Source organism: Pseudovibrio ascidiaceicola (assembly GCF_900114245.1).
GTDB lineage: Bacteria > Pseudomonadota > Alphaproteobacteria > Rhizobiales > Stappiaceae > Pseudovibrio > Pseudovibrio ascidiaceicola.
Genome location: NZ_FOSK01000003.1, coordinates 345,465 through 403,135, shown reverse-complemented (window position 1 = coordinate 403,135; position 57,671 = coordinate 345,465). Strand labels below are relative to the sequence as shown.

Below are 57,671 nucleotides of genomic sequence, written 5' to 3'. Positions count from 1 at the left end.
TCAATCTAAACGAAACGCAGGGCTGATGTCTCAGGATACGACAGATCAATCCCTTGAGGAGCTGGAGCGCAAGTACGATCCAGACCTCACATTCAGAGCGGCTGGTCCGGTGCTTGCTGTTGTTATAACAGCGGCACTCGTTGCCATGTCGCTTTATCATTATTACGCGTCCGGCTTCGGGCTTATTCGAGAGCTTGTCCATCGCGGCATTCACCTTTCGTTTGTGCTGGGGCTGGTGTTTGTTCTCTTCAGCTTTATCAAGAGCACGAGCAGTCAGCCTGCGCCGTCTGCGTGGTGGCGCCCGAGCGGTGTACATCTGTGGGACATTGTGCTGGCGGTGATGGCTGTGGCTGCTGCAATGTATTTGCCACTGCTGCCAGCTGAGGCGGTTGCCTCCCGTGTTGGTGCACCTGCGCCGATTGATGTGTTCATGGGTACCGTGCTGCTGGTGCTGGTGCTGGAAGCTGCGCGCCGGTCTGTTGGGCCAACGCTGCCGCTGATTGCGCTGATTTTTGTTGGCTATGCGGTGTTTGGCATGTACGCACCGGGCGCTCTGCGGCATCCGGGGGCGAGCTGGACGGGGCTTATCAATCATCTTTACATGACGAACCAGGGCATCTACGGCATCGCCATTGGGGTGGTTGCCAAGTATGTGTTTTTGTTTGTTTTGTTTGGGGTTTTGGCCACTCGCATTGGCCTTGGGCAGTTGTTTATCGATCTGGCCTCGGTGATTGCCGGACGCTATGCAGGCGGGCCAGCCAAAGTTGCGATCTTCTCCTCAGCCATGCTGGGCACGATCTCCGGCAGCTCCATCGCAAATACGGTGACCACGGGCTCACTGACCATTCCGGCCATGAAGAAGGTTGGTTACCCGCCGCACTTTGCGGGGGCTGTTGAAGCGACGGCATCAACGGGCGGGCAGATTACGCCGCCGATTATGGGGGCGGCTGCCTTCATCATGGTGGAGTTTCTGGAGATCCCATACCGCGAGGTGCTGCTTGCGGCGATGTTCCCGGCGATGCTGCATTACTTCGGTATCTTCGTGATGGTGCATCTGGAAGCCAAGCGGCTTGGCTTGCGTGGTTTGACCAAAGATGAGCTGCCGAAAGCATTGGTGGTGATGAAGCAGCATTGGCTCTCCGTCATCCCGCTGGGCATTCTGGTCTACTTGATCATCTCCGGTAAAACACCGGATTTTGCAGCGGTTTGGGGGATTACCGCGTGTGTGGTTGTTGGGATTTTAAACCCGCATAACCGGATGGGCATCAAAGACCTGATTGAATCGCTGGCAACGGGAGCCAAGTACTCGCTTGCTGTTGGGGCTGCCGCTGCGGCTGTTGGCATTATTGTTGGTGTGGTGACGCTGACGGGGACGGGCTTCCGGCTTTCGTTTGTGGTGACACAGGCTGCTTCTGATCTGGGTGGCTTCATCGCGTCTGGTATGCTTGCAGAGTATGTGACGCAAAATGGGCTGACGTTGTTCTTCACGCTGCTGTTTACAGCGGTTGCCTGTATCATCATGGGTGCGGGTATTCCAACAACGGCGACTTACATCATTCTGGTTTCCATTGCTGCACCTGCGCTTGCCTTGCTGGGGGTTCAGCCGCTGGTGGCGCACTTCTTTGTGTTCTACTACGGGGTGCTGGCGGACATTACACCGCCTGTAGCGCTGGCTGCTTATGCCGGGGCTGGGATCGCGGGGGCGAACCCGTTCAAGACAGGTAACACCGCTTTCCGGCTTGGCATTGCGAAGGCTTTGGTTCCGTTTGTATTTGTCTACTCTCCGGCCTTGTTGTTGGTGACGCCTGAGTTCACCTGGTATGACCTGACCGTAACGCTTGCAGGTGCCATGTGTGGCATTGGCCTGCTGGGCGTGGCGTTCTCTGGTTACATGCTGGCTGGTCTGAACAAGTTGGAGCGGTATTGGACAGCCTTTGCGGCGATGTTCTTCGTCGCACCGGGCTTACAAACCATGGCAATCGGCGGTGCGCTTATGCTGCCTGTTGTGGTGCGGCAAGTGATGGCACGCAAAAACCAGCAGCTGATGACGCAAGACGCTTAGCGGCGATGTTTTATGAGTGAGATAGCCCCGCCGGATGAGAATGTTCGGCGGGGTTTTTATTGGAGAAGGTTTGAGTGGTTGTGACTGACATTAAGAGTTTGCTTGGGCAGCAGCTTCCGGCGCTGAAACTGCGGGCAACTAATGCTGAGATGATTGATTTGTCAGCATTACCGAGTCGCACTGTTGTCTATGCATATCCAAGAACGAGCCCTCCGAATGAGGGGCCGATTGAAGGGTGGGATCTTATTCCGGGTGCACGTGGATGCACACCGCAGTCCTGTGCGTTCCGGGATCATTTTGGTGAGTTAAAAGCTGCCGGGGCACAAGCGGTGTTTGGGCTTTCCACTCAGTCGACTGAGTTTCAATCTGAAGCCGTTGAACGTTTGCATCTGCCGTTTGTCTTGCTTTCTGATGAGAAACTGGAATTGACGAAGGCAATGGAGCTGCCAACCTTTGAAGCGGGTGGCATGGTTCTGCTTAAAAGGCTGACCATGATCCTTAAAGATGGGGGGGGTGAGCACATCATGTATCCGGTGAGTGATCCGGCTAAGAATGCTGAAGACGTGATTGCCTACCTGAAGCGGGCTCGGTGACAAACCCCGCCGGATGCACCAATCCGGCGGGGTGTTTTGATTATGCGGCTTCGGTTGCCTCCTCCGGGTAGGCTTCTTTGATCCGGTTGGCGTAGGCGACAAGGTTGGGGAACTGCTCGACGGTTTTTTTCCAGCCGGAGAAGGGCAGGTTGGAGAGGGTGCAGAGGATCTGCGCACCTACGGCAGCATCAGCAAAGCACGGGCGATCGCCGAGCAGGTATGGCTTGTTGCCTAGCTGGGTAGAGATGGCCTGCAAATCTGCGCGGCCCAGAGCGAGACGCTCTTCCCATGTGTGCTGGCCGTAACCGTGGTTGTTGACTTTGGAGATGACGCTTTTGCGGGATTCGTTTGCAAGGGAGCTGCGCATTTCCGGTGGCAGGATACCGAAGAACTGATCTTCGATAACAGCAAAGTTCTCATCTGGCAGCCAGCGGGTACAGACGGTCACGAAGTACAGAGAATGCTCTGCCATGCGCATGAAAGCGTGGGCCACAGCCAGTTCTGCCTCAGAATAACCACCTGAAAAATCAGCGTTATAGTTGATCACCAAATGCCGTCTGATGAACTCGGAATCGGCGATGAGCTCTTCTTGGTCCTTCATCACTGGGAGCTTGCCTTTGGGGGCGGTTTGCAATGCTGCTGGGCCTTCCAGAACGTCATAGGACAGGCCTGCCATGGCGAGCAGGATGTCTACTTTCAGGCAAAACGGGCTTGCGCTGACACCATCGAGTTTTGCGCTGAATTTGTGGTTTGTGAGCATTTGCTTTCTCCGCTTGTGTTTGGTGGGGGATTGGTAGCAAAGTGCTCCTGACAGCATTGTGTCAGGAGTGTTTCGCATTCCAAACTTATTTGGAGGAGTTCATGCGCAGGGCAGATCGGTTGCTACAGATCGTTCAACTGTTGCGGCGTCATCGAGGGCCGGTGACAGGGGATGCCATGGCGGAGGAGCTGGAGGTTTCTGTTCGCACGCTTTACCGCGACATTGTCAGCCTGCAGTCGACTGGTGTGCCGATCCGCGGTGAGGCTGGCGTTGGTTATGTGCTGGATGAAGGGTATGATCTGCCGCCGCTCATGTTCAACAGTGATGAGCTGGAGGCGGTGATGATGGGGCTGCGCCATGTGCAGGTGCGTGGGGATGAACAGCTTATTCGCACGGCCAGTGATGTGATTGCCAAGATAGCAGCGGTGCTTTCTCCAGAAGCGCGGGATGAGTTTATTGAAGCGCCACTGTATGCGCCGGATGTGGGGGTGGAACCTATTCCCTCCGCGCGCATTGAGCTGAGTGACGTGCGCAAGGCGATCCGCGGGCAAAACAAACTGCGACTTATCTACGAGGATGCGCAGGGCGAAATGAGTGAGCGTCTCATATGGCCGCTGAGCCTGACGTTCTTTGCGCAATCACGGATGATCGTGGCGTGGTGTGAACTGCGCAAGGACTTCCGCGCGTTCCGGACAGACCGCGTCACCCACATGGAGGTGCTGGAAGACCGCTACCGCGAAAACCGTGTCACCCTGCGCAATCGCTGGTGGAAGCTGGAATTGGCACGGCGGGAGAAAGAAGCGGCGGAGAAGGCTGATTGAACCCGTTTAAGACAAGTATGATAGGGCGGCATCGACCAACTTTACCGTTCCAATTACCCAAGGTATTCCAAATACTAAGACACTTATTAACCTTCCATCGCATCCTAGTTTTTGCCAAAAACTTGCTATCCCATTTGTTGACCTTTCACAGCATCCCGGATTGTAACTACGCGGATCAAGAGAGTTATAATCTCTAATCCTGCGTTGTGTGCTTTCAGAACTGGAGCCTAAACAGCCGCTCCAAAGTAACAGACTCCAAAATGAACCAAAGAATGCAATTATTAGTGCAGTGATATCGAGATTGTTATGCTTGGCGGTCTGCTCGTCAAATTTTACTGTGACGGTTGGATTCTCGACAGCGATTGAAATAGATGGTTTTACGTCTCCGATGATTGAACCTGGTGTTTCTGCTTTCAGAAGTTCCGTAGAAAGAAATTCAAGTTCTGGAAAGCCTGCCTTTTCCCAAACTAATATCCCAAATACCGTTACTAGCGCGAGCCAAAGTAAAATCATTGATCTGCTGATATGGCTATTGATGCGCGATACAGAAAATAACTTCGTGCTATCTTTTAGCAAAACAACTTGAAAGAGATTTCCAACTACGTGCTTCTGTAGGTAGTCAACGTGGTTTTCCCAATTCTCCTGCCAAGCTTTACTGCCTTTGTTGACTTGGTGCCATGCGGTTGCTGCAAAAAGGCCAACGGTAGCAATCAGAAGTGATAGGGCATCTGTTACCTCCGATCCTTTTATTGCTTGAATCGCTACAAAACCTGTGAGGGCAGCTGCTGTGAATGCCCAAAAGTATGCTGCACGTTGCCAGTAGAGCTGGATTTCAAACTTCCGCGTGTCAAGTGCCGTTTCGAACGCTTTAGTAATTTTGCTTTCATCATCTGGGTTAGATGCTGGGTAAAGGTCTAATTCTTTCAAATATCTATTGGGATCAGATGTCATGATACTCACTCCGCTACCACTGCAGTACCGTGAGAAACAGTGTCTCCGGGGAACTGGATAACGGTGTCGTTCTGGGTCAGACCAGAGCTGACCTCGGCCATGTCTTGATTGAAGGCGCCGATTGTGAGGAGTTGGAGGTGGGCTTTGCCGTCGACGACTTTGAAGGTGGCCCAGTCGTTGCCTTCGCGGAAGAGGGCGGTCATGGGAATGCGCAGGACGTTTTGGCCGTGCCAGGTTTCGATGGCGGCGCGCAGGTGGAAGCCGTGGCCGAGTTCCAGAGCTGGGGTATCCAGATCCAGAATGGCGTTGACGCGCTGCTCTTCAATGCCGAGGGCTGAGACCTTGGTGAAGCCAGCCGGGTCAATGCGGCGGACGGTTGCCTTCAGGGTGTTGCCGCCCCAATCGACCAGCGTTGCTTTTGCGCCTTCAGCGATTTTCACGGCTTCGGTGGAGAGCAGGTCCACGACCACCTCGATATTTGCAGGATCGCCTAGTTCCATCAGCAGGGCGCCGGACTGGATGGTTTGCTCGCTTTCAACGGCCAGATTGAGGACCACGCCGTTGATCGGGGAGATCATGCGTACGGCCAGTTCTTCTGAACGTTCAGGATCCTGAGCGATGTGCGGCTCAATCAGACGGGCTTTGGCGCTTTGCAGGTCGCTGCCCCGTTGGGCGATCTGGGCTTCTGCGCTTTGGACTTTGGCTGCTTTCAGAGTGACGTCAATTTCCACTCGCTCCAGCTGTGCATCAGAGATGGTTTTGGAGCGGTTGAGGCGCTGGGCGCGGATGAGCTCTGACTTGGCCAGTTTGTGTTCTGCCTTGGCGGAGGCGAGCTGGGCTTCTGCCAGTGTAATAGCGGCTTTTGCGGTTTCAACGCCTGCCAGTGCTTCTGCCTTGGTGCGGGCGTTCATAAACGGGGTGGTGAGCGGGTTGATGGTGGCAACTGTGGTTTCGCCGCGGGATACCTTATCGCCAACCTCCAGCAGGGAACGATCGACCCTTCCGGCGATTGGGGCGGAGATTTTGTAGATCTCCTTCACGCGGGTTTTGCCGTCTTCTTCCACGGTGACCACCAGATCACCGCGGGTGACCTTGGCCGTTTCAACGGAGATTGGCTTTTCCTGCAAGGCCCAGCCGAAGAGAAGGAGAACGACCAGAGCGATAGCGATGTAAGCGCCTCGTTTGACGTATTTACCGTTCATTCCTATTCCCTCGTTTTTAAGGTTTTGATGAGATCAAGTTTGCCTACACGGCGGCGCACGATGAGCGCACAGGCCAGTGCGGCTGTGAGAATGACAAAACTGGCGATGGCGTAGGTGCTTGGCAGCCCCACAAGCGGCACGCGGAAGAGATCGCTGGCGAAGCCCTGTATCATCCCTGCTGCCATGCCGTAGCCGATGAGCCAGCCCATGGGCTGTGCCAGCAGGACGATCATCGCCATCTCTACCAGAATGACATGGAAGACCTCCTGCTTGGAGAAGCCAATAACGCGGAGACTGGCGAGCTCGCGGCCTCGCTCTGACAGCTGGATGCGGGCGGCGTTGTAGACCACGCCGAAGGCCACGATGACGGCGATGGTGATATAGGCCACCAGCATGGAGGTGAAGCTCTGGTCCATGAGCTCGCGGAACTTTTCGCGCGAGAGCATCTGCATGGCGATGCCGCCAAGGCCCGGTGTTTCCTTCACAGCGTCGTAAAGGTCATCAAGTCGTGTGCGGTCGATGTTGATGGCCAGATCAGAGATGCGCGGACCGGTGGGCACAAGGGCATTGAGGGCATCGATGTGCATGGAGGCGGAGATGCCCATGTAGCTGGTGACGGTGCCGGACACGCGAACCTGCCGCTCAACGGAGTTGTGTTTGGTGAGCTCTACGGTGACCATCTCACCCGGCTTTACGCCCAGCTGGTTGGCGAGATGGGTTGGCAGCATGAGGCCTGTGCGGGGCATCTGGATGGCGCGTTCATCAAGGTCCAGAATGCGGGAAAGGTTGGCGTTGGTTGGGCGGCCTGTGATCGCGACGCGTTTCTCCTTTGGGCCAAAACGCAGGATGACGGGTTCTTGCCTGTAGGCTTCTGCGGTGAGAACGCCGGGCAGGCGCAGGATATCATCGAGCACGCTGGGGGCTTTGTCGTCGGCGAGTGTCAGGCGGGCATCTGCGGTTTCTGCTTTGTTGAAGGCCACGTTGATCATGTGGTCCATGGAGTTGGTCAGGAACAATGCAGAGACGAGCAGGGCCAGTGAGAAGGAGACGCCAAGGCTGGTGAGTAGGCTGCGCACCGGATTGTGCATGAGATGGCGCAGGCCCATGGTGCTGAGCTGAGACAGGATGCGTACACGTCTGGACTTGAGCGAGAGGAAACTGCGGAAACGCGGCGGTGCTGGTGGGCGCATGGCGACTGCGGGTGGCAGGCGGGCGGCTTTCATGATGGAGGAGAATGCGCCACCCAGAGCTGCGGCCAGTGAGATGATAGCGGCGATGAGGTAGAGATCCGGGCTTTCATCGAAGACGAGGAAGGGGAACGAGAAGTACTGCGCATACATCTGCGTCATCAGGCGGCCCATGTAGTTGCCTGCCATAGAACCGATGCCAACGCCAAGGAAAGCGACGATGGAAACCAGTTTGGCGTAGTGACCGGCAACGGACCATGAAGAGTAGCCGCAGGCTTTCAGCAGGCCGATCTGCTCGCGCTCCAAAGCGATCAGGCGAGACAGGATCATGTTGACCAGAAACGCGGAGACCAGCAGGAATATGGGCGGGAGCACCTTCGCCATTGCGGAAAGCTGGGTGAGTTCCGCATCCAGAAACGCATGAGATTGCTGGTCTTTGCGTTTGTATGCGCCGGTGCCGCCGTAGGGTTTTAGCAGGCGGTCGAGCTTTTCCAGAACGCAGGGTGTGCAGGCTCCTCTGAGCAGCCTCAGGGAGATGTCGTTGGCTGCGTTCTTCATATCGAACAGGCCTTCCATGGCGGATTGGGCCATGAAGAAAACAGCGAAGCGGCGGTCATCGGGAACCAGATCTCCGGGGCCGAGGGCGTAGATGAACTCGGGGGAGAGGATGATTCCGGTGATTTCGAGGTTGAGCTTTTTGCCGTTCAGGGTGGCGCTGAAGGTGTCTCCGGGGTTGAGGCCATGTGCTTTGGCGAAGCGTGAGTCGAGGGCGACTTCGTTGGTGCGGGAGCCTTCTGGCAGGCGGCCTGCTCTCAGGTAGAGGCGGTTGACGGCTGGCTTGCTGCCTGCAGGCAGGGAAAGGGCGATACCGGCAGCGGGCTCGGCCATCTGCGGGATATCGAGAATGGCTGAGCGGACGATGCGCATTTCGACGGCTGCAACGCCATCGATGGCGGCGATGCGGTCTTTCAGGTGATCGGGGGCGCGGACGGCCTGCGCGAAGATGTGGCCGAAGCGGTATTGATCGTAATAGGTTTTCTGCGTTTCGCTGAGAGAGCGGTAGGCTCCCTGGGCGAGGATCAGCGTCATCACTCCGCAGGCCATGACCAAAGCAATCGCAAGCACTTGCGCCCACAGGCGTTTCAGGTCGCGGATTACTTTTCGGTCAAGGACGGGCAGAGCTACCATGCAACCTCCGAGGGCTGCTTGGGCGTCTCGTTTTCGTGCGTGCTCTCAATGGCGCCGTCTTTGAAAACGTAGACACGGTTTGCCATTTGCTGGATGGCAGTGTTGTGCGTGATGATGGCTGTTGTAGTGCCCAGCTCTTTGTTGATGCGCTGCAAGGCTTCCAGCACCAATGTGCCGGTTTTGGTGTCGAGTGCGCCCGTGGGCTCATCACAGAGCAGGACTTCCGGTCGCTTGGCGATGGCGCGGGCGATGGCGACACGCTGCTGTTCACCGCCGGACATTTCTGCCGGGAAGTGGGAGGAGCGTTTGCCGAGGCCGACCAGTTCCAGCGCTTCCTGCGGGTCCATCGGGTTTTTGGCGATCTCGGTTGTCAGAGCCACGTTCTCCCAAGCATTGAGGCTGGGAATGAGGTTGTAGAACTGGAAGACAAAGCCAACGTAGTCGCGCCGGTAGCGGGTCAGTTCGCTTTCGCTGAAATCGGTGAGGTTCTTGCCCATGAAGGAGACTGTGCCGGAGGTGGCGTTGTCGAGCCCGCCGAGGATGTTCAGGAAGGTGGATTTGCCGGAGCCGGATGGTCCGAGCAGCACAACCATTTCGCCTTCGAAGAGTGTCATGGAGACACCGCGAAGTGCGTGCACCTCAACCTCGTTGGTGACATAGGTTTTGGTGGTGTTTTCAGCGATGAATACTGGCGTTGGCATAGGGCCCCCAACCTGAATGTGCAGCTACATTACACTATAGCCTCAAACTCAAGTTGTATGGCAATGATCCCACTCAAGGAATTGAGTAAATTCCCTAGGTCAGGTGATGCTGCGTGGCGGGGCGCCTACAGATTTGCGGAAAATCAGTTCAGGGTGCCAGAGGCATTGCAGCTCTTTGATGTCTGCGCCTTTGAGGTAGTTCATCGCCATGATCGCAATCTCACGACCTGCATCGCGAAGCGGTGAACGGGTGACCGTCAATGGCGGGTCCATATCCGCAGCTTGTGCGAGAGGTACGTTATCATCGTGCGCAACAATAGAGACTTCTGAGCCGATCTTGATGCCAAGTTCGTTGCAGGCTCTGTAGGCGCCTTTTGCCATGACCACGCTTGAGCAGAGCAGGGCGGTTGGGCGATCTTCCAGCTGCAGGATCTCCATGGCGAAGGTGTAGCCGTTTTCTTCTGACATAGCGCCTGCACGCATATAATCAGGGTTTGGCGTGACGCCTCGTTCCTTCAATGCATCCTGCCAGCCGTTGAGTCGGTCAATGGCGTAAACGCGGTTTGGATGGCCGTTGAGGATCGCGATCTTGTCGTGACCCATTTCCAGCAGCATCTTTGTGGGCTCGTGGAAGACGCCGTAGTTGTCGATGTCGATGTATGAGTAACTGTCACAGGTGGCGGTCCGGCCATGGACGATGAACGGCATGTTGAGGTCTTGTAGCAGACGGATGCGCTCTTCACTCAGATCCACGTTGGACAGGATGACCAGATCGACGGTGCCTTTTTCCGCAAAGCGGCGGTAGACGTCCACTTCCTCACTCTGCGAGGAGGAGATCATGATGTCGTAATCCAGCTCGGATGCCTTCTCTGAAAGACCTGTCAGAAACTCGATGAAATGCGGGTCGAGAAACATGTTCATGTCAGTGGGGAAGGCGATGCCGATTACGCTGGAGCGTCCGGTTGCCAGACGGCGTGCGTTGACATTGGGGCGATAGCCATAGGTCTTTGCTGCCTCTGAAACCCGGTTTCGGGTAGCAAGAGACACGTCAGAATACCCGTTCAGAGCTCTGCTGACTGTGGTTTGTGAAAGACCGAGATGACTGGCTAAACTCTTAAGATTCATAATATTTCAATGGCTCAAACTTGCTGTGCGCCGCGTTTATAGCCCCTTTTTCTCCCGCATGCTTGTGTGAAATCTAGCCCAGAAGTCTCCCTAAAATCCAGTAGGACCTTTGTCTTTTCCAAAGCGCTTTGGAAACGGTAACGGAGACAGTGGAAAACTGATATTTTTCAGAGATGCAGTAAAATACCACATATGACGAGCTCTAAACTTAGGAGAATTCAGCTATTTTGTGGGTGCTGCGTTGCAAAATAAGACGCCAGATGGACAGCCTCACAAAAGTTCCTACGGATTTTTACTATTGACTTAGACCGGTGACTAAACTTTGCTTGTCTCAAAGCGCTTTGGGAATCTTTTTGAAAGATGACCAGTGTTTGGGGAGCCCTTCGCTCTGGAGGGGTAATTAATGGCCAGACAACGATTGGGAATTCGTTGAATCAAGGGCCATGGACGAAACAGGGAGGCGTCCCATTATGGGTATCCGTCGTACATTATTAGGTTCTGCTGTTGCTATTGCTGGTATGGCTGGCGTTGCGGGTTATGCAATGGCTGCTGAAGTTACCGTTGTTTGTGGGAGCGTTGGTCAGGGTGCTAAGCTCTGTAAAGGTGCTGCAACCGAGTGGGCCAAAGAAACTGGCAACACCGTCAAGTTTTTCGCTGCACCTGCATCTTCCACCGAGCAGCTGGCCCTTTACCAGCAGATCCTGAGCTCTGGTTCTTCTGATATTGATGTTTTCCAGATTGACGTTATCTGGCCAGGTATCCTCGGAAGCCACCTTGCTGATCTGAAGCCATATTCCAATGGCGCAGAAGACATGCACTTCCAGCCAATCGTTGCGAACAACACCTACAAAGGCAAGCTGGTTGCGATGCCTTGGTACACTGATGCTGGCCTGCTGTTCTACCGCAAAGACCTACTCGAAAAGCATGGTGAAAAGGCTCCTGAAACCTGGGGTGATCTGACTGCAAGCGCGAAGAAAATTCAGGATGCTGAACGCGCAGCTGGCAACAGCAAAATGTGGGGCTTTGTTTATCAGGCGAAGGCTTATGAAGGTCTGACCTGTGACGCTCTTGAGTGGGTCGACAGCTTCGGCGGCGGCGATGTTGTGAACGCTGATGGCGATATCACCATCAACAACGAAAAAGCTGCAAAAGCTCTGTCACTCGCAGCGAGCTGGACCGGTACAATTGCTCCGGCTGGTGTTCTTTCCTATCAGGAAGAAGATGCACGCGGTGTGTTCCAGTCCGGTAATGCGGTGTTCATGCGGAACTGGCCTTATGCATGGTCTCTGGGGCAGGCTGACGATTCCCCGATCAAAGGTAAGATCGGCGTGATGGCTCTGCCTAAGGGTGGAGAAGAAGGCAAGCAGACTGGTACTCTTGGTGGCTGGCAGCTGGCTGTTTCCAAATACTCCAAAGACCCAGAAGCAGCTGCAAGCTTGGTTATGTACCTGACCAGCAAGAAGAGCCAGAAACAGCGCGCTATCGAGGGGTCTTACAACCCTACCATTGCTGAGCTGTACACCGATGCGGATGTTCTTGCAGCGAGCCCGTTCATGGGTCAGTTGAAAGACACCTTCACCAACGCTGTAGCACGTCCATCCCGTGCAACTGGCTCTAACTACAACAAAGTTTCCAATGCATTTTACAATGCAGTGCATGACGTGCTTTCCGGCAAGACCGAAGCAGAGGCATCCCTTGCGAAACTTGAAAAGAACCTGAAACGCATCAAGCGTAAAGGCTGGTAAGTCTCCTCCCTAGACTTGCGATCTGTGTTGCGGCCTCCCGATGGCCGCAACACTGAACCGAGCTCCTGGGTGGTTCCTTGGAGTTTCCCTGAAATAAAGAAACCAAGGATCAGAGGATGACCCTTGCTCTTCAGCAGGATGGTACAGCCACTCGTAAGGCAAAACGCTCCAATCTGAGCTCTGCCAGATTGCGCGCCGCGTGGCTTTTTCTCGCCCCCATGATGATTGCTTTGGCCGCTGTTGCAGGCTGGCCGTTGCTTCGCACCATCTGGTTGGGTTTTACCGACGCAAACCTCACAGATCTCAGCCAGTCTCAATTCATCGGCTTTGAGAACTATCTCTCGTATTATGACGGAGAAGCTTATGGCGTTCTTGTTGATGCCGAGTGGTGGAATGCGGTTTGGAATACTCTCTGGTTTTCTGTCATCTCTGTTGGTTTAGAAACTCTGTTCGGGCTTCTCATTGCGTTGATCCTGAATGCGGAGTTCAAAGGACGCGGCCTTGTGCGGGCTGCGGTTCTGATCCCTTGGGCGATCCCGACTATTGTTTCCGCCAAGATGTGGGGCTGGATGCTTCACGATCAGTTTGGTGTGATTAACGAAATTCTGCTGGGTGTCGGCATTCTGTCTGAGCCGGTTGCCTGGACGGCTGATCCTTCCACCGCGATGTGGGCTGTGATCATGGTGGATGTCTGGAAAACAACACCGTTCATGGCATTGCTGACCCTTGCTGCGCTTCAGATGTTGCCCGGCGACATCTATGAGGCGGCCCGCGTGGATGGCATCAACCCGATCCGTGTGTTCTTCAAGGTGACGTTGCCGCTGATCCGTCCGGCGATCATCGTTGCTGTGATTTTCCGCAGTCTTGATGCGCTGCGTGTGTTTGATCTGATTTACGTGCTGACGTCCAGCTCCACCTCGACCATGTCCATGTCAGTCTATGCAAGGCAACAACTGGTTGACTTCCAGGAGGTTGGCTATGGTTCTGCGGCTGCGACGCTGCTGTTCATTGTGATCGCTCTGCTGACGACCATTACCGTGGTGGCTGGTGGGCTGAAGTCCGGTGAAGGAGAACAATCATGAACAGGCAGATGAAGTCTATTCTGTTTTACACACTCGTTGTTGTGGTCGTGATTTTCTCGGTCTTCCCGTTCTACTACGCGATTGTTACGAGTTTCCGTAGTGGGCAGGAGCTGTTCAATCCGTCCGTGTTTCCAACATCCTTCACGACGGGGAACTATTTCTCCATCTTCAAAGAGCAGCCGTTTGGTCTCAATATTCTGAACTCGGTGATTGTGGCGACCTCGGTTGTGATCCTGTCGCTGATTATCGCAGTGACGGCATCTTATGCGCTGGCTCGTATCCACTTCCGGGGCCGTGGCTTGTTGTTGATGACGATCCTGTCGGTCTCCATGTTCCCGCAGGTGGCAATCCTTTCTGGCATGTATGAGCTGATCCGTTCCATGGGACTTTACAACTCTCTGCCGGGTTTGATTATCCCGAACACGGTGTTGACCCTGCCGTTTACTGTGTGGGTGCTGACCACCTTTATGAAGGAGCTGCCGAAGGAACTTGAAGAAGCTGCTGTTGTTGATGGAGCTTCTCCGCTGACCATTGTGCGCCGGATCTTCCTGCCGCTGATGTGGCCAGCGATGGTGACCACTGGTCTGCTTGCTTTCATCGGTGCGTGGAACGAGTTCTTGTTCGCACTCACCTTTACTCTATCCAACGAAGTTCGCACCGTGCCTGTGGCGATTGCCCTGATGTCCGGTGCAACTGAATACGAGCTGCCATGGGGCAATATCATGGCTGCTTCTGTGCTAGTGACCGTCCCGATCGTGGTCCTAGTCCTGGTGTTTCAACGAAAAATCGTCGCTGGTCTTACAGCTGGTGCGGTTAAAGGATAACTGGAATGAACCTCTCTACCCCAATAAATGAAAATACAAGCCATCGCGTTCTGGCGAACGATCCGGATTGGTGGCGGGGCGCAGTCATTTATCAAATCTATCCGCGGTCTTTCGCAGATAGCAATGGCGATGGCATTGGTGACCTTCCAGGCATTACAGAGAAGCTGGACTACATCTCCGATCTTGGTGCTGATGCGATCTGGATTTCGCCTTTCATGAAGTCGCCAATGGATGACTTTGGATATGATGTTTCTGATTATGAAGATGTTGATCCAATGTTCGGCTCTCTGGACGACTTTAAAGAGCTGATTGCCAAAGCGCATGGCAAGGGCATTCGTGTGCTGATCGATCTGGTGATCTCGCACACCTCTGATCAGCATGAATGGTTTGTTGAAAGCCGCAGCAATAAAACCAACAGCAAGTCTGACTGGTATGTGTGGGCAGATCCAAAGGCTGATGGGTCTCCGCCAAACAACTGGCTCTCCATCTTTGGTGGTTCTGCCTGGCAGTGGGACAGCCGTCGTTGTCAGTACTACCTGCATAACTTCCTGCGTTCTCAGCCGGATTTGAATTTCCATTGCGAAGAAGTGCAGCAGGCTGTGCTTGATGCAGGTCGGTTCTGGCTGGAGCTGGGTGTTGATGGGTTCCGTTTGGATACCGTGAACTTTTACGTTCATGACAAACAGCTGCGTGACAACCCGCCTTATCCGGATCCGGATAGTCTTGCGGATGTGACTGGCGTGAACCCTTATGCGTTCCAGGACCACAAGTTCGACAAGTCGCAGCCAGAAAATCTGCCGTTCCTTGAGCGTTTGCGGGCTGTGATGAACGAGTATCCAAACACCACCACTGTTGGTGAGATTGGTGCGGGGCATGAAGCCAGCGAGATCATGGCGCAGTACACCTCTGGTGAGGGACGTCTGCACATGGCGTACAGCTTTGATCTGCTTTCCAACACGCCAACTGCAAAGTATGTGCGTGAGCGGGTGACCAACCTGCAAAACATTGTGACTGAGGGTTGGCCGAGCTGGGCGATGTCCAACCACGATGTGAAGCGTATGGGGTCGCGGCTTCCTGCTGATGTTGATCCTCAGGTGGCCACGCCAGCTTTGATGGCGTTGAGCGCATCGCTGCGTGGTAGCCCATGCATTTATCAGGGTGAGGAACTGGGCTTTAAAGAAGCTGATGTGGCTCTGGAAGACCTGCAAGATCCTTATGGCATTGAGTTCTGGCCTGAATATAAAGGTCGTGACGGGTGTCGTACGCCGATTGCATGGACCAAAGACGGTGGCTTCACCACTGGCAAGCCTTGGCTGCCAATGGCGCAAGACCATCTGGAACACAGTGCGGAAGCTCAGGCTGGAGATGAAGCTTCTCCTCTTCGCCGGACAGCGAAGTACCTGCAGTGGCGTAAGGACCAGAAGGTTCTGCAAAAAGGGTCTTTGGGCTTTGTTGATTTGGGAGAAGATGTGCTGGCGTTTGTGCGTGAGCATGAAGGCGAGAAAGTGCTTTGCGTCTTCAACCTGACAAATAATGATATGCGTGTTGCTCTGGGTGCGTACAGCTCTGCTGCGTTGCTGGAGGGGCATGGATTTAGTGCGGAAATGGACGGCGAGGCACTCAACCTGCCTGCATGGCAAGTGGCTTACTTGCAAATCTCAAAGAACTAAGCTGAGGGCAACACCATGGCAGATGTAACACTCAAGGGTATCGTCAAGGACTTCGGGTCAACCCGCATCATCCACGGCGTTGACTTGCAGATCAAAGATCGCGAGTTGATCGTGTTTGTTGGGCCATCCGGCTGCGGTAAATCGACTTTATTGCGCCTGATTGCAGGGCTTGAAGATATCACTGATGGTGACATGTTCATTGACGGAGATCTGGTGAACCAGCGCTCTCCTAAGGAACGCAAGATAGCCATGGTGTTCCAGAGCTATGCTCTTTATCCGCATATGAATGTTTATGAGAACATGGCGTTTGGCCTTGAGCTTTCCAAGCATTCAAAAGAGGACATCAAAGACAAGGTGATGGAGGCGGCTCGTATCCTTGAGCTGACTCCGTTGCTGGAACGTAAACCGAAGCAGCTTTCTGGTGGACAGCGTCAGCGCGTGGCGATTGGCCGTGCGATTGTTCGTAATCCTAAGGTCTTCCTGTTTGATGAGCCGCTCTCCAACCTTGATGCGGCGCTGCGTGTGCAGATGCGTATTGAGATTGCCAAGCTGCATCAGGACATGGACGCCACCATGGTGTACGTGACTCATGATCAGGTGGAGGCAATGACGCTTGCAGACCGGATTGTGGTGCTGAATGCTGGCCGGATTGAGCAGGTTGGTAGCCCGCTTGAGCTGTACCATCGTCCGCGCAACAAGTTCGTGGCTGGCTTCATTGGGTCGCCGAAGATGAACTTCATTGAGGCGCAGGTGACAGGCGTTGCTGAAGACGGTGTTGAGCTGTCGGTTATCGGTTCTGATCCTGTGAAGGTTGCTGTTGATCCGACTGGCCTTGCTGTTGGCGATAAGGTTGAGTTTGGTATTCGCCCTGAGCATATGGGCAGCGGAACGGAAGGCGAGCTTTCCGGGAAGGTCGAGGTTATTGAGGAACTTGGCGAGAGCCACTTCCTGCATGTGCGCTTGACCGACGGTTCTTTGATCACCGTTCAGGGCAGGGGCGATGCTACTGCGAAGGCCGGTGAAAGCTGCAAAGTGAAGCTGGATTGTAGCCATGCGCATGTGTTTGGCGGTGACGGATTCGCGTTTTCTAAATTGGGAACGTTAGGTCAACATGAAAAGACTGCAACTCTTGAGGGTGCGTGATAAATAAAATTGCTCACAGGCTCACTCCAATTTGGCATAGTGTTCCAGCGCTGCACCTTGTGTGCAGCGTTTACTTTTTCTGAGACGCCTCTTCATTTCTTAAAACGATTAAATAGCTGATTTTTTTAGACTGAATCAGGCTCGATCATACCAATTGACTAGTCCGTTAGGGGAGGTTTGATTACTGGCAGAAACCGCAAGGTTAGCCTTCCAGAATCAAGCAAGGATTGAGCTGGCACCTGGTATTCTTTGGCTGAGCTCAACCAAGGGTACTTGTTCCCTTTCTTAAAAAGTGAAAGAATTTAATCAGTGATTGCACTTAGATGCGGTTACAATTCTTTCGCCTTCGCGCGACTAACGATGTGAAGGCATTTTATAAATAGGGGAGCATTTTTAAATGCAATTTAAGCGTAGTCTTCTCTCGCTGGCGCTTGCTGCAAGCGTGGCGATGCCAATTTCCGGCGCTATCATCTCTGAGGCTGGTGCTGCAACACCACCAAACATGCTTATTGTTGCTGGCCGTATTGACGACATCATTTCCCTTGATCCGCAGGAAATGTTTGAGTTCTCCGGTACAGACATGGCGAACAACATGTATGACCGTCTGGTACAGCTGAACCCAGCTGACCTGTCCAAAGGTTATGAGCCAGGTCTGGCAACAAGCTGGGAAATCTCAGAGGATGGCAAGACCTTTACCTTTAAAATGCGTGAGGGCGTCAAGTTCCACACCGGCAACCCTGTTACTGCAAAGGATGCTGAGTACAGCCTTCGCCGTGCAGTTGCGATGAAGAAAACACCGTCTTTCATTCTTACGCAGTTTGGCTTCACTCCTGAAAACATGAGTGAGACAATCAAAGCCGTTGATGAGAACACTTTCCAGATTACGACAGATAAGAAGTACGCTCCTTCTTTCGTACTGAACTGCTTCACTTCTGCAATTGCTTCTATCGTTGATAGTGAACTGGTTAAATCCAATGAAGTTGATGGCGACTGGGGTAACGGCTGGCTGAAAACCAATTCTGCGGGTTCTGGCGCGTTTAAGCTGCAGAGCTGGAAGCCAAATGAGTCTTATTCTCTGACTGCTGTTCCAGGTTACTGGCGCGGTGAAGTTGCGATGAAGCGCGTTATCGTGCGTCACGTGATGGAATCTGCTTCTCAGCGCCTGATGCTGGAAAAAGGCGACGTTGATGTTGCTCGTCACCTGTCTCCAGAAGATATTGCTGCGATCTCCACGAATGAAGACCTGAAGGTTGAAGACACGCTCCGCGGTCGTCTGATGTACATCTCCTTCAACCAGAAGGATAAGGCGCTGTCCCATCCGAAGGTTGCGGAAGCTCTGAAGTACCTTGTTGACTACAAAGGCATGACCGGTTCCTTCCTGAAGGGCCAGTACACAATCCAGCAGGCGTTCCTTCCGCAGACCTATATGGGCGAACTGAAGGACACTCCATTCTCACTGAACGTTGAGAAAGCTAAAGAGCTGCTCGACCAGGCTGGTTATGCTGACGGTTTCGATGTTGAGTTCATCGTTCGTAATGCGACTGAGCGTGTTGAAATTGCTCAAAGCTTGCAGAACACCTTTGGCCAGGCTGGTATTCGCGCATCTATCACACAGGGAACTGGCAAGCAGATCCTTGGTCGTTACCGCGCACGTGATTTCCAGATCTACGTAGGCGCATGGGGTCCGGATTACCCAGATCCACACACAAATGCTGATACCTTTGCAAACAACCCGGATAACTCCGATGAAGGTAAGCATGTTGGTAAACTGGCATGGCGTAACGCTTACCCAGCAACAGAACTGACCAAGCTGACCGATCTGGCTGTACAGGAAAGTGATCGCGAAAAGCGTGCTCGCATGTACGTGCAAGCTCAGAAGACCTTCCAGAAAGAAGCTCCATTCTCAGTTATGTTCCAGCAGATTGAGCAGAACTCAATGGCTGCAAACGTGACCGGCTTCAACCCGGGTGGCGCTATCACTGGCGTATTCTTCTGGCCTGTAAAAAAATAAGATTGGCTAATCACAAATGAGCATCGCTGACTCTACAGCGACTGTGGCGCGGCGAGGGTTTACCTCGCCGCTCTACAAGATTTTAAAAGGTTTAATCGCTGGCCTTTTCTCCATTGCCATCACTATGGTGGGGCTTCTTTTCGTCACCTTCATTATTGCGCGTGTTATGCCAGTTGACCCGGTTCTCGCGGTTGTTGGTGAGCGTGCTTCTCAGGAAATTTATGAAGCTGCGTACAAGGCCATGGGTCTTGATCAGCCGCTTTATGTGCAGTTCATGCTGTTCTTGAAACAGGTGGCGATGGGCGACTTCGGGATGTCGACGCTGACAGCGCGGCCTGTTGTTGAGGATATTGCCCGCGTTTTCCCGGCTACATTAGAGCTTGCGACCTTGGCGACTATCGCTGGCGTTGGCATTGGTGTGCCGATGGGTGTTTTGGCTGCTGTGAATGAAGGCCGCTGGCCTGACCAGCTGATCCGCCTTGTTGGCCTGTTTGGCTACTCCATGCCGATCTTCTGGTTCGGCTTGATGGGGCTCTTGATTTTCTACGGTATTCTTGGCTGGGTTAGTGGCCCGGGTCGTATCGACATCTACTTTGAAGACATTGTTCCTGTCGTTTCAGGCATGATCCTCATCGATAGCCTGATTGCAGGTGAGATTGATATCTTCTGGAATGCAGTGAGCCACATCATTCTGCCGGCAAGTATTCTTGGCTATTACTCCATTGCCTATATTTCTCGTATGACCCGTTCGTTCATGCTGGAACAGTTCTCTCAGGAGTATATCACCACGGCGCGTGTGAAGGGTGTTTCTGAGACTGCTGTGATCTGGCGTCATGCGCTGCCTAATGTGATGATCCCGCTTATTACGGTGATCGCGCTTTCCTATGCGAACCTGCTGGAAGGGTCTGTGCTAACTGAGATCATCTTCTCGTGGCCGGGTCTGGGCAACTACATCACCAATGCTCTGCTCTCTGCCGATATGAATGCGGTACTGGGTGGAACAGTCGTGGTTGGTGCTATCTTTGTTGGCCTCAATCTCTTCTCTGACTTTATGTACAAAGTGGTTGATCCGAGGGCACGATGACAACAGCACCTGTAAAATCCAACGTGCCTGACAGAGCTGGCTTGAAAGCATGGCTCTCCTCTGATGCACCTACATCCCGCGGACATGCACGTGCTGTGCAGTTTTATATGGGGTGGATGAAACTCTATGAAAACAAGCTCGCGTTTCTCGGGTTCTTGATTATTTTGAGCCTGGTTCTGATGGCGATTTTTGCGCCTCTGCTGGCAACAACTGAGCCAAATGCCCAAGATCTTGCCAAGCGTTTGACTGCGCCGGGAGTGGATGGTCACCTGCTTGGAACTGATGAGCTTGGCCGTGATATCTGGAGCCGCCTCGTTTATGGTTCACGTATCACTCTTCTGATCGTGGGCATCGTTGCGTTCACAGCCCCGGTTTTCGGTTTGTTGATTGGAACTGTTGCGGGTTACCTGGGCGGCTGGGTTGACCAGGCGCTTATGCGTTTGGTTGATATCTTCCTGGCGTTTCCCAAGCTTATTCTGGCGCTTGCCTTCGTTGCTGCGCTTGGGGCTGGTATTGAGAGTGCGATTATTGCGATCAGCCTGACGGCATGGCCTCCGTATGCGCGTATTGCTCGCGCGGAAACTCTGACCATTCGTAATGCAGATTATATTAGCGCTGTGCGTTTGCAGGGTGCTGGTGTCATGCACATCATTGTTGGGCATGTGTGGCCGCTGTGTCTGTCCTCCATCATCGTGCGTGTGACGCTTGATATGGCCGGGATTATTCTGACAGCTGCTGGCCTTGGTTTCCTTGGTCTTGGTGCTCAGCCTCCAGAGCCTGAGTGGGGCGCAATGATCTCTGCTGGTCGCAAGTTTATTCTGGACCATTGGTGGGTTGCTGCCATGCCGGGTATGGCGATCTTTATCGTGTCCTTGGGCTTCAACCTGCTGGGTGATGGTCTGCGCGATATTCTTGATCCGAAAAAGAGCCAGAGCTAGGGGGCGAGAACCATGAGTGATACGCTTTTAAGCGTTGAGGACCTTTGGGTTCGTTTCCCGACACGCAGTGGTACAGTTGATGCCGTTCGTGGCATTTCTTTCTCTGTCGGGCGTGAGCGCGTTGGTATTGTGGGCGAAAGTGGCTCTGGCAAGTCTATGACCGGACGGAGTATTTTGCGCCTGATCCGGTCTCCGGGCCAGATGGAAGCCAAGTCGATTATGTTCAATGGTGAAAATCTGCTGGACTATTCGGAACGGCAGATGCGGAAGATCCGTGGGCACCAGATCTCTATGGTGATGCAGGATCCGAAGTTCTCGCTAAACCCGGTTCATACGGTCGGCAAACAGATCTGTGAGGCTTTGCGTCTTCACACCAAGGCGTCTCGTCGTGAGGCTCGTCAGGGCGCACTGGAGATGCTGGAGGCTGTTCAGATCCGTAATCCTGAGCGTGTGTTCGACTCTTACCCGCATGAGCTTTCAGGCGGTATGGGGCAGCGTGTGATGATCGCGATGATGCTGATCACCGATCCAAAACTGCTGATTGCTGATGAACCGACCTCTGCATTGGACGTGACTGTGCAGATGAAGGTGCTGGCGATTATGGACAAATTGGTGCAGGAGCGCGGGATGGGGCTGATTTTCATCAGTCACGATCTGAACCTTGTCTCTTCGTTCTGTGACCGCATTATCATTATGTACGCTGGACGTATTGTGGAGACCTGTAAGGCCAGTGAACTGCATAATGCGACACATCCTTATACACGTGGGTTGCTGAACGCGCTGCCTCGCATTGAGGAGCCCAAGGGGCGCCTTGAAGCTCTGCAGCGTCAGGACAGTTGGAAGCAGGAGGCCAGTGTCGATGCCCGGGTCTGATAGTGCTGTGATGGAACGTAAGCCATGGGTTGCGGAAGCAACAAAGGATGCTCGCCTCGAGATCAAAGACCTCAACGTCTATTTCGGTGAGGGAGCGGATCGCTTTCAGGCTGTCAAGAATGTGAGTGTCAAGGTTCAGCAAGGCGGCAGTTTTGGTATTGTCGGTGAATCTGGTTCAGGTAAATCAACTGTGTTGCGCGCTGTGTGTGGACTCGTTGAGAGCTGGGATGGTGAGATCGATATTGATGGTGCACCTGTCTCGCATAAGCGCGACAAGGCTTTTGCCCGTAAGATTCAGATGGTTTTTCAGGATCCCTATGCGTCCTTGCATCCACGCCATACTGTAGACCGAGTTTTGTCAGAACCCTTGAAACTACATGGGTTTGACGATGTTGATGGTCGTGTGCTTCGGGCTTTGGATGATGTTGGACTCGGAGCTGATTTTCGCTTCAGGTATCCGCATCAGCTTTCCGGTGGACAGCGACAGCGTGTGGCCGTTGCACGTGCTTTGATGTTGGAGCCAGAGATCCTGTTATTGGATGAGCCAACTTCAGCATTGGATGTGTCTGTGCAGGCGGAAATTCTGAACCTGTTTGCTGATCTGCGTAAGGAGCATAACCTTACTTATGTGATGGTGACGCATGATCTGGCTGTGGTTGCGCATATGTGTGATGAGATTGCCGTGATGCAGCATGGTGAGGTTGTTGAGGTGATGGATGTGGAAGCGATGCGAAGCTCCACACCAGAGACAGCTTACACACAGGAGCTGCTTAAAGCCTCCATGGGGTATGATGCAGAGTTCTTCGGCGACAGCTGATCTGTGAAGCATTTGATGACTACTGAAAGCCCCGCCCTTGTGGTGGGGCTTTTGTCATTTAGACTATATCGCCCAAGTCGTTGGGCGAGAGTGTCTTTGCCAAAGGGCAACGACACATTGTGAATTTCTGATAGGTCTCTGATTCTCTTTGCGTCTTTTTTTGATCCCACACTGGGTCGCTTCCACCTCTTCCTGAAGCAAATTTCCTTTCAGAAAACGGTTAAAAACTAGCTCGTTGGTGGAGAAAAACGTAGCGCCTATATGATAGTTGGAACTCATGTGCAGAAAATGGCTTACACCAATGAGTTCACTGTGAATTTCTTAATGTTTTCTGTTATAACCAACCGGCTTAATTCTACGAGTACATAAGCTGAAACACTCGCAGATTGGCTTGGGTGTTTTCTAATTGATCTACGGTGTCTTCTTTGAGAAGTCTTGACGAAAATCTTATTTCCCATATTCCTCCGTTCCGAAAGCTGGAACGCGTTGATATCAGAGAGATTTTGGACGCAGCGACGCCAAAGCGTTTCAGCGCGGGTCAGGCTATTTTCGAAGAGCATGAGCCAGCGGAACGGTTTTTCCTGCTGCTGGACGGTCATGTGCGCGTTATTCGCACCACGGCTTCTGGAGATCAGGTGATTGCACGTCACATCGTAAGTGGCGAGCTTATGGGCATTGCCTCCGCAATTGGCAGGACGACTTATCCGGCCAGTGCTGTGGCGATTGATGACTGCCTTGTGTTGTTCTGGCCGACAAGCCTCTGGAAGACGTTTGTCGAAAAGTACGATGGATTTGCGACGGAAACCTACAAAACCGTCGGAGAGCGTATCTCTGAAGCGAATAACCACATTCTGGAGCTGGCAACACAGCAGGTCGAGCAACGCGTTGCACGGGCTTTGCTGAGGCTTGCTATCCAAAGCAGCCGCATCACTGACGAGGGGATGGAAATTGATTTTCCTCTCACACGCCAGAATATCTCTGAGATGACCGGCACAACTTTGTACACTGTGAGCCGTTTGCTAAGCGCTTGGGAAAAGCAAGGAATTGTGAATAGCGGGCGCAAAAAGGTCATCGTGACAGAGATGAATAAGCTGAAGACTCTGGCTGATTTGGACCCAATGGCTGACTCTTGAGTGCTGCCGAGTGATTGCTTGAGTGTTACTAGGCATAAATACCAGTATTCTCGATTTTATATCCTATTGTTTTTAAAAGCATTTTTCTCCTATATCCGGTAATTACCGAATAGGTTGTTCTAGCACAAACTTCCCCACTGGCGTCAATTTTATCATCTTCGGGACCGTAACCACGATAGGATTCCGTAGATGTCAGAATTCCTTACAAAATCGCGGGCACGAAATATTTTTTATGGGGGATCCTTATTCTTCATAGGCATATTTGCCGTGCTCTCAATCGACAGCCACCTTTACGTCGTCAATGAATCGACTTCAAAGGCTGAGCTCACTGACGAGGTTGTCCTCGGAAAGCACGTTTGGGAAAAGCATGCTTGCATCAACTGCCATACGTTGCACGGGGAAGGCGCTTACTTTGCTCCTGAAGTCGGCAACGTGATGACACGTTGGGGCGTGCTGGATGATCCGGATGATGCAGCTGAGACACTTGGCTCCTGGATGGAAGCCCAGCCTAGCCGTATCGAAGGCCGTCGCCAGATGCCTTTCTTCGATCTGACCAAAGAAGAAGTCCGCGGCCTCTCTGAATTCTTGCGTTGGGCTGACAAGACCAACACGCAAGACTGGCCACCGAACGACGCTGGTTAAGGGGTGGTATTATGAAATACAGTTCTCAAAAAGTCGCGTATGCTTACTTCGTAGCTGCGCTTGGCCTATTCGCAATCCAGGTTCTGGGCGGCTTGCTCGCTGGCTGGATTTATGTTGCACCTAACTTCCTTTCGGAGTTGCTGCCGTTCAACATCGTTCGCATGTTGCACACCAACGCACTGATCGTCTGGCTTCTGCTTGGCTTCTTTGGTGCGGCTTACTTCATCATCCCGGAAGAGAGCGAGCGTGAGATCCACTCCGTTAAACTCGCTTACATTCAGCTGATCATTCTCGTGGTTGGTACACTGGGTGCTGTTGTCAGCTACATCATGGGCATCCATGAAGGTCGTGAATTCCTTGAGCAGCCGCTCTGGGTTAAAGTCGGCATTCTTGTTGCTGCGTTGATCTTCCTCTTCAACATCTCAATGACTGTGTTGAAAGGTCGTAAGACTGCGATCACAAACATTCTGGTAATTGGCCTTTGGGCTCTTTCCCTGCTGTGGTTGTTCGCATTCTACAACCCAGACAACCTGAGCCTTGATAAAATGTACTGGTGGTACGTTGTTCACCTTTGGGTAGAAGGTACCTGGGAACTTGTGATGGCTTCCATCCTTGGCTTCCTGATGCTGAAACTCACCGGTGTTGACCGCGAAGTGATCGAGAAGTGGCTCTACATCATCGTAGCGACTGCTCTGTTCTCCGGTATTCTTGGTACAGGACACCACTATTATTGGATCGGCTTGCCTGGCTACTGGCAGTGGATTGGTTCCGTCTTCTCTACTCTGGAAGTCATACCATTCTTCCTGATGATGACCTTCTCCTTCGTCATGGTCTGGAAAGGTCGTAAGAACCATCCAAACAAAGCAGCTCTGCTGTGGTCTCTCGGTTCCGCAACTGTCGCGTTCTTCGGCGCTGGCGTATGGGGCTTCCTGCATACTCTGCACGGTGTGAACTTCTACTCACACGGTACACAGATCACTGCAGCGCATGGTCACCTTGCCTTCTTCGGCGCATACGTTGCTCTGAACCTTGCAGTGTTCACCTACGCAATGCCAATGCTTAAGGGTCGTAATCCATACAACCAGGTTCTCAATATGGGCAGCTTCTGGCTGATGACCGGTGGTATGTCCTTCATGACCTTCGTGCTGACATTTGCTGGAACCATCCAGACACACATGCAGCGTGTTGTTGGTGAAGACTTCATGTCCGTACAGGACCAGCTGACAGTGTTCTACATCATGCGCTTCGGTGCTGGTGCGGCTGTTGTGATTGGTGCTCTGCTGTTCATCTACTCCTTGCTCGTACCGCGCAAAGAGCTGTTCACAGAGACCTCTGGTTCCAAACCAGTGACTGGTAGTAGTCCTGAAGCCCAAGCAGTTCTGGAAGGTGGTCGTTAATGACTGTACAGAACCACGTTTTTGATGTGCCCTATTATCAGCCTATCGCCGATGAATGTGCATTATTTGAAACGGCTTTTAACAAAGGTCTGCCCCTTCTTTTGAAGGGGCCGACGGGCTGCGGCAAAACCCGTTTTGTGGAACACATGGCCGCAAAGCTGGGTCGCCCGATCTACACCGTGGCTTGCCACGATGATCTGTCCGCAGCAGACCTTATTGGTCGTTACCTGCTTAAAGGCGGCGTGACTGAGTGGGTTGATGGCCCGCTGACCCGCGCTGTTCGTGAAGGTGCGATCTGCTATCTTGATGAAGTGATTGAAGCACGGAAAGACGTTGCGGTTGTTTTGCACCCGTTGACCGACAACCGTCGTCGTCTCATCATTGAGAGAACTGGCGAAGAGCTGCAAGCTCCACCGAACTTTATGCTCGTTGCCAGCTACAACCCCGGCTATCAGAACGTTCTGAAGCAGATGAAGCCTTCCACACGGCAGCGCTTCCTTTCAACCACCTTCGATTTCCCTGATGCGGAAACTGAAGTGCAGGTTGTTGCTAAAGAAAGCGGACTGGATGTTGAGCGTTCCAAATTCTTGGTTCGTCTTGCTGGCCATATCCGTGGTCTTTCCAGCCTGGATCTGGAAGAGGGTGTTTCCACTCGCTTGCTGATTTATGCTGCATCCCTGATTGCTGGTGGTATGCCAGTCGAGAAAGCACTGCAATACTCTGTTGTTGAACCATTGAGTGATGAGCCTGATGTTCAGGTTGCGCTTCGTGATTTGATCGCAGTTGTTTACGGGTGAGCCTGATGAAAGAGCAAATACTGGAGTTTTTAGAGCCTGAAGAAGCCGTAGGTAATCTGTGGCATGATTATGCTTCAAGCCTGGGTGCTCCAGTGCACCACGAGGATATGGAGGTCGAGCTGGCTCAGCTGCGCACCTCCGTGCAAGTGGTGTTTCGCGGGTTAGGTGGTGAAGCTAAAGTCGAGATCAGTCAAGCTCCGGCGACAGCTTCAACCTACCGCATGCCCGTAAAGCGTAAGCTCGGCAACGCTGCAGAAACAATTTTTCTGCCAGAGTTTGACGGCGAGCGTTTGAGACTTCCGCCGGTTCTTGGCGTGTTCCCAAAAGCAGAAATGAACCGGGCCCACTACATCTGGCTTGCTGCCTTTGCAGCGAACTGCGATGTGCAGGCAAAACCAGAGGATCCGTTGCAGGCGGATGTTCAGGCATTGGCTTTGGCCAAGCAAGCCATTGAGCGTGTTTGGGGAAAGTGTGTTGGTCTTCACGACTTTTTCCGTCAGTCCTGTGAGTTTCTTTTACAAACCCGTAAACGTCCAAGTCTTCCTGAGTGGGAAGCTGCAGTTGAAGCGATTGTTCTGGAATTGCTTGGCGGGCCGCGAGCTGTCACCAACACGAGCGCAATCATTCGTAAGGCGATGGAATGCGTCGATGAGCGCTGGAAGCTGAAAGCTCCGAACGGATACTGCCCGTTTGCGCCTGTACCGATCTGGGTTTCAAGTGAGTTGGTCAACGGTGAACGTGGTGAAGAGCGCTCGGATGAGCAGGCTCCGCCAACGCCGCAAGGTGCCAATGCATCTTCAAAACGCAAGGCAAAGCGTGAAAAACGCGAGCAAGCGGATCGTAAAGACAGTTTTATTCTACATCGGTTTGAGGCCATCCTCTCATGGGTAGAAAGCATGAACCTCAATCGTAGTACCGATGACGACGAAGAGGAAAATGCGCAGAAAGCTGCTGATGACCAAGATTATATCAGCCTTTCAAAAAATCAGCGGAAAGCAGCGACGCGTTTGCGTTTGCACCTGGATTTGTCTCCAGAAGATGCAGACCACGAACGCCTTTCCGACAAGTTCACATATCCTGAGTGGGATCACCGTCAACGTAAGTTTTTGGAAGATCATTGTCGTGTTCTGGAGAAGGATGCCGAGCCCGATTATGAGAGCGTGTTGCTGACGGATCCTTATCATAAGCGCCGTATTCGTCAGGTGAAACGCCAGTTTGAAGCCTTGCGTCCAAAGCGGATCATGCAGATGCGGCAGGCTGAGGGCAGCGAGCTGGATCTGGATGCTTTGGTGACGGCTCAGGTTGATCTGAAAGCTTCCGGTTATGCATCTGACCGTATCTTTCAGGATGCACGTGCTGTTGAGCGCGATCTTTCCGTAGCTATGTTGCTTGATACATCCCGTTCTACCGAAAGTGCGGTTGGTGATTCCAGTGTTATCGAGATTGCGGGGGCCGCACTTGCTGCTCTGTCTGGCGGTATTGATGCAAGTGGGGATCATCTTGGTGTCTGGGGGTTCTCCTCCCTGAAGCGCGATCGTGTTTTCATGAACAAGGCCAAAGACTTCGATGAACCGATGACTGATCAGGTGATCGCGAAGATTGGGTCACTCAAGCCTTGCTATTACACCCGGTTGGGAGCGGCAATCCGGCATACAACTGCGCAGCTTGCCTTGCAGCAAACACAGCGGAAGCTTTTGCTTGTACTAACAGATGGAAAGCCGAACGATCTTGATCACTATGAAGGTATTCACGGCATTGAAGACAGCCACATGGCTGTTCGTGAAGCTCGCAAACAAGGCATGGCCGTTCATGGTGTGATTGTTGATGAGGATGGGCAGGATTGGTTTGCCCGTATCTTTGGCAAAGGTGGTTATACGCTCTTCCCAAATCCGGAGCGTCTTACACGCGCGCTGCCGGATATCTACAGAAGCCTGACAAGGGAGTATTAGATTATGAAGCTTTTCTATATGGTTATGGGCTTTATGGCAGGTCTGCTGCCTTTGTCCGCAATGGCTGCAATTTCTGGATACCAACGTCCTGTGCCTCAGCCACAAAGTGCGACTGCTGAGCTTTGGTTTGGTTTCGCTACGGTTATGCTGGTTGTCTCACTTTATGTCGTGCACAGGGTTGTAAAAGGCAGATGAGCGAAGAAGACCTCAGCAATCGCATCAGCGTAAGAAGGCTGGCACTCTATCTTTACCCGCTGGGTATTGGAGCGGTCGGTATCAACCTTTTCTTCTTGTCTCTGATTTTTTCATGGGTTGGATGGCCGGTGATGTCACCTTACCTGGCGATGGCTGGCGGCGTTGTTTTGGGCTATCCGTTTGCGTATCCCTTTGCAAAACATATCCGTTACCTCATGGATAAATCGGATGGTTTGCTGGACTGATTAACTGCTTTGCGAGCATGGGAAGCCGAGCGCGATCTATATAGATCGCGCTTTTTTTTGTGCGCAGTGTTCATCTGATTGTTCTGACTGACAGTTTTATCAATTCAGAAGCAAAAATTAATATGCCAGCATAGTGTTGTTCCGCTGGAGTTGTGCTGCGTTCCATCTGATTTGGTGTTTCCTGACAGGAGAGACAACAGTTGCGAGCGTCTGTTGCCCCAATATCGCTAGCTAGTTTGATGAAGCAGGGCCGCCTTCTGCTTGCATGTCTTTGTTTTTGCGCGGTTTTCAATAGTATTGCGCAAGCGCAGAATTCTCGCTGGCCACTGAACTGGGGTGATTGGGAGACGGCGACCGGAGATTGGGGCGGATACCGGACGAAACTCAACGATATGGGTATCGATCCAGAGCTCAATTACACCCATGATATTATGGCAAATCCGGTTGGCGGCGAACGGCAAAGTGCTGCTTATGCAGGTGCGCTTGATGCAAGTATCGACTTCGATCTCCAGAAACTGCTGGGTTTGAATGGAACCAGCTTTAGCTTTGGTTTGTATCAAGGTTTGGGGCGGGATCTATCCGGTGAAGATATCAATAATGTTTTTGATGTTGCGCAGATCTTTATCGGAGATGTTTTCGGCATTTCACAGATGAACATTTTGCAGAGGCTGGCGAATGATCGGGTGGAGATTGCGATAGGCCGCCTCTCTACGGGGACTGACTTCGCTTACAGCGATGCGTTCCCTCTCTACGTGAACAGTGGTGTCAACGGGAACCCCGTACAATTGTTGGAAAACTTGCCGTCGTTTACGACACCTCCTTTCAGTCAATGGGGTGTTAGAGGAACGCTTAAACCGCAGGAATCCCTTTATCTTTCTGTCGGTGCTTATAATGCGGACCTGAATGCACAGGACAACGACAGTCAGGGACTTAACTTCAAGTTCAATCCTGAAGACGGTGTGTTGGTGATTGCAGAAGGTGGTGCTTTAGTCGGGCAGGAGAAGACCAGCGCTTATTTACCGGGGCGGTATATGCTTGGTGGTTATTATGACACCAGTGACTACACGCCATTTACCGATGCCAATGCGACGGAAGAGGGTAACTGGGGGCTCTACTTCATTGCGAACCAGATGGTTTATGAAGAGCAAGCGGATCAAGGTCTTAATCTCTGGGGGCTTTTTACATTTGCGCCACAACAAAGCATCAACAGTTTGCCTTATGGAGTGAGTGGTGGCGCCTACTACAAAGGGCTGCTTGATAGCCGCGATAATGACATCACGGCAGGTGCATTTTATCTTGGTTTCTTCAGCGATGATTTGCCGGGACAGACCTTTGAACTGGTGTTTGAGATCAACCATCGTTTCCAGTTTACGGAATGGTTCTATACGACAGTCGATGGGCAGTATGTGGTGAACCCAAATGGACAGACAAATATCTCTGATGCGTGGGTTGTTGGCTTCGAAATGTCCGTTGATTTTTAGGTCCAAAGACGTTGTTTTTTCAGAAAAATAGCTCGTTTTCGAGAGTGCAAATCACTTGCAAAAACCATCCATGCACGACAAAGAAAAAGTACGTGGAAATCCACTGTAATCTTTGCGTTTTTGTGTGCGCTCACTCGTTCTGCAAAGTGCTCTGGCCTTCAGAAAAGCAGTACAAAATTTCAGCTTTAAAATAGTTAGTTTCAGGTCCGAATTTTGATGTGCTCTGATGAACGCACTGACTTTACTTCAGAAATCACTAAATTAGTTTAGTTTGAAGTAATTTGAAATATGGACAAAAGCTAAATTATCACGGAAACGTGAGATGTAAACTCAAGTTAAATTTAAATCTTGAGTTATTGGTGCCAGTATTTCTGAAGCATTCAATTTGATTGCAATCAAAATACAAAAGTAATCTCGTTGATATATTTTTATCAGTTCAGTTGAGAAGTTGATTCTATCATGCAAACGCAGATGGGAAGGCGGCATTTTCTTGGTATGTCCAAGTATGCGGAGGATAAGCCGTGTCCGCCTTACAGTATTGGCAAAGTTGAATTTTCCGATGTATGCACCGGTTGCGGTGACTGTGTTTCGGCGTGTCCTGAAAAGATCCTTCGAATTTCTGAGCGGAGTAGGTTGGCTGTTGTCGATTTTGGGGTGGGACCCTGCACCTTCTGTGAAGCGTGCGTCGACGTTTGCAAAGAGGGAGCACTGGTCAAGACCGAAGCTGCACCTTGGGCAATGAAAGCAACGATCGGCTCCAACTGCCTTTCTTATCAAAAGATCGCGTGCCGGGCTTGCGCTGACTTTTGTGAGTTGAGGGCAATCCGATTTCATCTTGGCCTGGGTGGCCAGCAAATTCCTGATTTGGACAGTGAAGCCTGTACCGGGTGCGGTGCCTGCCTTGTTGCTTGTCCCAATGGATCCATCGAAATGCGCGAAATTAAACTCCAAGAGGAGGTTCTATGAACATTTGCGGCGTTCTCGTTAGTTGTTTAGCGGGACAAACCCAAGAGGTTTCTGAAGCATTGTCCGCCCTGCCGGGCGTGGAAGTTCATATCACCAAAGAGGATACAAGCCAGCTCGTTGTGACTGCGGAGGATACGGAAGAGTCCTTCGCTGATCAGCAGGTGCTGGAAATTCACCGGACGCCGGGCGTCGTATCCGCTGCACTTACCTATCATCAATTCGAACCAAACACCGACCCTGACTTGAAGGCGGCCTAACGGGAGGCAAAACATGTCAATCACGGCATCTCGCAGAGATATTATAAAGTCAGCAGCGGTTGCAGCAACTGCTTCTGCGGCTGGCATCGCTTTACCAAAGTCCGCCGAGGCTCAGGGAAAAGCCTCCGATATACGCTGGGACAAGGCTGTTTGCCGCTTTTGCGGAACAGGCTGCTCTCTCCTTGTTGGTGTTAAGGACGACCGTGTTGTCGCCACACAAGGGGATCCTGACGCACCAGTGAACCGCGGCTTGAACTGTATCAAGGGCTACTTCCTTTCCAAAATCATGTACGGCAAGGATCGCCTGACAACGCCGCTTCTTCGCAAAACCGCTGGCGTTTATGACAAGCATGGTGAGTTTGAGCCTGTTTCCTGGGATGAAGCTTTCACTGTCATGTCCGAGAAGTTCAAGGACGCATTGAAGGAAAAAGGCCCAACCGCAGTTGGGATGTTTGGCTCTGGTCAGTGGACCATCTGGGAAGGTTACGCTGCTTCCAAATTTATGAAAGCTGGTCTGCGTTCTAACAACATTGATCCGAATGCCCGTCATTGCATGGCATCAGCTGTGGCTGCTTTCATTCGTACCTTCGGTATTGATGAGCCAATGGGTTGTTATGATGACATGGAGCTTGCCGATGCATTCGTGCTTTGGGGCTCGAACATGGCTGAGATGCACCCAATCCTCTGGTCACGTATTACAGATACCCGTCTGACCAAACCGGGCTGTGAAGTTCATGTGCTCTCCACCTTCGAGCATCGTTGTTTTGAACTTGCTGACAACGGCATGGTGTTTACGCCACAGACGGATCTGGTGATCCTCAACTTCATCGCCAACTACATCATCGAAAATGATGCGGTGAACTGGGATTTCGTCAACAAGCACGTCAACATCACCAAAACCGCGACAGATATCGGTTACGGTTTGCGTCCGAATGATCCGCGCGAGCAGGCTGCCGAAAATGCTGGCTCCGGCAAGATCTCCAAGATTGACTTTGAGGAATATAAGCAGCTCGTTTCCAAGTATACGCTTGAGTATGCAGAGGAAATGTCTGGTGTTCCTGCCGACAAGCTTCTGAAGCTGGCGAAGATCTATGCTGATCCTAATCGGAAGGTCATGTCTCTCTGGACAATGGGCTTTAACCAGCACTCACGCGGCAGCTGGGTGAACAGCCTTTGCTACAACATTCATCTGCTAACCGGTAAGATCTCTGAGCCAGGCAATGGTCCATTTTCTCTGACAGGCCAACCATCAGCGTGTGGTACTGCCCGTGAGGTTGGAACATTTGCGCACCGTCTGCCTGCAGACATGGTGGTCAAAAATCCAAAGCATCGTGAAATCTGTGAGACTGCCTGGAAAGTTCCTGAAGGAACAATTCCTGCCAAGCCTGGCTACCATGCAGTTCTGCATCATCGCATGCTTAAAGATGGCAAGCTGAATGCCTACTGGGTTCAGTGCACGAACAACCTGCAAGCAGCCCCTAATATGAATGAGGAAGGCTGGCCGGGGTATCGCAATCCTGAGAACTTCATAGTTGTCTCTGATCCATACCCAACCGTTACAGCAATGGCTGCTGACCTTATTCTGCCAACGGCGATGTGGGTGGAAAAAGAAGGGGCCTATGGTAACGCAGAGCGCCGTACCCAGTTCTGGCGTCAGCAGGTGAAAGCCCCGGGTGAAGCCATGTCAGATGTCTGGCAGGTTATGGAGTTCTCCAAGTACTTCAAGACAGAGGAAGTCTGGCCTGAAGAACAGCTTGCCAAAATGCCTGAATTGCGCGGCAAGACACTTTTTGAAGTGCTTTATGCAAACGGTGTTGTCGATAAGTTCCCGGTCTCTGAAGTCAAAGAAGGCTTCAATAACCATGAGTCCGAAGACTTCGGCTTCTACGTTCAAAAAGGTTTGTTTGAAGAATACGCCGGATTTGGGCGTGGCCATGCGCACGACTTGGCTGACTTTGACGTCTACCACAAAGCGCGCGGTCTTCGCTGGCCAGTGGTTGATGGCAAGGAAACTCTCTATCGCTTCCGCGAAGGATACGATCCTTACGTTAAAAAGGGCGAGGGCGTTAAATTCTACGGTAAACCTGATGGCAAGGCGAACATCATCTTCGCGCCTTATGAACCGGCTGCAGAAGTGCCAGACAACGAGTATGACCTCTGGCTCTGCACCGGGCGTGTGTTGGAACATTGGCATACAGGTTCCATGACGCAGCGCGTCCCAGAGCTTCACCGGGCATTCCCGTCTGCTGTTCTGTTCATGCATCCGCAAGATGCACGGGAACGCGGTCTTCGTAGAGGGCAGGAAGTCACTATCTCCACTCGTCGTGGTGAAGTGCTGACACGGCTGGAAACCCGAGGTCGGAACAAGGTTCCAAAAGGCTTGGTTTACATGCCTTTCTTCGATGCAAACCAGTTGACCAACAAGCTTACGCTCGATGCCACTTGTCCGATTTCGAAAGAAACCGACTACAAAAAGTGCGCTTGTAAGGTGGAAAGCGCTTAGAGCAACCCTCTGAGCAGCAATGGATAAGAACCATGTCTGATCTCAAAAAGACAGGCCTCAGCAGTGCAAAGCGTCGCCAGTTTCTTGGCGACGCGGCCCGCACAGCGTGTGGCTGTGCTGTTGCTGCGACGTTTCTGACGGTCTATCAGGCGCAGGCTAAGGCTTTTCCTGCCGACGCCATCAGACCGCCAGGAGCACTTTCTGAAGAAGAGTTTTTGAGTGCCTGTGTGCGATGCGGACTGTGCGTTCGCGATTGCCCATATGACACGTTGAAACTCGCCGAGCTTGGTGAAACTGGCCCGGCAACAGGAACGCCATACTTTACAGCTCGCGATGTGCCTTGTGAAATGTGTGAGGATATTCCTTGTGTTGCTGCCTGTCCGACAGGAGCGCTGGATCATTCTCTTACTGATATCGATGATGCTGATATGGGTGTAGCTGTTCTGATCGATCAGGAGAACTGCCTCAACTTCCTCGGTTTGCGGTGTGAGGTTTGTTATCGGGTTTGCCCGCTTATTGACGAAGCGATCACGCTCGAAATGACACCAAACACACGGACGGGCAGTCACGCAGTCTTTTCGCCAACTGTCTATGCAGATGTCTGCACGGGCTGCGGTAAATGCGAGCAATCGTGTGTTCTGCCGGAAGCTGCAATCAAGGTTCTTCCTCGCCGCATTGCCAGAGCTGAGAGTGCTGAGCACTACCGGCTTGGTTGGGAGGAAAAAGCCAAGGCAGGAAATGCCTTGGTACCCGGTGTGATCGATCTACCTGACCGTGTGCCGGATGCTGGTGGGTTTGAGCCTGTATTCCAGCCAGGGAAGGGGCGGCCATGACAACTCATGCATTAGACGCTCATGCACCAAAAGAGAAGAAGAGAAGCTGGGTGCTTCGCAACAGATTTCTGTTGCTCAGACGGAGCACGCAATTGCTCATTCTGGCCCTCTTCCTTGCAGGGCCATGGGCTGGCCTCTGGATTGTTAAAGGAACTCTGACCTCCAGCATGACGCTGGATATCCTTCCTCTGACAGATCCGTTCCTGCTGCTGCAGACTATAGTGACAGGACATTGGCCTGAACTGACAGGTTTGATTGGTGTTGCCCTTGTGGTTGGCTTCTATGCTGTCTTTGGCGGTCGGCTGTATTGCTCATGGGTTTGTCCCATGAATGTGGTGACCGACAGTGCCAATTGGCTGCATCGCAAGCTTGATCTGAAGAAAGGATGGCAGCCGAAAAAGCATACCCGATATTGGGTGCTGGCAATGACGCTGCTTGTTGCTGCCGGATCTGGCTCTCTTGCTTATGAGCTGGTTAATCCTGTGACCTTGCTGCACCGCGGATTGGTGTTCGGCATGGGGTTTGCCTGGGCTGCGGTGCTGATGGTGTTCTTGTTCGACACCTTTGTGTCCCGGCATGGCTGGTGTGGGCATCTTTGTCCTATGGGAGCTGTCTATGGGCTGCTCAACACCAGGAGCTTGCTGCGGGTTTCTGCAAAAAACCGGGATGCCTGTGATGACTGTATGGACTGCTTCGAGGTTTGCCCTGAGATCCACGTGATCTCTCCGGCTTTACGAGGCAAAGGGGATGACACCCCGCTGATTGTAAATCGAGACTGTACGTCTTGTGGTCGCTGTATCGACGTATGCGATCTGGATGTTTTCAGTTTCACTCATCGTTTCGATACTCAACTTATTCAACCTACTTCAATCGAACCGGGCCCCCGCGATCCGGTCACGACCAAAGCTATGGGAGGTCACAAATGAAAACGGGAGTGCCTTGGAAGGCTATCACCATTATGGCGGTTTTGCACCTTACCGGCTTTGCTGCCTTGAACGCACATGCAGAGGGGGTAAAGTCACTGAGGGGTGTACAGGTTGATGAACCTGTCTTCGTCGAGCCGATTGCTCGTCCGCAAAATACTCGGGTGAACCGTGAGTTTCGCCAGCAACCACCATTGGTGCCACACAAGACTGAGGCTTATCAGGTCGACTTGAAAGTCAACCAATGCCTGACGTGCCACGACTGGGCCAATGCAGGTGAGAAAAAAGCGCCAACCCTGTCCATGACACATTATGCAGACCGTGAAGGACGTCAGCTGGACCGAGTTGCAGGTACACGCTGGTTCTGTACGCAATGCCATGTTCCTCAAGTCGATGCTGATCCATTGGTGGAGAATGAATTTACTCCGTCAAGCGAACGCTAGATGGCACTTCTGACTGGAGGAATTTAATATGAGCAATCAAGGCGCTATTCCCAGTAATGATCAGGGACCTGGCTTGTTCAAACGGATCTGGCGGTTTTTGAGACATCCTGCAACGACAATTTCTGCAGGCGCTCTGTTGCTGATTGGTGTTGTTGTCGGTGTGGTTTTTTGGGGTAGTTTCAACTGGTCCATGGAGATGACAAATACCGAAGAGTTCTGCATCGGCTGTCATGAGATGGAAGCAAATGTTTATGCGGAATATACCGAAACAGCTCACTATGCGAATGCATCTGGTGTACGGGCAACGTGCCCAGACTGCCATGTGCCGAAAGAGTGGGTGCACAAGGTGGTTCGCAAAGTACAAGCTTCCAGAGAACTATATCACAAGGCTTTGGGCTCCATTGATAGTCCGGAGAAGTTTGAGGAGAAACGTCTTCAACTGGCAACCAATGTTTGGACTGCAATGAAGAAAACTGACAGCCGCGAGTGCCGCAACTGTCATGAATTCAACTCCATGGACTTCGTTCTTCAGGAAGGTCGTGCCTCTGCCGCTCACTCTGATGCATTCAAGGAAGGCAAGACCTGTATTGATTGCCACCAGGGTATCGCTCACAGCCTACCAGCCAACGCGCTGGAAGCTTACAAAGAGAAAGTCTCTGCTGTTTATGATTAGGCATCGCTTATGCTAATTGTACGGGACGCTTGAATAGTAACCCACCTTTGAGAGTTCTCGAAGGTGGGTCTTTCTTTACTCCTACCAAAGTAAGTGAAGCGAATCAGCTGTTGAAGAAACTGCTGATTGTCATCTGCTCGAAGCTCTCATCTGTGTCGTTGCTTGATCCAAATCAAATGAGGCAAGGAGAAGCAGCCTGAGATGTGTTTAAAATGACACAAATATGAGTATTTTATTCATGTATTTTACTTAGGTGGCCATTTTTACATTGATAGATATCTCAACTCAATAATATGAGTAATTAACTCATATTAAAGGTTGTAGGGATGTCCAAGGGTTTTGTCTCCGGCTTGATGACCGGAATCTGCTATCTTGCACTGCAGTCAGGTGCATATTCTCAGGAGCAAACAGAGCCACAAGAGCTCGGGCCAATTGTCGTCACAGCTTCGCGTAGTGAGCAAAGTCTGGATGAGGTCACCCGCTCCGTCGCTGTGGTTGAAAGCGAGCAGATTGAGCGATCTGTTGCGGATAGCGTAACTGAAGTTCTGCGTGATGTTCCTGGTATCAAGATTATCGATAGCAACGTTGCAGGTATGAAGCGGATCAGCATTCGTGGTGAAGAATCTTCGCGAAATGTTGTGCTCGTAGATGGGCAAGAGATCTCTGATCACACTTCTTATGGCGCTGTATTCCTGATTTCTCCGTCTGATATCGAACGCATTGAAGTCGTGAAAGGGCCGGGCTCGGTCTTACATGGCTCAAAAGCTATCGGCGGCGTTGTAAATATTATCACTAAGAAGGGTGCCGATCGTGCCGTGCAGGTTGAGGTCGGAACAGCCTTCGATTCCTCTACTGATGGTATTACGGGTTTCAGCTCAGCTGCTGGTACTGTTGATCAGTGGGACTATCGGTTTTCTGCTAGCAAATCCAAACATGGTGATCGCGAAACAGCAGATGGTACGCTGGAAGGCAGTGCTTTTGAGAACCAGAGTGTAACTGCCTATGTTGGTTATACTGGTGACCAACACAAAGTTAGTATCAAGGCTGAGCGATTTGAGCAGGAAAGTGAGGTTTACACTGATCCTGCCGATATCGGGTTTGTGATGCGTCAGTTTGATATGGATCTGCCAAAGCGAGACCGTTCCAAAATTGGCTTATTCTATGACTTTACCGATGTAAACGAGAGCATTGCTAAGGTCCATTTGGATGGATACGTCCAGCAGATTGATCGTGTTGCACTGGTTGACTATGAGCTAGCTCCTCCTGGGGCGCCAATTATGAAGCGTGAGAATAAGACTGAGAGCGAACTGCTTACATTCGGCCTGAATGGACAAGTTGATCTGACCCTAGTTGATAACGTATTGACCTCAATCGGCTTTCAAGCTGTTCAGGATCAATTAGATAAGGATAGCTTCAGCACTGGTAAGACCACTATCAGCGTTCCTGGGCCTGTTTTCCCGGTCAATATTACAGAGCGAGATGAGGCCAAGCTTACGACTTTATCAGCGTTCCTTCAAAATGAGTGGGATCTGAATGATGATCTTACACTGACCGCTGGTGGCCGTTATTATTTCGTCACTAGTGAGAATAAAGGTACAGCGGGTGATCGTGATGAGAGTGATCAGGCATTTGTGGGGGCTTTGGGTGTAAACTATACGGGCTTTGAGAATTTTGCACTAAGAGCGCATGTGTCTCAGGGATATGTATATCCGACACTCCTACAAAGTACACTGGGCTCAGTATTTTCTCCTGCTGGAAAAATTTATGGCAACGCTGACCTTGATCCGGAAACGTCAGTGACCGCAGAGATTGGTGCGCGTTACGACGGCGGGCACTTGATTGTTGATGCGAGCGCGTTTTATACCGATGCGAAGGATTACATCACATCGGTTGATTGTGATGCAGCAGTTCATGGTTCAAAGTGTACCGCAAACTCAGATATTTACGTCAATATTGATGCGGCTAAGACTTGGGGTCTTGAACTTGCTGCTTCCTATCAGTTTGCTGAGCTGGCAGTCACTCCATATGTCAATATCACTTTGATGCGGCGTCAATTTAGCTCTGGAGCAACCAACACCTTTGATACAGACACGCCGTTGGTATCTGGCCGTTTAGGCGTGATGAAGTCTTGGGCCTTTGATAACGGAGTTGAAGCCTATGCTGATCTTTACAGTCGCTTCTCCAGCGAGCATCGGCAGAAGGGTAGCAGTGGCATCGATGAAGAGGATGGTTTTGCCACGCTTAACCTAGCAGGCGGCTTTTCCTACGACTTCGATGAAAAGCGCACGTTAAAAATGCAAGCAGCTGTCGAGAACATCTTTGACCAAGACTATAAACCATCTGTCGAAGAACTAACTGCACCGGGCCGGGCGTTTAAACTTTCCGCGAGTGTCATCTTCTAGTTTTCTAAGCCCTGCCCTTATTGCGGCGGGGCTGTATTTAAAGGATATCATCACATGAAAACCGTGCTTCTCATGTTTCTGCTAAGCTCAGCGGGGGCGAATGGTGAGGTGGGTGCTTCCTACGTTGAAAAAGACAGTGTTGAAGAATGTCAGCAAGGCATTGTTGCGTTGAAGGAAATTTTGGCAGAGCCACGCTTTAAGATCCATTATGCTGGTTGCCACCAAAGCTCTGCCCATATCTCCGAGTTTGAACATCCGGGTGCTGATGATGAAGGCGATAAGCCGGAGCGGTTCGTTTATCTCAACAGGATAGAAGAAGGTCAGTTGTTCGTTTCTGAGGCTGATAGCCTTTCCAGTTGTGAGGCGAGCATAAGCAAAGACGAGAGCTGGTGTGCTGTGAGCACGCAGAAGTTGTTGCAGCGGTAGCTAGACCTATGCTTTGCTCCTCCCATGGGAATTCTAATGTTACTTTGGGGGGAGTGCGAATGACATCTCAAGAAAAGACAATCTGGATTATTGGGGCAACTTCAGGGATTGGTAAGGAGCTTTGTAAGCTTTATGCGGATGATGGCTGGCAGGTTGTTGTGAGTGGCCGCCGCGTTGGGCGACTTGAGGTGCTGAAAGAAACCTATGCTGGGGTGACGAGCTTACCGCTTGATGTGACGGATAATGAACAGATAGTTCAAGCCGCCCACGACTTTGGTGAAAATGCCAGCCTGCCTGATTTGACACTTTATTGCGCTGGCGTCTTCCACATTGGTGGCCTTTCGACGCTAACTGACGACGTGTGCGTCAATGCGATGGACACGAACTATTTCGGTGCAGTGCGGACCATACATAACTTGTTCCCACTGCTGAAAGAACGTGGCTCCGGGCAAATTGCTATTATTTCCTCGCTTAGCGGGTATGGAGGGCTGCCTTACGCTGCAAGTTATGGCCCTACAAAAGCTGCGCTTATCAATCTTTGTGAAGCGCTGAGGCCGAGTTTTGACCGGGCAAACCTCTCTCTTTCTGTTATCAATCCCGGTTTTGTAAAGACCGCGATGACTGAGAATAGCAAGTTGCCTATGCCCTTTATCGTGAGTGCGGAAGGAGCTGCCAAACGGATCAAGAAAGGGCTTGACCGTAAGAGCTTTGAGATTGCGTTCCCGTTTCCGCTTGTTGCGGCTTTGAAACTGCTTCGGTTTGTCCCTTATTGGGCATATTTCCGACTGGTTGCTCTTACAGCGGGTAAGCGAAATTCTTCATAGAGATAAGATTAGGAAGGTTGGAGATGGGGTGATCTCTGACCCTCCTTGGTTTCAGGTGCATGTGTCATTGCTTGCTGTAACTCGGGTAGAAATGCCCAGATCTCTCGGTTGAGTTTCACAAGCTTCTCGATTGCATTTCCCATTTGTGTGATGCGCGCGTCGTCCACTGCCTTGATTTCACCGAGCTGGATCTGTCCGTTCTTGCGTTGGATGCGCATGGAATGGGTATGCGTGATTTCGCCTTGCTGGTTCTGTTTGAAAGTTGCGTGGCTAAACTCATTTCTTAGCCGGGTACTTTCGTTGAAGATGCGAAGAATGCGGCGTAGCTTCTTTTTCAAAGCCACATCTTTCAGCTTTGCGTCGGCAAGACGTTCTATCAGCTCCAGCCTTGCTCTCGTTGTGTTGAGAGTGCCGAAGACCAGCGTTGCGGTGAGTTCGTCGGTCTGCATGAGATGCTGCAGGATGTAGATGAACGTGCTCTCATTGTTGGACCAGCTGTAATTGATGTTTCCAATCAAAGCGAACAGGAGGTTGCGCCGCCCGGCTTTGTTGGGTGCAATTCTATCAAGTTCGTCAAAGTCAGGTGAATGGGAGATTTGATCGTGCATCAAGCGCGCCTGTCTGAGAATACTCGTTTTACAGCCTATAATTACGTTTCTAACGCTAGGGTAGCAAAGCTAGGGCGTTATTTACAGAGCGCGACGGGCAGGTTTTGCTTGGTGACTCTTTGATTGAACGTCTGAGGAGTGTTGGTGAAGTAAATGAGGCTTAGATTTGATGATTCCTGAGATTTAAAGGAGCATAAGCCACAGTGACTGAAGATATTCTTGAAATACCTGTGAAGAAATTTATGCGATCTGGAATGTGTATTACTGGGCGGACTGTGCCTTTAAATTAGAGTATCGCGTTCTTTTATTAGTCGGCAAAGTTTGGTTATAAACCTATAACTTTTACACTCAAACAGTGTTTAAGCTACCTTGAGAATTCACTGCATATTACATAGGTCACTGAAAACCTATTTCTTGATCAGGTTGCTATGTGATTTAGATGACACTGTCATTATTGAGACCAATAAACACTTCCCTGTTAGGAGTGCTTACCTGTTTTTTGGTAATATTTAAAACACTAATTTGCAAATACTAACGTTAATTAATTATTAATATCATAGAATAACATAGTAATTATTGTCTAGTTCAATTGAGTGTATTGTTGATTTTTACCAGATATTACTCTTGGTTTGTCTGTTTTTTAGGCCGTGGTATAGCTTCCGCCGCTTCCAAGAAGAATATTATTTCTTATTTATTGGAAGTTTTGTTTGGAGGAATGGAGTCTATTCGTTTTAGCAAGAGCATTTAGTTAGTAATTAAGCCAGAATTCCAGAACCAGCGCATATTTTATCGGTTACTTCGTTTTCTGAAGCCGACGTGTTGTTTATCGTGCAGATGATGCATTTGTGCGAGCTGGAATCTTGCGTCCAAATTCGGGGTTATCCGAGTTTACAAGCCATTTGCTTGTTCCGACCTTTGGTCAGAAAGCTAAATCGAAAAGACAGCCTTCAAATCATGGAATGAAACATTTTTTCAATCCTCAGGAGAACCTGTGGCAACCAGCTGACGCAAATGATCGGCTTCTTGCAGGGCAGTTCTCCGAATACTTGGAGACGACATGTCTGGTTACAATCCATTTACTGATGGCACTGATACGCGTATCCGCGCAGAGCAGGATAACACGCTCGGTGATAAGGATGTTGTTGAGCACAATGGTGATAGCAGCGCTGAGGTGCTTAATGACGGTTCGTTAGACCAAGAGGTCTTAGTGAACCGTGATGATCTGGTTGATACGATCGCACAGGCTGGCGATGGTATTCAGGATATAAATGCCGCTCTTAAGATTGGCGATGACCTGACCATTGATGCAAGCTCTTCTGCTTCAGCTAATGGCAAAGGCGTTGCACTTGCTTTTGATCAGGGCATTGCGACTGGTGCAAACCAACAGAGCAATGATGTCTCTGGTAGTGTTACTGGTGGAAATTTTGATGCATCTTCAGTTGGTGGTGACGGTACCGGTGTGAATGCGCATCAAGCCGGTGCGGCTGCAGAAGATAATGACACAGACACACTCCTTCGTGCAAACCAGTCCAATTTCGCGAATGATCTTGATACGCTCGACAATGTTACGGTTACGAACGACGGTAATGCTGAACAGCGTGTGAAGGTGAAAGGTGGCGACGCTGACTCCGGGAACGGCATCATTGGTAATGGACCAACTGATATTGCTGGTTCCAACGTTGGTGTTGGTGATGATGAAAGCATCACTGGTTCTACTGCTGCGCAAGCAGATGCTTCTGGCCTCGCGCGGAGCTTTAATCAGACACTACAGACTGGCAGCAACCAACAGGGCAACAATGTCGATCTTTCGATCACAGGTTCTGATGTAGATGTTTCCAGCGTTGGTGGTTCTGGTGCGGAAGCTGTTGTCGGTGGGGCTGATTACACTTCCGGCAATTCAGATACCAACACTCGCGGCCGCGTTACACAATCAAACGAACTGAATGATGGTGTTGGCGGTGGCTTCGGCGGTAACAACATTGACGGTGCTATTGCAAGTCCCGAGGTTGCCAACCTCGAAGACTCTCTGCAGGTTGTTAAAGCCAAAGCAGGTAATGCATCCAGTGATGATGGCATCAATTCAATTGACCATATCGGATCATCTGCGTCTGTTGGTGGTGACGGAAGTGTAAGCGGCAGTGCTGTTGCATCTGCTTCAGCAAGCGCTGTTGGTGTTGGTTTCCAACAAGATATTTCTGCAGGCAGCAATGCCCAGGGCAACTCTGCAAGTCTTGACATCACAGGTACTGGCGTTGGCCAAGCGACTTCTGGTGAAGATAATGCGACCGCCGGTATTCAAGTTGATGCTAGTGCCAATCCTCAACATAACGATTCTGAAACTGGCTCGAATGCTCGGTTTAATCAGTCTAATGATGCTTACGATGCCGACGCAGTTTTAGATCCTAGTCTTCATAATGAGGGACATTCCACTCAGAAGGTTGAAGCCTACGGTGATGATGCGACCGCTGGTGATGGTATAGACATGAATGGTGGCCGCCTAGGTGCGGAACACGTAGTCGATGATGGTTCCATCACTGGTTCGACGCTTGCCAAGTCTGACGCTTTGGGTGTTGCAGCAAGCTTTGAGCAAAAAGTCAGCACTGGTGGCAACTCACAAAGTAATGCTTCCGACCTAGGCGTAACTGGCTCAAACCAAGTTACCGCATCAGCTGGAGAAGATGGTGCTTCCGCATTCTTGAATTCAGACAACCCATCCGTTGATGGCGATCATCGAACAGGGACACGTGCTGAAAGCAATCAGTCTAATGCTCTTGGTGACAAAGACGAGATTGAGGATGCAAATGTTTGGAACGAGCACGACAGCACACAAAGTGCAGGTGTAACTGGCGGCATCTCAAATGCTGGTAACGGTGTCTCGCTTGATTCCGGTACTTCTGCTGCAGTGCACAGCAACTTTGATATGAGTGGATCTGCTACGGCTTCTGCAAATGCTCAAGGTGTCGCACAGTCCTTTACACAGTCATTGACCACAGGCGGAAATGCGCAAGGTAACTCTGCTGAAGTCTCTGTGATTGGTGCAGAAATGACCGCATCAATTGCTGGTGAAGACAATGCTGGTACTGCTGCAGGACCTGCTTCGCTTTTGGCTGGTAGAGGTGACACTAACACCAACACCCGATCCTTCCAATCTCAAGAAAATGAGATGTACGAAGGTGATACACTAGATGATCCTGATGTCGTCAATGACTGGCAGGCTGATGCTGAGCAAACTGTCACAGTTGATGGTGGCAGTGCGACTGCGGGTAATGGTATCGAAGCCCTTGGTGGTAACCTCGGTCCTGATACTGTTGGTGACGATAGCTCCATCTCTGGCAGTGCTTCTGCAAGTGCAAACGGTGTAGGCGCAGCGATCAATTTTGGGCAGACGCTCAAAACTGGCAGCAATGCTCAATCAAACTCCGTTGATGTCGATATTACTGGCGGTAACAAAGCAGTTGCAGCGGCTGGTGAGAGTGGAGCTACTGCTGGATCAGTGCCGATCACACCAGTAGACCATGACACCACAACAACCTCGTGGAGTGATCAGAGCAATCAGCTTGGTGATGTTGATGAAATTGAGCATGCAGACGTCACTAACTGGGGCCATAGCACTCAGACTGTTGATGTAGACGGCGGAACCGCAACTTCTGGAACTGGTATTGTTCAGACTGGTGGCAGTTCAACCAACATTGATGGAAATGAGAGCATCTCAGGCTCCAGTTCAGCATCTGCTGACGCAACAAGTGTTGCTCAGTCCTTTACGCAGACACAGGTGACAGGTGGTAATGCTCAAAGCAACTCCGCATCTGTTTCTGTTACTGGTGCTGATGTGAACGTTGCTTCTGCTGGTCAAGACGATGCAGAGGTAAATGGTGCATGGGCTGGAACTACAAACACCGATAGTTTCTCAGGTGGCTTCCAGGGTAACACCGCTTACGATGGCGATACTATCTGGGATAGCGATGTTCGTAATTTCCATGATTCCACTCAGGACGTAACTGCTACTGGTGGCACAGCGACTGCTGGTGATGGTATTGCATCTAGTGGTGATGGCCAGATTGGAGCTCAAGGTGCACCTGGTGTTGAGGAAGACAGCAGCATAAGTGGACTTTCCAATGCTGGTGCTGATGCAACGGCTTCGGCAGCATCGTTTGAGCAGGTTCTTAGCTCCGGTAGTAATGGGCAGAGCAATTCTTACGATGCGAGCATTGTAGGTGCTAACTCTGGTGTTGCTGCATCTGGTGAAGACAATGCGACACTTGGCCAGTTTGGTCAGGCAGCTGCAGCTGGTCAGTCTGATACTGACTCAGCAGCTGGTGCATGGCAGGAAAATACGCTTGGTGACCAGGATGAACTGTTCGGTCCTGACGTCGAAAACCTCGATATGGTGGACCAAGATGTCTCTGCTACTGGTGGCACAGCTACAAGTGGTGCTGGCATTAGTGTTGCTGATCGTGATGGAGACGTTGGTGCTGCGCGTGTCGGTGATGATTCTTCGATCACTGGTGTTACGCAGGCATCTGCAGACGCAACTGCTTCTGCGTCTTCCATGAACCAGAAGTTGTTTTCTGGCGGTAATGCACAGAGCAATGACCTTGATCTGAGCGTAACCGGTGGCAGCAGCAATGTTCAATCAGCTGGCGAAGATTCCAATGTAGCCTTTGCATCCGTTAACGGTACCGGCCCTGCAGGAAACGGTGGAGTAGACTCTACAGACTCATTGCTTGGCGGATATCAGAGCAACACCATTTATGATGGTGACAGCATTTCTGATGCGGATGTCGCTAACTACTCATATGTTGAGCAAGATGTTACAGCAACGGGTGGTACTGCGAGTGCCGGTGTTGGTTCTGGTGGAATTGATGGCAATGATGTGAAAGGTGCGCTGAACGTTGGTGACAACGCGTCCCTCACAGGTAAGGCTTTGTCATCTGCTGATGCTGTCGCTGAAGCCTCTGCATTCAATCAGGTAATCTCTACCGGTGGTAATGCGCAAGTTAACTCCGCAGACGTTGACATTGTTGGAGACAACAAGAATGTTATTTCTGTTGGAGATGACAGTGAAGGTGGAGCTTCCAGCTCAGTTCGCTCTGGTACCATTGCTGGCAACGCTGATAGCCTTGCGTTGTTCTCACAAAATAACACAGCCGGTGACAACGACCAGATTGATGAAGCCGATGTCGAAAACTTCGATGAGCTAACTCAGACTGTTACGGCAACTGGTGGTGATGCTGACTCAGGTGACGGTATTACTGATCCAGTGAGTTCCTTTGTTGCCAATGGTTCTGTTGGTGATGACTACACCGTAACTGCGGAAGCTGTTGCTTCTGCGGATGCTACGGCGAAGACATCTGCCTTCAACCAAAGCCTGTACTCAGGTGGGAACAAGCAGGTTAACTCAACTGAGCTTGATGTTACTGGCCAGAACGACACGCTTCTCTTTACTGGAGAAGATGACGGTCTTGGTGCGCTGGACATCACACCATCTGGTAGCCCGGATGGTGGCGGCGGGTTCTTCGGTACTCTGGATGCTAACGGCACTGACACCATCTTCGGCGCTGAGCAAGCAAATGCATTGTACGATCAAGATACGATCACCAATGTGGAAGTTCATAACCATGGGACGCTTGATCAGAACATCGTTGCTGATGGTGGTCAGGCCATGTCTGCGGATGGCATTCACGATGCTGAAAGTCTCTTCGACTTCGGTACCGGTGATGATTACAGCGTGACAGCTTCTACGGCTGCTACCGCTGATGCTCTGGGTGTGGCGAATGCCTTTAACCAGACAATCGTCATGGGTGCGAACGTTCAGGCCAATGCTGTTGATGTCAACGTCGTGGGCGGTTCCTCAACCGTGAACGTGGTTGGCGAAGATGACCTTGCATAATCCAATCTAAACAAGACCTGCGCGGAGTGATCCGCGCAGGTTGTTTTATATATCCATATGAGATTGTTAGGATATTTTATGCTGTCGCAGGCTATAAACGAATTGAGCTGGCATTTTCTCGGCTACATGAAGATTTTTGATAGTATCGCTACAGCTGAACAGAGCTTTGATGAAGCCAGGTTTGCCCAAGACACTATTGTGATTACCCCAGTGGAAGTGGTTTACTCCCGTGGAGATACCGCAGAACTTCCCTATGAGAAATTCTACAGCCTTCCATCGCTGTTGCCAGAGATTGGAACGCTGTCACAAACCCGTCTCCCTTATTCGGTTGAGACGCCCGTAACTGCTTCTGAGTTTGCTCCACCTTCTGAAGTTGTACTGTTTGAAGACGATGCAGGCCCGGATCTGCCGCAAGGTGGAGATAGTGGTCAAACACTGGACTACACCTATACAATCACCTTCACTTATCGTGATATTTATGCGCCGGACATTGAAATCAACCTCGCTCAGGAAAATGCCCTGACGGATGATGATTTGCTTTTGTCCAAGAGTGAGTTCGGGAATGATATTCCTGAGTGGAACTCAGATGAAGTGCTGGATCAACTGCTTGATGTTGCGAGTGACATTGAGCTGGATACGCTCGATCAGATTTTTGATGATGGTGATGCGCAAAGTGCGGCTGATGCCATTGGTGAGATGCTGGTTCAAAGAGTGGAAAATGATGCTCCCAATCCCTCTTTTACAAGTGGCGAAAATATCGGTGAGCTGCCTAAGGATGAGCAGGCCGAAGATGATACCTCTGAGGATGAACAGAACGATAGCAGCTATGTGACGACTGGAGACAATGAAGCGGTCAACGTTGCCTCAATTGTGGATCTGAGCGAGTTGAAATGTTCGACTGTTGTGATGGGGGACTACTACGCCACAAACTCGATCATTCAGAGCAACCTATATTATGGTCCTACAGATCAGCCCGCGGACACTTTGGTCGGGCAGGGACTTGATGAGACGGTTGTCTTCAATGATGCCAATGTGACGTCCGAAGGCGAGTACATTATCTCCTCTGCGGTTACTTACGACAACCCTGACTACTCCATGAGCGTTGATGTTGTCAGCGGCAATTTTTATGATCTGAATATTGTTAATCAGAAGAATTTTCTTTCTGATGATGACTGCGTTTCATATCAGTTGAACAACAGTGGTTATTATGTCCAGACCGGTGACAACACCCAGGTCAACGCGGCGCAGTTGATTGATAATATTCAGAATTACGATGTGATTGTTGTTCTTGGAAACTACTATGACGTCAACTACATCAGTCAGAAAAATATCCTCCTAGACGCCGATTATGTTGACGTGACTGGCGCATCTATCAATGAGACCGGACGGCATAATGTGCTGACCAATGAAGGTACGATCAAGAACATTGGTGGCGGGTCGCTGATGAAACCGATGACCTCTGAGGTAAACGGTTTGGTGGATGCGATGGATGGTCGGGCAGGAGACTACGAGTATACCGCCTCTTCAGCGACAGGTGGGTTGCCGATCTTACCAAGCACTGATCTGAAAGTTCTCTACATCACTGGCGATTATTACCAGATCAACGCGATCGAGCAGATTAATGTTCTTTCGGATGCGGACTATGTGAAGATCCATGAAGAACAAGAGAGTGATGGTGTTCTCACGCAGGTTATTAATGGTGAGGTCGTTGAAGATGATCAAGATGGTTATCTGGACACTTCAAGCAACAAGACGAGCAACAAAGCAACCATCATCGATTATGATAGTCAGTCGGGCTTTCAATATTTAGATGGCGAATACTCAGAGGAAGACATTGTTATAAAAGTCAATATCGTAGTCTCTGAAGAAGATGATCTCGAAACAGCATTGAATGGAAATACAGATCTGGTTTCGGAAGTTGTTGCATTTACTGGCAATGACGGTGGTAGCGAAACCGGAACGTCGCCCGCGTTTGTTCCTTATGCGGGCGAGAGTGACATGGTCTCCGATATACTTGTTTGATTTTAATAGGTTTTTATAGAGAGAATATATGTTTAAAGCTCGAGCGACGAAGAACAATAGCCGGCAACGTGGGGGGCAAGCGAGCAAAACATTGCAGGTGGATGGTGTTCAACAAGAGCCTGTACATGGAGAAAAGCTCGCCAGCCAAAAGGGCAATTTCGCCTCCAGGAAGAATGGAGGGCCCTATGAAGATATCGATTTTCGCAAGTTGATGCAGAATGGATTGGCGCGTGCCAAGGTAAACCTGCTTTATGTTGGCTTCTTCTCGTTTTGCGCCAGTCTTCTCATCCTGTCTGTTCCAATTTACTTATTCCAGATTTCAGACCGTGTTTTGACGAGCCGGAGTGTTGATACTTTGGTGATGCTGACAGCCATCGTTATTGGGCTTGTGCTTGCACATGTGCTGTTGGATATGTTCCGGCGTTTTATGCTGATGCGGGTTGCTGTTGATGTTGAAACACGCCTTGGCGGGCCTGTGTTGAGCGCAGCGGCGCGAGCGTCTCACAACGGTAGTAGTCAGGAATTTCAGGCTCTTTCCGACCTTCAGCAGTTGCGAAGTTTTCTGACTGGTTCGGTTCTTCTGACCATCATGGATGCACCGGTTGCTCCCATTTATCTGTTCGTTGTTTATCTGGTTCATCCGCATTTAGGGATGATTGTGACGACGACTATTTTATTGCTCCTTGTGCTTGCAAGGATCAATCAGAAGTTGACAGCCGTTCCATTTGGTAAGGCCAATGCGTTTTCTTCGCGTGCCAATCTGCAAGCCGAAGCAATGGCACGGAATGCGCAGGTCATGAATGCGATGGGGATGATCCCGGAAGGCGTGATTATTTGGGGTAAAGAGACTGCAGAGTCTTTGAAAGCTCAGATTATGGGACAAGATCGAAATGTCTTGATTTCGGCGATCTCAAAATTCATTCGCCTGTCAACGCAAATCACGATGCTGGGTTGGGGGGCGTGGCTTGCGCTCTCAAATGAAATTACTGGAGGGATGATTATTGCGGCTTCTATTATTGGCGGCCGTGCGTTGGCTCCGGTTGAAGGCATTATTGATGGTTGGAAGAGTTATGTGGGCGCTAAAAGTGCATATGGGCGTATTCAGAAGCTGCTCCATACTTCGCCCCTCAATGTACATAGGTTGCGCCTGCCGAATCCTGCGGGGCGGTTGAGCGTTGAGCGCTTGCTTTTCGTTCCTCCGCCCAACAAGCGGGTGATCTTGAATGGTATTTCGTTCCAGCTTTCTCCCGGTGAATCTTTGGCGGTGGTTGGAGCTTCTGGTTCCGGCAAGAGCACGCTTGGGAAGATGTTGGTTGGTTCCCTTATTCCAACGGCCGGTAATGTACGGCTTGATATGATGGATCTGCGGAACTGGGATAGCCGGCAACTTGGTGAAAACATTGGGTATCTGCCACAGGATGTGCAGCTTTTCCCTGGTACGATCAAAGAAAACATTGCTCGTATGAACCGTGAAGCCAAAGATGAAGATGTCTTCAAAGCTGCGCAGATGTCGGACATTCATGAGATGGTTTCGCAGTTTTCGCAGGGTTATGAGACTCAAGTTGCTATGGATGGTGCACCGCTTTCTGGTGGGCAGCGACAGCGTATCGGATTGGCACGCGCGTTTTACAATAATCCGCGTTTGCTGGTGCTAGATGAGCCGAATTCTAACTTGGATACAATCGGGGAGCAGGCACTCGCTCAAGCTCTTGAACGCGCCAAGCAAGATGGCATGACTGTTATTGCTATTACTCAACGGCCTGCTTTGCTTCGTTGTGTCGATAAGATCATGATGCTGAAAGATGGGACAGTTGCTGCCTTTGGCAGCCGCGATGAAGTGATGCCATTGATAACTGGTAAGCGGCCCGGCATTTCTCAGCATCAAAATGCACCGGGGCATAATCTGCCAGCAGCACAACCAGCTGAATAGTCTAAGCTTTTTTATTTGGTGATTTTTATGTCTACTAGAGCTCTTATACTTGATGGAAGTTGGTATGAGGATGTGCCCCGCACAACTCGTGCGCCTATGTTGGCTAGTTTTATCGTTATTGCCTTTACATTTGCCGGATTTGGGTATTGGGCTTCCAGTGCCCCCATGGCAGGGGCTGTAGTCGCCTCTGGCTCTTTTGTTGCCACCGGGCAAAACAAGATCGTGCAGCATTTCGAAGGTGGGATCATCAAGGAAATCCTTGTGAAAGAAGGGGATGTGGTTGCTGCTGGTGCCGTACTAGTGAAACTTGATGAGACAGCAGCAAAAGCTAACCTTGAACGTTTATTGATCCGACAGGCACGCCTTCAAGCTATTCAGGCGCGTTTGACGCAAGAGGCCAAAGGTCAGAAGTCATTGGTGTTACCGAAGGAGCTCTTAAGCACTGCACAGGAGCCCAAGATCAAGAGTATCATTCTCAATCAGTCGTTGACCTTCAAAGCCAGAACTCGAAAACTTCAGAGTGAAATTGATATTTTTACGCAAGGTATTGATGCGCTTAAGGAGAGGATACAAGGTGGCCAATCGCAGCTTGTTGCGGTGAAAGAGCAGATGGAGCTTTTTCAGGAAGAGCTGGATTCCAAACAGAAAATCCTCGGAAAAGGCCTCATTCGGAAATCTGACGTACTTCGAATTCAACGCTCACTTGCAAATCTCAAAGGTGAGGAAGGTCGTATCCTTGCTGAGATTGGAGATGCAACCGAACGTATCGCCAGGGCAAAGGCACAAATCGTTAGGGCGGAGAATGAAGCCTCGCAAACCGCTGTCGGGGAGCTCCAGGTTGTTAATGCTGACCTGGATGATGTGAGTGAGCAAATACGTGCAGCGCAAGATGTTTTGCAACGCGTTGAGATCGTGGCGCCTGTGCGTGGGATTGTGGTTCGGATGCGTTATCACACGGCAGGTGGTGTAGTTGAGAGTGGTAAGGATCTAATGGAAATCCTACCTCTTCAGGATGAGCTTATTATTGAAGCATCAATCCAAACCACTGAGATCGACAACGTGAAAGAAGGGCAGAAGGCAATGGTTCGCCTGACGGCTTTGAACCAGCGTATTACACCTATGTTGGATGCAAAGGTCGTATACGTTTCAGCGGATGCGTTGCGAAGCGAGGATCCGATGAGTGTCTCAGCTGATGTATATAAGGCGCGTGTGAAATTGGATCGTGAGAAAATTCCTGCACATCTAAACTTCAAAGCAACTCCAGGTATGCCTGCGGAGGTGTACATCACAACGAGAGACAGAACCTTCTTCGATTATCTCATGGAGCCTGTTCGCGACAGCATGTCGAGGGCCTTCAGGGAGCCGTAACACTGGTCTAGTTTAGGGGCTTGTTGGGTTAAGCAGGTTCAACGATATGGCCTGTCTGTGAGTCTATACTTCTTGGTAGAAAGTTTAGTGCTCAGCAGCCTCTACTAAGAATGATTCAAAGGAGAATAGTAGGTCTGTACCTGCTTTCTTCATGAGACTCACTTTTGTTACTGCACTCTTATTTGCTTAATTGTGCGGGTGAGCTAGCTTTAAGTGAGTGTATATGGATCTATATTCACAACTGTTTAGTGCAATTTGAAGAAAATTTTTTATTGTGTTCTCAATGTTTCAGTAACTAATTAGGCAGTCCTTTGATTTGTTGTAGAAATCCCTGCAAACTGCCGCTTACGTTAGCTTTATTTCGTCGATGAAGGAAACTAAAGCGTCTGTGCACTGGCGGTGGACGACTGGTGTATGCCGATAGGTAAATAGAACCACAAGTTTGATACTAGGCATTTAATGATAACTATTTGGCATTTCTTAACACTGTCTCCTTAAGCGAAGATAACCATGGGGTGAATTTGTTCAACTGCTGCGGGTGTTTGTTGCCTTCGGCAGTTAGGCTCGTGGTGGTAGCTGCATGACAACAATCGTTATTGTCGATGACAGGGCAATTAATAGAAGTATCTTTGAAAAGCTTGCTCTCGCTGTAGATGCATCTGTCAAAGTGCACTGCTTTGCTTCGCCGGTTGATGCTCTCGAATATATGGAGAGCAGCGTCCCCGATTTGATTATTACCGACTACAGCATGCCGGAGATGGATGGTGCTGATCTAACGCAAAAGGTGCGCGCGCTTGAGCATTGCAGCGATGTACCGATCGTCGTCATCACCGTGTTTACGGATCGTTCGTTTAGAATTCGTGCGCTGGAGGCGGGCGCAACTGATTTCCTACAAAGTCCGGTTGACCATAATGAGTTCGTCAGTCGAGCCAGAAACCTACTTGCTCTGCGAGAAGAACAAAATGCGGTCAAACGTCATGCCCGCTTTCTTGAGCAGGAGTTGGTCAACGTTGAGCAGCAGAGCAAGGAAGCTCTGCGAGACTCCCGTGAACAGCTGGCGCAGGTGATTGATAGTGTTCCGGCTATGATCACGACCAGCACACGAGATGGGCTTTGTGCGTTCTCGAATGCGGCTTGGGCGCGCTTTCTGGACTCGACCACAGCAGAACTTGTAGGTGAGGATACCTACGGCAAGTTTGATAAGTTTACACGTGAGAGAAATCGCCGTTTGGACCGGAAGGTTTTCATTACGGGCAGAGCTTTGCCGCCCTATGAAATTGAACAGCGAAACCATGCTGGTGATATCTTCCACTTTATCGTTACAAAAAGCCCTCTACTGGACGTTGATGGGAACACAACGCATGTTGTGACGACCGCAACCAATATCTCTGATCGCAAACGTGCAGAAGCGCACTTGCTTCATATTGCGCACCACGATGCGTTGACGGGTTTGCCAAACAGAACCATGCTTGGTGAGCGCATTGATGAAGAGATCTTCCAGTGCCGAAACAGCGGTCGTAGCTTTGCGCTGCATTTTATTGATCTGGATCGCTTTAAATCTATCAATGATGCTTTGGGTCATCGTACAGGTGATCGCCTCCTGGAGGTGCTTGCAGAGCGTTTGTTGCGCTGTGTAGATGGCTCGGACCTAGTTGCGCGATTGGGTGGTGATGAGTTTGCCATTCTCCAGACTGATTTGAAGAGTTCAGAGGAAGCTCTACGCTTTGCTCAGCATTTGGTGAGTGTGGTCGAAGAGCCGTTCCATATCAGCGGGCGAGAACTTCAGACGAGTGCCAGTGTCGGGATTACCAAATACCCTGAGGATGGCCTTAACAGCGAAGAGCTACTGCGCTGCGCAGATATGGCCATGTACCAGTCTAAAGCTGATGGCGGAAACACGTTCCACCTGTTCTCGACGAAGATGGATCACCACGTCAAAGAAACTGTCGCGTTGGAAGCCGAGCTGCGGAATGCCATTGAGCATGATCAGCTGGAGCTGTTTTATCAGCCGCAGATTGATTTGCGGACCCAAGAGATAGTTGGTGCTGAAGCTCTACTGAGGTGGAACCGGCCAGATTATGGTGTGGTCGCTCCAAACGTCTTCTTGGGAACAGCTGAAGAAGTTGGTCTTATTCTGCCAATCGGTGAATGGGTGATTTTTGCAGCTTGTCAGCAGGCAAAGAAGTGGTTGGACTTAGGGGTGGCGACACCTCGGATTGCTGTGAATATTTCGCCGACACAATTTCGCAAACAGAACGTACCGCAGCTTTTGAAAGATGCTTTGGTTTCTTGCAGTTTGCCACCGGATAAACTTGAGATTGAGATTACAGAGAACATCGTTCTGCATGGTTCTGAAGCAACTGTGCGTGATTTGCGTGAGATCCGCGAGATGGGTATTGCGGTTTCGATTGATGATTTTGGAACGGGTTATTCCTCCCTCGCATACCTGAGCAGATACTCCGTTGATTGTCTGAAAATTGATCGGTGCTTTACGCGAGATATGATGACGGATCCGAACAACACGGTCATCATCAAGGCAATTGTTGGTTTGGGTAAGAGCCTCGATCTCTCCATCATTGCAGAAGGTGTCGAGACCCGGGAACAGGCTGAGTATCTCACCGATGCAGGTTGTGAAATGGCGCAGGGCTATCTGTTTGGCAAGCCAGTCCCTGCTGATGATTTTTTACGTCTCTTAGAAGAGCAAGCGGCAAACTTGCAAGGGAACGGGCAGCAGAGAGCGTTGGTTGGGGCGGAGTTTGAACTATGAACGACAATAGAAAAACGAAGCTGCAGCTGCTCCCGTTGAGCGGATTAAAAGATCTATATAAGCGCATCATTCAGTTGGGTGGCGGTGAAGGCGAGATGTCTCTGAACCGTTTTATGTTCACTTTGCTGATCACGCCTTATCTTGCTTCCAACATCACTTTTGGATCTCATGAGAATTTCCAAACCAATGTCATCATGACCACGTTCGGTGTTGGATCTCTGGTACTGCTTGCTCATTTGCTCTACTCGCAGAACATCAGTTCGCTTCGTCGCGTTCTCGCGATTTTTCTAGATGTCGGAGCGGTCTCTGCCGGGCTGTATGTAGGAGGGGAATACCTTTCAATCCTGTTCCCTATCTATCTTTGGGTGATCTTCGGTAACGGTTTCCGGTTTGGGTTGGATTATCTGGCATTGGCAACAATTGCCTCTGTGAGTGGGTTTGCAGTGGTGTTGACAACCCCATACTGGCAAGGTGAGTTCATTCTTGGCTTGGGTTTGCTTGGGTGCCTCGTTGTGGTGCCGCTCTATGCAAGCAAGCTCATCAGATCTATGACCGCAGCACAGCAAGCTGCTGAAACCGCTAATAGAGCGAAGACACAGTTCCTCACCGCTGTCAGCCACGAATTGCGGACGCCGTTGAATGCGATCATCGGCATGGGGGATCTGATTCAGGATACGCAGTTGGACGCTGAGCAGCGGGATATGGCGAAGACCATAAAGTATTCCGGTAGCTCGCTCCTTTCCATGATCAACGGTATCCTTGACTTTAGCCGGATTGAAAGTGGCCGAATGATCGTCAGTCAGACGGTCTTTGACATGAACTCGATCCTGCGTGAGGTGACACAGATTGTGCAGGGGCAAGCGCGCGGTAAAGGGCTGATCATTTCGCGCTACGTGGATAGTAACTTACCTCCTCTCCTCGTGGGTGATGCACGTCATATCCGCGAAGTTCTGCTGAATATTGCTGGCAATGCTGTCAAGTTTACCGAAGAAGGCTCGGTTTCCATTCGCGCAGTTTGCAAGGAAACTGATGGTGGTGAAATTCGCCTGCAGCTGGAAGTGAAAGATACTGGGATTGGCATTTCTGAAGATGCTCAGTTGCGCATTTTTGACCGCTTCACACAGGCTGATGACAGCATTGTGGATCGGTTTGGCGGGACTGGTCTTGGCCTTTCTATTGTACGCGAAGTTGTCCGGGCGATGGGCGGTGAAGTTTTTGTCACTAGTCAGCCGGGGCAGGGCAGTACCTTTACTATTGAGCTGAAGGTTGGGCGCGCTGTCAGTGATGAGACTGTTCGGCTTGAAGTGGAAGATGGGGCTGTTGCAATTGTCTCCAAACGCAAGGATCTAAGAGATGTTTGCGCTGCTTCTTTGCTGGACTGTGGCATCGAGCATGAATGTTTTGAGACTGTTGGGAGTGCCTTTAGTGCTTTGCGTCAGCAAACCTCCAGTGATGGTGGGAAGATCGTTCTCTTCGTTGGGGAAGATGTTCTGGCAGCAACCTCGGACAGCCTGCACTATGCGCTCAAATCGACTGGTCACCATCACAACGTTCATCTCATTCCGGTTTACTCAGCTGCATCGGAAAAAGAGTGTGAGGATGTTTTTCAGCCAAGTATCGTTTCTTCGATCAAGGTTCCGGTTTCCACGCAAGCTGTTGCCTGGGCTCTGAGAGCTGCTGGTGCGGAGGATGCGAAATCAGGGATGGAGCTCAAGGAAGAACTCCAAGCTTACTTCAGTCGCTATATCGGGCTGAATATTCTTGTTGCTGAAGACAACAAGACCAATCAGCGTGTGATTGAAAAAATCCTGCAAAAAGGTGGCCATACCTGCAAACTTGTCAGCAATGGCGAACTGGCTCTGGATGAGTTGGAAGAGAACTCTTACGATCTGGCGATCATGGACATTAATATGCCGGTACTGAACGGTATTGAGACCATCAAGCTGCACCGTATTACGGAACTTGGACAGGATCGTCTTCCGATTATTGCTCTGACAGCAGATGCAAGTCGTGCGGCTGCGCGGAATGTGCAGGAAGCGGGGGCAGATGCATGCGCGACCAAACCGATCGAGCCGCAAAAGCTTCTGACACTGGTTGATGATGTGATTGCAGAAAGCGGTGTTTACGAGAACATCACCCGCAAGAAAATTGCGAATAGTCAGGTCACGTCAATTTCCGAGCATCCTCGGTTTTCTTCCGAAGTTTCCTCTGGGATCGACT

General features: G+C 50.9%; 44 protein-coding genes (1 of these 44 only partly in view). 37 read left to right on the top strand and 7 right to left on the bottom strand.

The features are described 5' to 3' along the window. Positions 1-25 precede the first annotated feature (25 nt). Positions 26-2,062, top strand: coding sequence for a TRAP transporter permease (locus BM231_RS08405; RefSeq protein WP_093518446.1), 2,037 nt, complete (start codon positions 26-28; stop codon positions 2,060-2,062). 80 nt (positions 2,063-2,142) lie between these two features. After that, complete coding sequence (locus BM231_RS08400) at positions 2,143-2,655, top strand: peroxiredoxin (protein ID WP_425287813.1); 513 nt, start codon at positions 2,143-2,145, stop codon at positions 2,653-2,655. Positions 2,656-2,695: 40 nt separating this feature from the next. Here the strand turns inward: BM231_RS08400 and BM231_RS08395 are convergent, their stop codons facing one another. Next, positions 2,696-3,415 carry a glutathione S-transferase family protein gene (locus BM231_RS08395; RefSeq protein WP_093518442.1) on the bottom strand — a complete coding sequence of 240 codons (720 nt, stop codon included), beginning with the start codon at positions 3,413-3,415 and terminating at the stop codon, positions 2,696-2,698. 101 nt (positions 3,416-3,516) lie between these two features. Between BM231_RS08395 and BM231_RS08390 the strand changes: the two genes are divergently transcribed. Beyond that, on the top strand, positions 3,517-4,236 hold the full coding sequence (locus BM231_RS08390) for a helix-turn-helix transcriptional regulator (protein WP_208860195.1): 720 nt from the start codon (positions 3,517-3,519) through the stop codon (positions 4,234-4,236). A gap of 6 nt (positions 4,237-4,242) precedes the next feature. Here BM231_RS08390 and BM231_RS08385 read toward each other — a convergent pair whose 3' ends face one another. The 5 genes from BM231_RS08385 to BM231_RS08365 form a co-directional block, all read right to left on the bottom strand. Then, positions 4,243-5,187 carry a RipA family octameric membrane protein gene (locus BM231_RS08385; protein ID WP_093518438.1) on the bottom strand — a complete coding sequence of 315 codons (945 nt, stop codon included), beginning with the start codon at positions 5,185-5,187 and terminating at the stop codon, positions 4,243-4,245. A gap of 5 nt (positions 5,188-5,192) precedes the next feature. After that, positions 5,193-6,389, bottom strand: a complete 1,197-nt coding sequence (locus BM231_RS08380) for an efflux RND transporter periplasmic adaptor subunit (RefSeq protein ID WP_093518436.1) — start codon at positions 6,387-6,389, stop codon at positions 5,193-5,195. Between the two features lie 2 nt (positions 6,390-6,391). After that, the gene (locus BM231_RS08375) at positions 6,392-8,764 is read right to left on the bottom strand and encodes an ABC transporter permease (RefSeq protein WP_093518434.1); all 2,373 of its coding nucleotides are present in this window, start codon (positions 8,762-8,764) and stop codon (positions 6,392-6,394) included. Next, entirely contained in the window at positions 8,758-9,465 is a 708-nt protein-coding gene (locus BM231_RS08370) for an ABC transporter ATP-binding protein (RefSeq protein WP_008552870.1), read from the bottom strand. The genes BM231_RS08375 and BM231_RS08370 overlap by 7 nt, the downstream gene beginning before the upstream one ends. 99 nt (positions 9,466-9,564) lie before the next feature. After that, positions 9,565-10,590: a substrate-binding domain-containing protein gene (locus BM231_RS08365; protein ID WP_093518432.1), complete on the bottom strand. Its 1,026-nt coding sequence runs from the start codon at positions 10,588-10,590 to the stop codon at positions 9,565-9,567. A 470-nt stretch (positions 10,591-11,060) separates the two neighbouring features. Here BM231_RS08365 and BM231_RS08360 point away from each other — a divergent pair, with 470 nt between their 5' ends. The 28 genes from BM231_RS08360 to BM231_RS08225 all read left to right on the top strand — a co-directional run bounded on the left by BM231_RS08360 (position 11,061) and on the right by BM231_RS08225 (position 40,866). After that, positions 11,061-12,335: an ABC transporter substrate-binding protein gene (locus tag BM231_RS08360; protein ID WP_093518430.1), complete on the top strand. Its 1,275-nt coding sequence runs from the start codon at positions 11,061-11,063 to the stop codon at positions 12,333-12,335. Positions 12,336-12,451: 116 nt separating this feature from the next. Next, positions 12,452-13,417: a carbohydrate ABC transporter permease gene (locus tag BM231_RS08355; RefSeq protein ID WP_093518428.1), complete on the top strand. Its 966-nt coding sequence runs from the start codon at positions 12,452-12,454 to the stop codon at positions 13,415-13,417. Next, on the top strand, positions 13,414-14,241 hold the full coding sequence (locus tag BM231_RS08350; protein ID WP_063319589.1) for a carbohydrate ABC transporter permease: 828 nt from the start codon (positions 13,414-13,416) through the stop codon (positions 14,239-14,241). Before BM231_RS08355 ends, BM231_RS08350 begins: the two co-directional genes overlap by 4 nt. A 5-nt stretch (positions 14,242-14,246) precedes the next feature. Then, complete coding sequence (locus BM231_RS08345; RefSeq protein ID WP_093518426.1) at positions 14,247-15,911, top strand: alpha-glucosidase family protein; 1,665 nt, start codon at positions 14,247-14,249, stop codon at positions 15,909-15,911. A gap of 15 nt (positions 15,912-15,926) precedes the next feature. Continuing rightward, positions 15,927-17,054: an ABC transporter ATP-binding protein gene (locus BM231_RS08340; protein WP_093518424.1), complete on the top strand. Its 1,128-nt coding sequence runs from the start codon at positions 15,927-15,929 to the stop codon at positions 17,052-17,054. A 397-nt stretch (positions 17,055-17,451) separates the two neighbouring features. Next, positions 17,452-19,065: an ABC transporter substrate-binding protein gene (locus BM231_RS08335; protein ID WP_057461256.1), complete on the top strand. Its 1,614-nt coding sequence runs from the start codon at positions 17,452-17,454 to the stop codon at positions 19,063-19,065. A 16-nt stretch (positions 19,066-19,081) separates the two neighbouring features. Next, positions 19,082-20,149: an ABC transporter permease gene (locus BM231_RS08330; RefSeq protein WP_093518422.1), complete on the top strand. Its 1,068-nt coding sequence runs from the start codon at positions 19,082-19,084 to the stop codon at positions 20,147-20,149. Beyond that, positions 20,146-21,087 (top strand): ABC transporter permease, encoded by a 942-nt coding sequence (locus BM231_RS08325; RefSeq protein WP_093518420.1) that lies wholly within the window; start codon positions 20,146-20,148, stop codon positions 21,085-21,087. The genes BM231_RS08330 and BM231_RS08325 overlap by 4 nt, the downstream gene beginning before the upstream one ends. 12 nt (positions 21,088-21,099) lie before the next feature. Further along, entirely contained in the window at positions 21,100-21,960 is an 861-nt protein-coding gene (locus tag BM231_RS08320) for an ABC transporter ATP-binding protein (protein WP_093518418.1), read from the top strand. Then, complete coding sequence (locus BM231_RS08315; protein WP_093518416.1) at positions 21,947-22,777, top strand: ABC transporter ATP-binding protein; 831 nt, start codon at positions 21,947-21,949, stop codon at positions 22,775-22,777. The genes BM231_RS08320 and BM231_RS08315 overlap by 14 nt, the downstream gene beginning before the upstream one ends. Before the next feature lie 416 nt (positions 22,778-23,193). Continuing rightward, entirely contained in the window at positions 23,194-23,910 is a 717-nt protein-coding gene (locus tag BM231_RS08310; RefSeq protein ID WP_057461262.1) for a Crp/Fnr family transcriptional regulator, read from the top strand. Positions 23,911-24,099: 189 nt separating this feature from the next. Then, entirely contained in the window at positions 24,100-24,552 is a 453-nt protein-coding gene (locus tag BM231_RS08305) for a c-type cytochrome (RefSeq protein ID WP_093518414.1), read from the top strand. 11 nt (positions 24,553-24,563) lie between these two features. Beyond that, positions 24,564-25,949 carry a cbb3-type cytochrome c oxidase subunit I gene (locus tag BM231_RS08300; protein ID WP_093518412.1) on the top strand — a complete coding sequence of 462 codons (1,386 nt, stop codon included), beginning with the start codon at positions 24,564-24,566 and terminating at the stop codon, positions 25,947-25,949. Further along, the gene (locus BM231_RS08295) at positions 25,949-26,746 is read left to right on the top strand and encodes a CbbQ/NirQ/NorQ/GpvN family protein (protein WP_093518410.1); all 798 of its coding nucleotides are present in this window, start codon (positions 25,949-25,951) and stop codon (positions 26,744-26,746) included. The genes BM231_RS08300 and BM231_RS08295 overlap by 1 nt, the downstream gene beginning before the upstream one ends. Positions 26,747-26,751: 5 nt before the next feature. Then, entirely contained in the window at positions 26,752-28,695 is a 1,944-nt protein-coding gene (locus tag BM231_RS08290; RefSeq protein WP_208860194.1) for a nitric oxide reductase activation protein NorD, read from the top strand. Positions 28,696-28,698: 3 nt separating this feature from the next. Next, positions 28,699-28,890: a hypothetical protein gene (locus tag BM231_RS08285; RefSeq protein ID WP_063312649.1), complete on the top strand. Its 192-nt coding sequence runs from the start codon at positions 28,699-28,701 to the stop codon at positions 28,888-28,890. Continuing rightward, on the top strand, positions 28,887-29,135 hold the full coding sequence (locus BM231_RS08280; RefSeq protein WP_057461267.1) for a hypothetical protein: 249 nt from the start codon (positions 28,887-28,889) through the stop codon (positions 29,133-29,135). The genes BM231_RS08285 and BM231_RS08280 overlap by 4 nt, the downstream gene beginning before the upstream one ends. Before the next feature lie 239 nt (positions 29,136-29,374). Then, a complete protein-coding gene (locus BM231_RS08275) occupies positions 29,375-30,616 on the top strand; it encodes a carbohydrate porin (RefSeq protein ID WP_093518406.1) in 1,242 nt (413 codons plus the stop codon). A gap of 459 nt (positions 30,617-31,075) precedes the next feature. Continuing rightward, positions 31,076-31,582 carry a ferredoxin-type protein NapF gene (gene napF / locus BM231_RS27535; protein ID WP_093518404.1) on the top strand — a complete coding sequence of 169 codons (507 nt, stop codon included), beginning with the start codon at positions 31,076-31,078 and terminating at the stop codon, positions 31,580-31,582. After that, complete coding sequence (locus BM231_RS08265) at positions 31,579-31,839, top strand: chaperone NapD (RefSeq protein WP_063312646.1); 261 nt, start codon at positions 31,579-31,581, stop codon at positions 31,837-31,839. The genes napF and BM231_RS08265 overlap by 4 nt, the downstream gene beginning before the upstream one ends. A 13-nt stretch (positions 31,840-31,852) precedes the next feature. Beyond that, complete coding sequence (napA, locus tag BM231_RS08260) at positions 31,853-34,342, top strand: nitrate reductase catalytic subunit NapA (RefSeq protein ID WP_167550280.1); 2,490 nt, start codon at positions 31,853-31,855, stop codon at positions 34,340-34,342. 32 nt (positions 34,343-34,374) lie between these two features. Beyond that, entirely contained in the window at positions 34,375-35,175 is an 801-nt protein-coding gene (gene napG, locus BM231_RS08255) for a ferredoxin-type protein NapG (RefSeq protein WP_057461271.1), read from the top strand. Beyond that, a complete protein-coding gene (gene napH / locus BM231_RS08250; RefSeq protein ID WP_093518402.1) occupies positions 35,172-36,101 on the top strand; it encodes a quinol dehydrogenase ferredoxin subunit NapH in 930 nt (309 codons plus the stop codon). The genes napG and napH overlap by 4 nt, the downstream gene beginning before the upstream one ends. After that, positions 36,098-36,541, top strand: a complete 444-nt coding sequence (locus BM231_RS08245) for a nitrate reductase cytochrome c-type subunit (RefSeq protein ID WP_208860193.1) — start codon at positions 36,098-36,100, stop codon at positions 36,539-36,541. The genes napH and BM231_RS08245 overlap by 4 nt, the downstream gene beginning before the upstream one ends. A gap of 28 nt (positions 36,542-36,569) precedes the next feature. Then, positions 36,570-37,214, top strand: a complete 645-nt coding sequence (locus tag BM231_RS08240) for a NapC/NirT family cytochrome c (RefSeq protein ID WP_063312643.1) — start codon at positions 36,570-36,572, stop codon at positions 37,212-37,214. A 326-nt stretch (positions 37,215-37,540) separates the two neighbouring features. Beyond that, positions 37,541-39,616: a TonB-dependent receptor plug domain-containing protein gene (locus BM231_RS08235; RefSeq protein WP_093518400.1), complete on the top strand. Its 2,076-nt coding sequence runs from the start codon at positions 37,541-37,543 to the stop codon at positions 39,614-39,616. 54 nt (positions 39,617-39,670) lie between these two features. Next, a complete protein-coding gene (locus tag BM231_RS08230; RefSeq protein ID WP_093518398.1) occupies positions 39,671-40,042 on the top strand; it encodes a hypothetical protein in 372 nt (123 codons plus the stop codon). Positions 40,043-40,101: 59 nt separating this feature from the next. Further along, complete coding sequence (locus tag BM231_RS08225; protein WP_093518396.1) at positions 40,102-40,866, top strand: SDR family NAD(P)-dependent oxidoreductase; 765 nt, start codon at positions 40,102-40,104, stop codon at positions 40,864-40,866. Between the two features lie 8 nt (positions 40,867-40,874). Here the strand turns inward: BM231_RS08225 and BM231_RS08220 are convergent, their stop codons facing one another. Next, positions 40,875-41,474: a hypothetical protein gene (locus tag BM231_RS08220; protein WP_063312639.1), complete on the bottom strand. Its 600-nt coding sequence runs from the start codon at positions 41,472-41,474 to the stop codon at positions 40,875-40,877. 1,057 nt (positions 41,475-42,531) lie between these two features. On the opposite strand from BM231_RS08220, the gene BM231_RS08215 reads away from it, so the two are divergent. From BM231_RS08215 to BM231_RS08190, 6 genes are all read left to right on the top strand, one after another. Then, entirely contained in the window at positions 42,532-47,364 is a 4,833-nt protein-coding gene (locus tag BM231_RS08215; RefSeq protein ID WP_093518392.1) for a beta strand repeat-containing protein, read from the top strand. Positions 47,365-47,442: 78 nt separating this feature from the next. Next, a complete protein-coding gene (locus BM231_RS08210; RefSeq protein WP_093518390.1) occupies positions 47,443-49,386 on the top strand; it encodes a hypothetical protein in 1,944 nt (647 codons plus the stop codon). Positions 49,387-49,477: 91 nt separating this feature from the next. After that, a complete protein-coding gene (locus BM231_RS08205) occupies positions 49,478-51,316 on the top strand; it encodes a type I secretion system permease/ATPase (protein ID WP_063312711.1) in 1,839 nt (612 codons plus the stop codon). Between the two features lie 27 nt (positions 51,317-51,343). Next, complete coding sequence (locus BM231_RS08200) at positions 51,344-52,684, top strand: HlyD family type I secretion periplasmic adaptor subunit (RefSeq protein ID WP_208860191.1); 1,341 nt, start codon at positions 51,344-51,346, stop codon at positions 52,682-52,684. Between the two features lie 580 nt (positions 52,685-53,264). Then, positions 53,265-55,451 carry a GGDEF/EAL domain-containing response regulator gene (locus BM231_RS08195; RefSeq protein ID WP_093518388.1) on the top strand — a complete coding sequence of 729 codons (2,187 nt, stop codon included), beginning with the start codon at positions 53,265-53,267 and terminating at the stop codon, positions 55,449-55,451. Further along, positions 55,448-57,671, top strand: partial view of a hybrid sensor histidine kinase/response regulator gene (locus tag BM231_RS08190; RefSeq protein WP_093518386.1) — the 5' portion only. Its footprint extends 380 nt past the window's final position; 2,224 of the gene's 2,604 nt are visible here — the first part of the coding sequence; its start codon is at positions 55,448-55,450; its stop codon lies beyond the right edge, outside the window. The genes BM231_RS08195 and BM231_RS08190 overlap by 4 nt, the downstream gene beginning before the upstream one ends.

Bases quoted from the DNA above. Each gene is read 5' to 3' on its own strand.
- BM231_RS08280 (WP_057461267.1), top strand. From the start codon at position 28,887: ATGAGCGAAGAAGACCTCAGCAATCGCATCAGCGTAAGAAGGCTGGCA.
- BM231_RS08355 (WP_093518428.1), top strand. From the start codon at position 12,452: ATGACCCTTGCTCTTCAGCAGGATGGTACAGCCACTCGTAAGGCAAAA.
- BM231_RS08305 (WP_093518414.1), top strand. From the start codon at position 24,100: ATGTCAGAATTCCTTACAAAATCGCGGGCACGAAATATTTTTTATGGG.
- BM231_RS08275 (WP_093518406.1), top strand. From the start codon at position 29,375: ATGAAGCAGGGCCGCCTTCTGCTTGCATGTCTTTGTTTTTGCGCGGTT.
- BM231_RS08300 (WP_093518412.1), top strand. From the start codon at position 24,564: ATGAAATACAGTTCTCAAAAAGTCGCGTATGCTTACTTCGTAGCTGCG.
- BM231_RS08285 (WP_063312649.1), top strand. From the start codon at position 28,699: ATGAAGCTTTTCTATATGGTTATGGGCTTTATGGCAGGTCTGCTGCCT.
- BM231_RS08390 (WP_208860195.1), top strand. From the start codon at position 3,517: ATGCGCAGGGCAGATCGGTTGCTACAGATCGTTCAACTGTTGCGGCGT.
- BM231_RS08215 (WP_093518392.1), top strand. From the start codon at position 42,532: ATGTCTGGTTACAATCCATTTACTGATGGCACTGATACGCGTATCCGC.
- BM231_RS08200 (WP_208860191.1), top strand. From the start codon at position 51,344: ATGTCTACTAGAGCTCTTATACTTGATGGAAGTTGGTATGAGGATGTG.
- BM231_RS08320 (WP_093518418.1), top strand. From the start codon at position 21,100: ATGAGTGATACGCTTTTAAGCGTTGAGGACCTTTGGGTTCGTTTCCCG.
- napG (WP_057461271.1), top strand. From the start codon at position 34,375: ATGTCTGATCTCAAAAAGACAGGCCTCAGCAGTGCAAAGCGTCGCCAG.
- BM231_RS08230 (WP_093518398.1), top strand. From the start codon at position 39,671: ATGAAAACCGTGCTTCTCATGTTTCTGCTAAGCTCAGCGGGGGCGAAT.
- BM231_RS08210 (WP_093518390.1), top strand. From the start codon at position 47,443: ATGCTGTCGCAGGCTATAAACGAATTGAGCTGGCATTTTCTCGGCTAC.
- BM231_RS08235 (WP_093518400.1), top strand. From the start codon at position 37,541: ATGTCCAAGGGTTTTGTCTCCGGCTTGATGACCGGAATCTGCTATCTT.
- BM231_RS08290 (WP_208860194.1), top strand. From the start codon at position 26,752: ATGAAAGAGCAAATACTGGAGTTTTTAGAGCCTGAAGAAGCCGTAGGT.
- BM231_RS08340 (WP_093518424.1), top strand. From the start codon at position 15,927: ATGGCAGATGTAACACTCAAGGGTATCGTCAAGGACTTCGGGTCAACC.
- BM231_RS08195 (WP_093518388.1), top strand. From the start codon at position 53,265: ATGACAACAATCGTTATTGTCGATGACAGGGCAATTAATAGAAGTATC.
- BM231_RS08365 (WP_093518432.1), bottom strand. From the start codon at position 10,590: ATGAATCTTAAGAGTTTAGCCAGTCATCTCGGTCTTTCACAAACCACA.
- BM231_RS08295 (WP_093518410.1), top strand. From the start codon at position 25,949: ATGACTGTACAGAACCACGTTTTTGATGTGCCCTATTATCAGCCTATC.
- napH (WP_093518402.1), top strand. From the start codon at position 35,172: ATGACAACTCATGCATTAGACGCTCATGCACCAAAAGAGAAGAAGAGA.
- BM231_RS08370 (WP_008552870.1), bottom strand. From the start codon at position 9,465: ATGCCAACGCCAGTATTCATCGCTGAAAACACCACCAAAACCTATGTC.
- BM231_RS08265 (WP_063312646.1), top strand. From the start codon at position 31,579: ATGAACATTTGCGGCGTTCTCGTTAGTTGTTTAGCGGGACAAACCCAA.
- BM231_RS08330 (WP_093518422.1), top strand. From the start codon at position 19,082: ATGAGCATCGCTGACTCTACAGCGACTGTGGCGCGGCGAGGGTTTACC.
- BM231_RS08375 (WP_093518434.1), bottom strand. From the start codon at position 8,764: ATGGTAGCTCTGCCCGTCCTTGACCGAAAAGTAATCCGCGACCTGAAA.
- BM231_RS08395 (WP_093518442.1), bottom strand. From the start codon at position 3,415: ATGCTCACAAACCACAAATTCAGCGCAAAACTCGATGGTGTCAGCGCA.
- BM231_RS08335 (WP_057461256.1), top strand. From the start codon at position 17,452: ATGCAATTTAAGCGTAGTCTTCTCTCGCTGGCGCTTGCTGCAAGCGTG.
- napF (WP_093518404.1), top strand. From the start codon at position 31,076: ATGCAAACGCAGATGGGAAGGCGGCATTTTCTTGGTATGTCCAAGTAT.
- BM231_RS08345 (WP_093518426.1), top strand. From the start codon at position 14,247: ATGAACCTCTCTACCCCAATAAATGAAAATACAAGCCATCGCGTTCTG.
- BM231_RS08225 (WP_093518396.1), top strand. From the start codon at position 40,102: ATGACATCTCAAGAAAAGACAATCTGGATTATTGGGGCAACTTCAGGG.
- BM231_RS08240 (WP_063312643.1), top strand. From the start codon at position 36,570: ATGAGCAATCAAGGCGCTATTCCCAGTAATGATCAGGGACCTGGCTTG.
- BM231_RS08360 (WP_093518430.1), top strand. From the start codon at position 11,061: ATGGGTATCCGTCGTACATTATTAGGTTCTGCTGTTGCTATTGCTGGT.
- BM231_RS08245 (WP_208860193.1), top strand. From the start codon at position 36,098: ATGAAAACGGGAGTGCCTTGGAAGGCTATCACCATTATGGCGGTTTTG.
- BM231_RS08405 (WP_093518446.1), top strand. From the start codon at position 26: ATGTCTCAGGATACGACAGATCAATCCCTTGAGGAGCTGGAGCGCAAG.
- BM231_RS08350 (WP_063319589.1), top strand. From the start codon at position 13,414: ATGAACAGGCAGATGAAGTCTATTCTGTTTTACACACTCGTTGTTGTG.
- BM231_RS08380 (WP_093518436.1), bottom strand. From the start codon at position 6,389: ATGAACGGTAAATACGTCAAACGAGGCGCTTACATCGCTATCGCTCTG.
- BM231_RS08220 (WP_063312639.1), bottom strand. From the start codon at position 41,474: ATGCACGATCAAATCTCCCATTCACCTGACTTTGACGAACTTGATAGA.
- BM231_RS08385 (WP_093518438.1), bottom strand. From the start codon at position 5,187: ATGACATCTGATCCCAATAGATATTTGAAAGAATTAGACCTTTACCCA.
- BM231_RS08315 (WP_093518416.1), top strand. From the start codon at position 21,947: ATGCCCGGGTCTGATAGTGCTGTGATGGAACGTAAGCCATGGGTTGCG.
- BM231_RS08325 (WP_093518420.1), top strand. From the start codon at position 20,146: ATGACAACAGCACCTGTAAAATCCAACGTGCCTGACAGAGCTGGCTTG.
- napA (WP_167550280.1), top strand. From the start codon at position 31,853: ATGTCAATCACGGCATCTCGCAGAGATATTATAAAGTCAGCAGCGGTT.